The sequence below is a fragment of the Hydrogenophaga atypica genome, assembly GCF_042665215.1.
Classification (GTDB): Bacteria; Pseudomonadota; Gammaproteobacteria; order Burkholderiales; family Burkholderiaceae_C; genus Hydrogenophaga; species Hydrogenophaga defluvii_A.
In genome coordinates this window covers 385,995-441,469 of the sequence record NZ_JBHTCA010000004.1, presented here as the reverse complement: position 1 = coordinate 441,469, position 55,475 = coordinate 385,995, and the positions used below count along the sequence as shown (strand labels likewise).

Annotated in this window: 54 protein-coding genes, 1 tRNA gene and 1 riboswitch (2 of these 56 cut by a window edge); of the genes, 30 read left to right on the top strand and 25 right to left on the bottom strand. The window is 64.7% G+C overall.

Features of this window, described 5'->3' with window-relative positions:
* Positions 1–1,310, top strand: the 3' portion of a protein-coding gene (garD, locus tag ACFQPB_RS08900) for a galactarate dehydratase (RefSeq protein ID WP_382222007.1). The gene continues 238 nt to the left of window position 1, outside the view; the window shows 1,310 of its 1,548 coding nt (coding positions 239–1,548); its start codon lies beyond the left edge, outside the window; it ends in the stop codon at positions 1,308–1,310.
* A gap of 48 nt (positions 1,311–1,358) precedes the next feature.
* Here the strand turns inward: garD and ACFQPB_RS08895 are convergent, their stop codons facing one another.
* From ACFQPB_RS08895 to ACFQPB_RS08885, 3 genes are read right to left on the bottom strand one after another with little or no spacing between them, the layout of a single operon-like run.
* Positions 1,359–2,903: a GGDEF domain-containing protein gene (locus ACFQPB_RS08895; protein WP_382222005.1), complete on the bottom strand. Its 1,545-nt coding sequence runs from the start codon at positions 2,901–2,903 to the stop codon at positions 1,359–1,361.
* 20 nt (positions 2,904–2,923) lie between these two features.
* Positions 2,924–4,726: a gamma-glutamyltransferase family protein gene (locus ACFQPB_RS08890; RefSeq protein ID WP_382222002.1), complete on the bottom strand. Its 1,803-nt coding sequence runs from the start codon at positions 4,724–4,726 to the stop codon at positions 2,924–2,926.
* Between the two features lie 53 nt (positions 4,727–4,779).
* Positions 4,780–5,538 (bottom strand): 3-hydroxyacyl-CoA dehydrogenase, encoded by a 759-nt coding sequence (locus ACFQPB_RS08885; RefSeq protein ID WP_382200048.1) that lies wholly within the window; start codon positions 5,536–5,538, stop codon positions 4,780–4,782.
* A 119-nt stretch (positions 5,539–5,657) separates the two neighbouring features.
* Positions 5,658–5,831: riboswitch (yybP-ykoY riboswitch) on the top strand.
* A gap of 2 nt (positions 5,832–5,833) precedes the next feature.
* Here ACFQPB_RS08885 and ACFQPB_RS08880 point away from each other — a divergent pair.
* The 5 genes from ACFQPB_RS08880 to ACFQPB_RS08860 all read left to right on the top strand — a co-directional run bounded on the left by ACFQPB_RS08880 (position 5,834) and on the right by ACFQPB_RS08860 (position 9,788).
* A complete protein-coding gene (locus tag ACFQPB_RS08880) occupies positions 5,834–6,406 on the top strand; it encodes a TMEM165/GDT1 family protein (protein ID WP_382222000.1) in 573 nt (190 codons plus the stop codon).
* Positions 6,407–6,496: 90 nt separating this feature from the next.
* The gene (locus tag ACFQPB_RS08875; RefSeq protein WP_382221997.1) at positions 6,497–7,156 is read left to right on the top strand and encodes an ArsR/SmtB family transcription factor; all 660 of its coding nucleotides are present in this window, start codon (positions 6,497–6,499) and stop codon (positions 7,154–7,156) included.
* 112 nt (positions 7,157–7,268) lie between these two features.
* Positions 7,269–8,021, top strand: a complete 753-nt coding sequence (locus ACFQPB_RS08870) for an MBL fold metallo-hydrolase (protein ID WP_382221995.1) — start codon at positions 7,269–7,271, stop codon at positions 8,019–8,021.
* Between the two features lie 4 nt (positions 8,022–8,025).
* Positions 8,026–9,303, top strand: a complete 1,278-nt coding sequence (locus ACFQPB_RS08865) for an MFS transporter (RefSeq protein WP_382221993.1) — start codon at positions 8,026–8,028, stop codon at positions 9,301–9,303.
* 26 nt (positions 9,304–9,329) lie between these two features.
* Positions 9,330–9,788 carry a rhodanese-like domain-containing protein gene (locus tag ACFQPB_RS08860; protein WP_382221991.1) on the top strand — a complete coding sequence of 153 codons (459 nt, stop codon included), beginning with the start codon at positions 9,330–9,332 and terminating at the stop codon, positions 9,786–9,788.
* A gap of 173 nt (positions 9,789–9,961) precedes the next feature.
* Here the strand turns inward: ACFQPB_RS08860 and ACFQPB_RS08855 are convergent, their stop codons facing one another.
* On the bottom strand, positions 9,962–10,507 hold the full coding sequence (locus ACFQPB_RS08855) for a phasin family protein (protein ID WP_382200036.1): 546 nt from the start codon (positions 10,505–10,507) through the stop codon (positions 9,962–9,964).
* 204 nt (positions 10,508–10,711) lie between these two features.
* Here ACFQPB_RS08855 and ACFQPB_RS08850 point away from each other — a divergent pair, with 204 nt between their 5' ends.
* The 6 genes from ACFQPB_RS08850 to ACFQPB_RS08825 all read left to right on the top strand — a co-directional run bounded on the left by ACFQPB_RS08850 (position 10,712) and on the right by ACFQPB_RS08825 (position 15,641).
* Positions 10,712–11,629, top strand: a complete 918-nt coding sequence (locus ACFQPB_RS08850; RefSeq protein WP_382221988.1) for a histone deacetylase family protein — start codon at positions 10,712–10,714, stop codon at positions 11,627–11,629.
* Positions 11,626–12,078: an acyl-CoA thioesterase gene (locus tag ACFQPB_RS08845; RefSeq protein WP_382221986.1), complete on the top strand. Its 453-nt coding sequence runs from the start codon at positions 11,626–11,628 to the stop codon at positions 12,076–12,078. The genes ACFQPB_RS08850 and ACFQPB_RS08845 overlap by 4 nt, the downstream gene beginning before the upstream one ends.
* A gap of 68 nt (positions 12,079–12,146) precedes the next feature.
* Positions 12,147–12,803, top strand: coding sequence for a nitroreductase (locus ACFQPB_RS08840; protein ID WP_382222026.1), 657 nt, complete (start codon positions 12,147–12,149; stop codon positions 12,801–12,803).
* A 19-nt stretch (positions 12,804–12,822) separates the two neighbouring features.
* Positions 12,823–13,170, top strand: a complete 348-nt coding sequence (locus tag ACFQPB_RS08835; protein ID WP_382221984.1) for an FKBP-type peptidyl-prolyl cis-trans isomerase — start codon at positions 12,823–12,825, stop codon at positions 13,168–13,170.
* 74 nt (positions 13,171–13,244) lie between these two features.
* A complete protein-coding gene (locus tag ACFQPB_RS08830; RefSeq protein ID WP_382221982.1) occupies positions 13,245–14,654 on the top strand; it encodes a sodium:proton antiporter in 1,410 nt (469 codons plus the stop codon).
* 18 nt (positions 14,655–14,672) lie between these two features.
* Positions 14,673–15,641, top strand: a complete 969-nt coding sequence (locus tag ACFQPB_RS08825; RefSeq protein WP_382221980.1) for a 2-hydroxyacid dehydrogenase — start codon at positions 14,673–14,675, stop codon at positions 15,639–15,641.
* Between the two features lie 67 nt (positions 15,642–15,708).
* Here ACFQPB_RS08825 and ACFQPB_RS08820 read toward each other — a convergent pair.
* Positions 15,709–15,785: transfer RNA gene (locus ACFQPB_RS08820), tRNA-Pro, on the bottom strand.
* 16 nt (positions 15,786–15,801) lie between these two features.
* A complete protein-coding gene (locus tag ACFQPB_RS08815; RefSeq protein ID WP_382222023.1) occupies positions 15,802–16,731 on the bottom strand; it encodes a polyprenyl synthetase family protein in 930 nt (309 codons plus the stop codon).
* 245 nt (positions 16,732–16,976) lie between these two features.
* Here ACFQPB_RS08815 and rplU point away from each other — a divergent pair, with 245 nt between their 5' ends.
* The 4 genes from rplU (at position 16,977) to proB (ending at position 19,893) form a co-directional block, all read left to right on the top strand.
* Positions 16,977–17,288, top strand: a complete 312-nt coding sequence (rplU, locus tag ACFQPB_RS08810) for a 50S ribosomal protein L21 (RefSeq protein ID WP_382198540.1) — start codon at positions 16,977–16,979, stop codon at positions 17,286–17,288.
* 23 nt (positions 17,289–17,311) lie between these two features.
* Positions 17,312–17,569 carry a 50S ribosomal protein L27 gene (gene rpmA, locus ACFQPB_RS08805; protein WP_382198539.1) on the top strand — a complete coding sequence of 86 codons (258 nt, stop codon included), beginning with the start codon at positions 17,312–17,314 and terminating at the stop codon, positions 17,567–17,569.
* 72 nt (positions 17,570–17,641) lie between these two features.
* Positions 17,642–18,706 (top strand): Obg family GTPase CgtA, encoded by a 1,065-nt coding sequence (gene cgtA, locus ACFQPB_RS08800; protein ID WP_382221977.1) that lies wholly within the window; start codon positions 17,642–17,644, stop codon positions 18,704–18,706.
* Between the two features lie 74 nt (positions 18,707–18,780).
* On the top strand, positions 18,781–19,893 hold the full coding sequence (gene proB / locus ACFQPB_RS08795) for a glutamate 5-kinase (RefSeq protein ID WP_382198551.1): 1,113 nt from the start codon (positions 18,781–18,783) through the stop codon (positions 19,891–19,893).
* A gap of 14 nt (positions 19,894–19,907) precedes the next feature.
* Here proB and ACFQPB_RS08790 read toward each other — a convergent pair whose 3' ends face one another.
* Positions 19,908–20,408 (bottom strand): CNP1-like family protein, encoded by a 501-nt coding sequence (locus ACFQPB_RS08790; RefSeq protein ID WP_382221975.1) that lies wholly within the window; start codon positions 20,406–20,408, stop codon positions 19,908–19,910.
* Complete coding sequence (locus ACFQPB_RS08785) at positions 20,405–21,049, bottom strand: RNA pyrophosphohydrolase (protein ID WP_382221972.1); 645 nt, start codon at positions 21,047–21,049, stop codon at positions 20,405–20,407. Before ACFQPB_RS08785 ends, ACFQPB_RS08790 begins: the two co-directional genes overlap by 4 nt.
* A 124-nt stretch (positions 21,050–21,173) precedes the next feature.
* Here ACFQPB_RS08785 and ACFQPB_RS08780 point away from each other — a divergent pair, with 124 nt between their 5' ends.
* Together ACFQPB_RS08780 and ACFQPB_RS08775 are read left to right on the top strand one after the other, a co-directional pair.
* Entirely contained in the window at positions 21,174–22,919 is a 1,746-nt protein-coding gene (locus ACFQPB_RS08780) for a proline--tRNA ligase (RefSeq protein WP_382221969.1), read from the top strand.
* Positions 22,916–23,545: a lytic transglycosylase domain-containing protein gene (locus ACFQPB_RS08775; protein WP_382221966.1), complete on the top strand. Its 630-nt coding sequence runs from the start codon at positions 22,916–22,918 to the stop codon at positions 23,543–23,545. The genes ACFQPB_RS08780 and ACFQPB_RS08775 overlap by 4 nt, the downstream gene beginning before the upstream one ends.
* A 9-nt stretch (positions 23,546–23,554) precedes the next feature.
* On the opposite strand, the gene ACFQPB_RS08770 is transcribed toward ACFQPB_RS08775, so the two are convergent.
* The 5 genes from ACFQPB_RS08770 to hemA all read right to left on the bottom strand — a co-directional run bounded on the left by ACFQPB_RS08770 (position 23,555) and on the right by hemA (position 28,330).
* Entirely contained in the window at positions 23,555–24,559 is a 1,005-nt protein-coding gene (locus ACFQPB_RS08770) for an AAA family ATPase (protein WP_382221963.1), read from the bottom strand.
* A 137-nt stretch (positions 24,560–24,696) separates the two neighbouring features.
* Positions 24,697–25,020, bottom strand: a complete 324-nt coding sequence (grxD, locus tag ACFQPB_RS08765; protein ID WP_382198529.1) for a Grx4 family monothiol glutaredoxin — start codon at positions 25,018–25,020, stop codon at positions 24,697–24,699.
* 31 nt (positions 25,021–25,051) lie between these two features.
* On the bottom strand, positions 25,052–25,894 hold the full coding sequence (prmC, locus tag ACFQPB_RS08760; RefSeq protein ID WP_382198528.1) for a peptide chain release factor N(5)-glutamine methyltransferase: 843 nt from the start codon (positions 25,892–25,894) through the stop codon (positions 25,052–25,054).
* Entirely contained in the window at positions 25,894–27,000 is a 1,107-nt protein-coding gene (gene prfA / locus ACFQPB_RS08755; protein ID WP_382221960.1) for a peptide chain release factor 1, read from the bottom strand. Before prfA ends, prmC begins: the two co-directional genes overlap by 1 nt.
* 61 nt (positions 27,001–27,061) lie before the next feature.
* The gene (gene hemA / locus ACFQPB_RS08750) at positions 27,062–28,330 is read right to left on the bottom strand and encodes a glutamyl-tRNA reductase (protein ID WP_382221957.1); all 1,269 of its coding nucleotides are present in this window, start codon (positions 28,328–28,330) and stop codon (positions 27,062–27,064) included.
* A gap of 46 nt (positions 28,331–28,376) precedes the next feature.
* Between hemA and ACFQPB_RS08745 the strand changes: the two genes are divergently transcribed.
* Entirely contained in the window at positions 28,377–28,658 is a 282-nt protein-coding gene (locus ACFQPB_RS08745; protein ID WP_382221954.1) for a hypothetical protein, read from the top strand.
* Here the strand turns inward: ACFQPB_RS08745 and ugpQ are convergent, their stop codons facing one another.
* From ugpQ to ugpB, 5 genes are all read right to left on the bottom strand, one after another.
* Positions 28,659–29,393 carry a glycerophosphodiester phosphodiesterase gene (gene ugpQ / locus ACFQPB_RS08740; protein ID WP_382221951.1) on the bottom strand — a complete coding sequence of 245 codons (735 nt, stop codon included), beginning with the start codon at positions 29,391–29,393 and terminating at the stop codon, positions 28,659–28,661.
* Entirely contained in the window at positions 29,390–30,406 is a 1,017-nt protein-coding gene (locus ACFQPB_RS08735; RefSeq protein WP_382221948.1) for a sn-glycerol-3-phosphate import ATP-binding protein UgpC, read from the bottom strand. The genes ugpQ and ACFQPB_RS08735 overlap by 4 nt, the downstream gene beginning before the upstream one ends.
* Positions 30,407–30,415: 9 nt before the next feature.
* Positions 30,416–31,270, bottom strand: coding sequence for a sn-glycerol-3-phosphate ABC transporter permease UgpE (gene ugpE, locus ACFQPB_RS08730; RefSeq protein ID WP_382221945.1), 855 nt, complete (start codon positions 31,268–31,270; stop codon positions 30,416–30,418).
* Positions 31,271–31,358: 88 nt separating this feature from the next.
* A complete protein-coding gene (gene ugpA / locus ACFQPB_RS08725) occupies positions 31,359–32,240 on the bottom strand; it encodes a sn-glycerol-3-phosphate ABC transporter permease UgpA (protein ID WP_382198514.1) in 882 nt (293 codons plus the stop codon).
* Positions 32,241–32,334: 94 nt separating this feature from the next.
* On the bottom strand, positions 32,335–33,648 hold the full coding sequence (gene ugpB, locus ACFQPB_RS08720) for a sn-glycerol-3-phosphate ABC transporter substrate-binding protein UgpB (protein WP_382221942.1): 1,314 nt from the start codon (positions 33,646–33,648) through the stop codon (positions 32,335–32,337).
* A 204-nt stretch (positions 33,649–33,852) separates the two neighbouring features.
* On the opposite strand from ugpB, the gene ACFQPB_RS08715 reads away from it, so the two are divergent.
* From ACFQPB_RS08715 to aspS, 10 genes are all read left to right on the top strand, one after another.
* Positions 33,853–37,719, top strand: coding sequence for a DUF3683 domain-containing protein (locus ACFQPB_RS08715; protein ID WP_382221940.1), 3,867 nt, complete (start codon positions 33,853–33,855; stop codon positions 37,717–37,719).
* 2 nt (positions 37,720–37,721) lie between these two features.
* Complete coding sequence (locus ACFQPB_RS08710; protein WP_382221937.1) at positions 37,722–38,144, top strand: HIT family protein; 423 nt, start codon at positions 37,722–37,724, stop codon at positions 38,142–38,144.
* Between the two features lie 17 nt (positions 38,145–38,161).
* Entirely contained in the window at positions 38,162–38,578 is a 417-nt protein-coding gene (locus ACFQPB_RS08705; protein WP_382221935.1) for a gamma-butyrobetaine hydroxylase family protein, read from the top strand.
* Between the two features lie 128 nt (positions 38,579–38,706).
* Positions 38,707–39,438, top strand: coding sequence for a bifunctional demethylmenaquinone methyltransferase/2-methoxy-6-polyprenyl-1,4-benzoquinol methylase UbiE (ubiE, locus tag ACFQPB_RS08700; RefSeq protein WP_382221933.1), 732 nt, complete (start codon positions 38,707–38,709; stop codon positions 39,436–39,438).
* 53 nt (positions 39,439–39,491) lie between these two features.
* Entirely contained in the window at positions 39,492–40,457 is a 966-nt protein-coding gene (locus ACFQPB_RS08695; protein WP_382221931.1) for a Tim44 domain-containing protein, read from the top strand.
* A 61-nt stretch (positions 40,458–40,518) separates the two neighbouring features.
* On the top strand, positions 40,519–41,079 hold the full coding sequence (locus tag ACFQPB_RS08690) for a hypothetical protein (protein WP_382221928.1): 561 nt from the start codon (positions 40,519–40,521) through the stop codon (positions 41,077–41,079).
* On the top strand, positions 41,076–42,629 hold the full coding sequence (ubiB, locus tag ACFQPB_RS08685) for a ubiquinone biosynthesis regulatory protein kinase UbiB (protein WP_382221925.1): 1,554 nt from the start codon (positions 41,076–41,078) through the stop codon (positions 42,627–42,629). Before ACFQPB_RS08690 ends, ubiB begins: the two co-directional genes overlap by 4 nt.
* A 117-nt stretch (positions 42,630–42,746) precedes the next feature.
* Positions 42,747–43,082, top strand: coding sequence for an FmdB family zinc ribbon protein (locus ACFQPB_RS08680; RefSeq protein ID WP_382221922.1), 336 nt, complete (start codon positions 42,747–42,749; stop codon positions 43,080–43,082).
* Between the two features lie 29 nt (positions 43,083–43,111).
* Positions 43,112–43,744 (top strand): DUF502 domain-containing protein, encoded by a 633-nt coding sequence (locus ACFQPB_RS08675; RefSeq protein WP_382198550.1) that lies wholly within the window; start codon positions 43,112–43,114, stop codon positions 43,742–43,744.
* Positions 43,745–43,795: 51 nt separating this feature from the next.
* On the top strand, positions 43,796–45,595 hold the full coding sequence (gene aspS / locus ACFQPB_RS08670) for an aspartate--tRNA ligase (protein WP_382221919.1): 1,800 nt from the start codon (positions 43,796–43,798) through the stop codon (positions 45,593–45,595).
* A gap of 303 nt (positions 45,596–45,898) precedes the next feature.
* Here the strand turns inward: aspS and ACFQPB_RS08665 are convergent, their stop codons facing one another.
* The 7 genes from ACFQPB_RS08665 to ACFQPB_RS08635 form a co-directional block, all read right to left on the bottom strand.
* Positions 45,899–47,272, bottom strand: coding sequence for a TolC family outer membrane protein (locus ACFQPB_RS08665; protein WP_382198494.1), 1,374 nt, complete (start codon positions 47,270–47,272; stop codon positions 45,899–45,901).
* Positions 47,273–47,317: 45 nt separating this feature from the next.
* Positions 47,318–47,671, bottom strand: a complete 354-nt coding sequence (locus tag ACFQPB_RS08660; protein WP_382198549.1) for a rhodanese-like domain-containing protein — start codon at positions 47,669–47,671, stop codon at positions 47,318–47,320.
* On the bottom strand, positions 47,668–48,366 hold the full coding sequence (locus ACFQPB_RS08655) for a protein-L-isoaspartate O-methyltransferase family protein (protein ID WP_382221916.1): 699 nt from the start codon (positions 48,364–48,366) through the stop codon (positions 47,668–47,670). Before ACFQPB_RS08655 ends, ACFQPB_RS08660 begins: the two co-directional genes overlap by 4 nt.
* 42 nt (positions 48,367–48,408) lie before the next feature.
* Positions 48,409–51,597 (bottom strand): efflux RND transporter permease subunit, encoded by a 3,189-nt coding sequence (locus ACFQPB_RS08650; RefSeq protein ID WP_382221912.1) that lies wholly within the window; start codon positions 51,595–51,597, stop codon positions 48,409–48,411.
* A 16-nt stretch (positions 51,598–51,613) separates the two neighbouring features.
* On the bottom strand, positions 51,614–52,747 hold the full coding sequence (locus tag ACFQPB_RS08645; RefSeq protein WP_382221909.1) for an efflux RND transporter periplasmic adaptor subunit: 1,134 nt from the start codon (positions 52,745–52,747) through the stop codon (positions 51,614–51,616).
* Entirely contained in the window at positions 52,744–53,433 is a 690-nt protein-coding gene (locus ACFQPB_RS08640) for a TetR/AcrR family transcriptional regulator (RefSeq protein WP_382221907.1), read from the bottom strand. The genes ACFQPB_RS08645 and ACFQPB_RS08640 overlap by 4 nt, the downstream gene beginning before the upstream one ends.
* Positions 53,434–53,533: 100 nt before the next feature.
* The gene (locus tag ACFQPB_RS08635; RefSeq protein ID WP_382221904.1) at positions 53,534–55,012 is read right to left on the bottom strand and encodes a potassium/proton antiporter; all 1,479 of its coding nucleotides are present in this window, start codon (positions 55,010–55,012) and stop codon (positions 53,534–53,536) included.
* A gap of 29 nt (positions 55,013–55,041) precedes the next feature.
* Here ACFQPB_RS08635 and ACFQPB_RS08630 point away from each other — a divergent pair, with 29 nt between their 5' ends.
* Positions 55,042–55,475, top strand: the 5' end (the start) of a protein-coding gene (locus ACFQPB_RS08630; protein ID WP_382221901.1) for an AEC family transporter. It continues 562 nt past the right edge of the window; only the first 434 of its 996 coding nucleotides appear in the window; it begins with the start codon at positions 55,042–55,044; the stop codon falls past the right edge of the window.

Below are 55,475 nucleotides of genomic sequence, written 5' to 3'. Positions count from 1 at the left end.
TCAACGAGCAACGCCTGGTGATGCCCGGCGCGCGCAGCCTGGACAACCTGCCCGCGCCACAACCACCGACCGAGTTACCGCCGCTGGCCGGCCACACCTTCCAGGGCTACCGCAATACCGACGGCAGCGTGGGCACCCGCAACCTGCTGGCCGTCACCACCACGGTGCAGTGTGTGGCGGGCGTGCTCGAATTTGCTGTCGAACGCATCAAGAAGGAATTGCTGCCGAAGTACCCCAACGTGGACGGCGTGGTGGGCCTCACACACAGCTACGGCTGTGGCGTGGCCATCGATGCGCCCGACGCCATCATCCCCATCCGCACCGTGCGCAACCTTGCGAGCAACCCCAACTTTGGGGGCGAGGTGATGGTGCTCAGCCTGGGCTGCGAGAAGCTGCAACCCGAGCGGCTGTTGCCGCCGGGCAGCATCCCCATCAGCGATGAGCGCCAGGGCCCGGACGTGGTTTGCCTGCAGGACGAACAACACGTGGGCTTCATGTCGATGATCGACAGCATCCTCACGCAGGCCAAGACCCATCTGGAACGCTTGAACGCCCGTCAGCGCGAAACCTGCCCGGTGAGTGACTTGGTGGTGGGCGTGCAGTGTGGTGGCAGTGACGCTTTCTCCGGCGTCACCGCCAACCCGGCGGTGGGTTTTGCCACCGACCTGCTGGTGCGCGCCGGCGCCACCGTGATGTTCAGCGAGAACACCGAGGTGCGCGACGCGGTGGACCAGCTCACACGCCGTGCGGCCACGCCTGAGGTGGCCGCGGCCATCGTGCGCGAGCTGGGCTGGTACGACGCCTACCTGGCCCGTGGCCAGGCCGACCGCAGCGCCAACACCACACCGGGCAACAAGAAGGGCGGCCTGTCCAACATCGTTGAAAAGGCCATGGGTTCCATCGTGAAGAGCGGCAACGGTCCCATCCACGGCGTCATCGCCCCCGGCGAGAAGGTGACACAAAAAGGCCTGATCTTCGCCGCCACCCCGGCCAGCGACTTCATCTGCGGCACGCTGCAACTGGCTGCCGGCATGACCCTGCACGTGTTCACCACCGGCCGGGGCACGCCCTACGGTCTGGCCGAATGCCCCGTCATCAAGGTGGCCACCCGCAACGACCTGGCGCGCCGCTGGCACGACCTGATGGACATCAACGCCGGCCGCATTGCCAGCGGCGAGGCCACCATTGACGACCTCGGCTGGGAGCTGTTCCACCACATGCTGGCCGTGGCCAGCGGCGAAAAAACCTGGGCCGAGAAGTGGGGCCTGCACAACGACCTGGTGTTGTTCAACCCGGCGCCGGTGACCTGAGGCGAACCTGTCGCGCCCTTTCGCCATGCCAAGGAGGGGCGTTCGGTGTCAGACTGCCACAACGCGGTTTTTGCCGCTGCGTTTGGCCAGGTACATGCCCTGGTCGGCGCGTTTGATGGCGTCGGCACCTTGTTCGTCGGGCGCCATCTGGGCCACACCGGCGCTGAAGGTGATCAGCAGGCGTTCGTTGCCTTCGAGAAAAAAGCGTTTGGTCAGCTCGCGTTGCAGGCGCGTCATGGCTTCCACGCCGTGCTCCAGCGCGGTGTCGGGCATGACGATCACAAACTCCTCGCCGCCGTAGCGGGCCACCGTGTCTTGTGGGCGCAGCACCTGGCGCGCCACATGGGCCAGGTGCACCAGGGCCGCGTCGCCGGTGTCGTGGCCGTGGGCGTCGTTGATCTTCTTGAAGTCGTCGATGTCGAGCAGGGCCACACACATGGGGGTGTCGAGGCGACGCGAACGCGCCAGCTCGCGCTTGAGGTCCTCGTCCAGCCCCTTGCGGTTGAGGGCGCCGGTCAGCGGGTCGTGCCGCATCTGGGTGCTGGCGTGTTCCAACTGCTGCTGCAAGCGCATCACCTCCGATTCGGCCTGTTCCGCCTTGGTGCGCAGTTCGCGCAACTCCTCGCTGGCGCGCTGGGCGTCGGTGGCCATGGCGCGCGAGGCGGCAATGGCCTCTTGCAGCACAGGCGCAATTTCGCTGAGGTTGCCCGCGCTTTCCAGCTGTTTGGCGCACTTGTCCAGCTTGTTGGTGAAGCCGCTGCTGTGTTCGGTCATGCGCGCCAGGCGTTCGATGAAGGCGGCCAGCATGTCCTTCATGTCCTGCTGCGCGGCCAGCGTCTGGGCTTTGACCTCGGCCTGTTTGTGGATCACGTCGCGCAGGCGGCTTTGCACGTCTTCCAGCCGTTTGAGCGCGAGCGGCGGTTGTGTGGCGCCCTTGAGTGCCTCCACCTGACCATGCAGCCAGCGGTCGTCCAGGCTCAGCTCGGCGATGTTTTCAAACACCAGGTGCAGCAGGCTGAGCAGGGTGTTGCGAATGGCCCCTTGCTCCTCGGCCGAGAAGGACAGCCGGTAGCTGAAGTTGCTCAGCATGGGCTTGAGCACCGTCGGGTCGCAGTCGGGCTGGCGCAGGTACTGCGTGAGCTTGTCGGCCAGCTCGTTGATGCGCTGGTCGTCTTTGCCCAGCGCCGGCAGGGTGTTGTCCACCAGCCGGGCCATTTGCTCCAGCAGATCGGGTGCCAGGCTGTCGCCTGGGGCTGCGTGTGCAACCGGTGGGGGCCGTGTGGCCAGTGTGCCGGGTTGTGCCAGCGGTTGGGGCAGGGCGGCGTAGTCCACCAGCGCCTTTTCCACACCGCTCCAGTTGCACTGGCTGACCGCTTTTTCAACCTGCATCTGCACACGACGCTGTGCCGGTGTGGCGGTGGGCAGTGCTTGTACGAGACCCATCATCTGCTCGGTGGGAAACGGCCGGGCGGGGCGCGTGCCGGCAATTTCATGCCAGATGCGCTGGTAGTTGTCGGGCGTGGGCGGTAGCTTGCGCGTGGTCAGTTGGCGAACCGTCTCGCGCGCAAGTTCCGTGGGGGTGCGTTGTTCCATGGCGTGGTTTGTGGAGTGCGTCAGTCGCCCATCACCACACCTTCGCGGCGGGGGTCGGCGCCGCCCCACCACACGGGCTGGCCGTGGGCCTGACCGCGCGCAATGCCTTGCAGGCCGCTGGTCATGTTCACCTCACGCACCTCGTGGCCACGGGCCTTGAGCGCGTTCACCGTGGCTGCAGGGAAACGCTTTTCCTCCAGCACCGTGGGCGCACCGGTGGCGCCGAAGTTGGGCAGATCGATGGCCTGCTGGGGCAGCAGCCCCCAGTTCAGCACGCCATGCAGGGTCTTGGCGGTGTAGTGGATGATGAGCGCGCCGCCGGGGCTGCCGGCGCTCATCACCAACTGGCCATTGGCCTTGTCAAACGCCAGCGAAGGCGCCATGGACGAGCGCGGCCGCTTGCCGGGCTGCACGCGGTTGGCAATGGGCTGGCCGTCGGCGCTGGTGGGCGTGAAGCTGAAGTCGGTGAGTTCGTTGTTGAGCAGAAAACCCTTGACCATCTGGCGCGCACCGAAGGCGTCTTCGATGGTGGTGGTCATGGCCAGGGCGTTGCCGTGGGCATCGACGATGCTGATGTGACTGGTGCCGTATTCGGGTTGATCGGGCATGGGCGCGTAGGCCATCTTGACGCCACCCGGCGCACCGGCCTTCGGGGCTTTGTTGGCCTGAGCGCCAATCAACTGCGCACGTTGGGCCAGGTAGGCCGGGTCCAGCAGGCTCAGCCAGCTGCCGGCCGGGGGCGCAACGAAGTCGGGGTCGGCCACGTACTGGGCACGGTCGGCGAAGGCCAGGCGCGAAGCTTCGGCGTAGGTGTGCAGCCAGTCGGCCGTGGGCAGGCCGTCCTGCAAGGGCAGGCTCGCCGCCGGCGTGCGGGCCATGATGCCCAGGATTTGCCCGACGGCAATCGCGCCCGAGCTGGGCGGCGGGAAGCCACAGACGCGGAAATCGCGGCCCGCACCGGCGAGGTCGTGGCACAGCGCCTCGCGCTGTTTGGGCACGTAGCCGGCCAGATCGGCCAGGCTCATGCGACCGGGGTTGCCCGTGTGGCGCGTGACCTTGTCCACGATGGCCTGTGCCACTTCGCCTTCGTGCAAGGCTTTGGCGCCTTGCTGGGCGATTTTTTGCAAGACTGCCGCGAGTTCGGGGTTCTTGAGCAGATGGCCCACCGGGTGGGGCGTGCCATCTGGGCGGTAGAAGTAGGCGGCTGCCGTGGGGTCTTTTTTGAGGTGTTGCTCAAGGCCCAGCAGGGTGTGCAGGCGGGGGCTGACTTTGAAGCCCTCAGCGGCCAGCGTGATGGCCGGCTGGAACAGCGTGGCCCAGGGCAGCTTGCCGTGTTTCTGGTGCGCCAGCTCCAGCATGCGCACCGTGCCGGGCACGCCCACCGAGCGGCCGCCCACCACGGCGTCGATGAAGGGCAGGGGCTTGCCCTCGGCGTTCAGGAACAGTTTTTCATCGGCTGCGGCCGGTGCGGTTTCGCGGCCGTCGTAGGCCACCACGGCCTTGCCGTCGTGGTGCAGCAGGAAGGCGCCGCCACCGATGCCGCTGGACTGCGGTTCCACCAGCGTGAGCACCATTTGCACCGCGATGGCCGCGTCGACCGCGCTGCCGCCGGCCTTGAGGATTTGGTAGCCCGCGTCGGTGGCCAGCGGGTTGGCCGCCGCCACCGCAAACCGGCTGGTGGCCCAACCGGGTTTGTCGGTGTAGCCCGAAGCGGCTTCGGGCTGTTGAGGCATCTGGTACTGAAACCCACCCGGGCCACTGGCACACGCGGCCAGCAACACAACGGACAAGGCAGAAAGAAGCGAGCGGATCTGGCGTGACATGGTTTTCCTCCAAGGAAAACCATCATAAACCGCAGATCACCCGGCCGCTTGTGTCAGCGCGGTGCCAGGCGGATGGCGCCGTCCAGGCGGATCACTTCACCGTTGAGCATGTCGTTTTCAATGATGTGTTTGGCCAGCTTGGCGTAGTCGGCGGGCGTGCCCAGGCGGCTGGGGAAGGGCACACCAGCGGCCAGCGCGTCCTGCACTTCCTGGGGCATGCCAAACAGCATGGGCGTGCCAAAGATGCCGGGCGCAATCGTCATGTTGCGGATGCCGTTGCGGGCCAGGTCGCGGGCGATGGGCAGGGTCATGCCCACCACGCCGCCTTTGGACGCGGCATAAGCCGCCTGGCCGATCTGGCCGTCGTAGGCGGCCACGCTGGCGGTGCTGATGAGCACACCGCGCTCGCCCGTGGCTTCGGGTTCGTTTTTGCACATGGCGTCGGCGGCCAGGCGGATCATGTTGAAGCTGCCCACCAGGTTGACCATGATGGTCTTGGTGTAAACGGCCAGCGAGTGCGCGCCGTTTTTGCCCACGGTTTTTTCGGCCGGCGCGATGCCGGCGCAGTTGACGAGGCCCATGAGCTTGCCCATGGACACGGCCTGGGCCACCACGGCCTGGCCGTCGGCCTCGTTGCTGACATCGCACTTGACGAACGCGCCGCCGATGTCCTTGGCCACGGCTTCGCCTTTTTCAACCTGCATGTCGGCCACCACCACCTTGCCGCCGTTGGCGGCCAGCATGCGTGCCGTGCCTTCGCCCAAGCCCGATGCGCCGCCCGTGACGATAAAAACCTTGCCTGCGATGTCCATGGAAAACTCCTCTGTGGGTTTGTGAAAGTGGGGGTCGATATGACGTTTACGTAAACGTCAATTATCGGGCAAGAGCCCGCCTCGAACAGGCCCCCGATTCACCTCGGTATACTCAGGGTTTTCCCGTCATTGGGGAGTAGCCGCCCTGCGCAACGCAGGGGTTCGCGTCAACAGACTTGGTCCTCACGACCATGGCGCGCGCAGCTTTTGCCTGGCAAGACCTTTGACCTCACTGCCTCCGGTTGGGCCGGGTAGGCGGTGTGGTCTTTGCGTTGGTGCCGGCCCCGGAGTTCTCATGGAAGCTTTTCTTGTGTCCACGGGCGTGGTTGCGCTCGGTGAAATGGGCGACAAAACCCAGTTGTTGGCCATGCTGTTGGCCGCCAAGTTCCGCAAGCCCGTGCCCATCATCCTGGGCATTCTGGTGGCCACCCTGGCCAACCACGCCATGGCCGGCGCGGTGGGCGACTGGGTGGCCCGTGCGCTCGGGCCCGACGTCTTGCGCTGGGTGATTGGCGTGTCCTTCCTGGCCATGGCCGGCTGGATGCTGATCCCCGACAAGGTGGACGAAGGCGATGCCAATGCGGTCTCGCGTTTTGGTGTGTTTGGCACCACCGTCATCGCTTTCTTTTTGGCCGAAATGGGCGACAAAACGCAGATCGCCACCGTGGGCCTGGCCGCGCGCTACAGCGACTTCGTCGCGGTGGTGGCCGGCACCACGCTGGGCATGATGTTGGCCAACGTGCCAGCCGTGTTCATGGGCGGCAAGATCGCCGCCAAGGTGTCCATGACCTTGGTGCACGCCATCGCCGCCGCCATCTTCGCGGTGCTGGGGGTGCTGACCCTGCTCAACGTGGGCAAGTTGTTCTGAAGGCGCTGCTGGCTGGGACCCGAGGGTTTCAGCTTTTGGCAATCCAATATCTTTGATGGCGAATAATCAAATGATCGCTAGAATGTTCTCATGAGAGAAATCAAAGACCATTTGTATGCCCAGGTGGCTCGCATTGGAAAGGCCGTCTCCAGCCCAAAACGGCTGGAGCTCATTGAACTGTTGTGCCAGTGCGAAAAACCCGTTGAGGTGTTGGCCGAGCAGGCCAACATCAGCATCAAGTTGGCCAGCGCCCACCTGAAGCAGTTGCGCGAAGCGCGCCTGGTCGATACGCGCAAGGACGGCAAATACGTGTATTACCGCCTGGCCGCTCCGAGCGTGGCAGAACTCTGGGTGGCACTGCGCAGCGAAGCCGAGGAGCGGCTGGTGGAGCTGCAGGTGGCACTGACGTCGCTGGTGTCCCACCAAGACGGGCTGCAGGCCCTGGACCATGCCGCCATCCTGCGCGCGGCCAACAAGGGCGAGGTGACGGTGCTCGATGTCCGCCCCGAAGACGAATTCAACGTGGCCCATCTGCCGCATGCGCGTTCAATGCCGTTGAGCGAGCTCAAACGACGCCTGAAGGAGTTGCCCAAGAGCGTGCCTGTGGTGGCTTATTGCCGGGGCCCCTTCTGTATGTTTGCGAAAGACGCCGTTGAGCTTCTCCGCCGCCGGGGCTACAGCGCGTACCACCTGACGGATGGGGTGGCGGAATGGCGCTCGCGCGGCCTGCCGCTTGTTCGCGGCGCATGAGAGGTGCGCATCCGCCACCCGCCTTCTTGGCTGGGCAGGCGAGGCGTCTTGATCGCGGCGCGCTGGGCGGCGTGGACTGAGAAGGTTGTGGATTTTTGAGGAGCGTGTTCCCATGTTTTTTCGCCAACGGCCTGCAGACAACGCAACGCTGTCCTACTTCTTTGGATGTGCCGGTCAGCAAAAGGCCGTCGCAGTGGACGTGGTCGCCGGTGATGAGGCTTGGTTCATCGAAGAGGCCCGTAAGGCCGACGTCCAAATCACCCACGTCATCGACACCCACGTTCATGCTGACCACGTGTCTGGTGGCCCCGAGCTGGCGCGTCGGGTAGGCGCCCCGTACTGGCTGCACGAGAGCAATGCGGGTCGTGTGCACTTCGCCTTCCAGCCTTTGCGCGACGGCCAGCGGCTGGAAGCCGGCAACGTGCTGGTGGACGTGATTCACACGCCAGGCCACACGCCGGACAGCGTGTGCCTGCTGGTGTGCGACCTGCGCCGAGCGGATGAACCGTGGTTCGTCCTGACGGGCGACACCTTGTTTGTGGGCGCCGTAGGGCGCCCCGACCTGGCCGGGCAGGAGCGCGCAATGGCCGCGCAGTTGTTTGACTCCCTGCATCAGCGACTCCTCACGTTGCCACCCGAAATGGAAATCTACCCGGGACACCAGGCAGGCAGTGCCTGTGGCGTGGGCCTTTCGGGAAAGCCCGCATCCACGCTGGCGTTCGAGAAACGGTTCAATCCCGTGCTGTCGATGCCAAGAGACGAATTCATCGACGCGGTTACCGCCGACATTCCCCCGCCGCCGGACGATATGGCACGCATCGTCGAAGTCAATCTTCGCGGTCCAACTCCAGTGACCCTGGGCTGACGTGATGAACTTTGGCATCCGGGCCAACCTCGGGCAGTTTCTCCAGCAGCTGCTGCAGGTGCTGTTGGTGGGCATGACCATCGGGATGATGCGCAACGTCGTGCCCGCGCTGGCCGAGGCCGAGTTTGGGGTGCCCCGTGGCTCTTTCATGTTGTTGGCCGCGTTTGTGGTGGCCTTTGGTTTCGTCAAAGGCAGCATGAATTTTGTGGCGGGTCGCCTGGCCGAGCGTGTGGGCCGTCAGCGTGTGCTGCTGTTGGGTTGGTTGGTGGCTATGCCCATTCCCTGGCTGGTGTATTGGGCGCCAAGTTGGTCCTGGGTGGTGTTCGCCACGGTGCTGCTGGGCGTGAACCAGGGCCTGACGTGGTCCATGACACAAACATCCAAGCTGGACCTCACCCGCGCCGACCAGCGCGGCCTGGTGATTGGACTCAACGAGTTTTCTGGCTACGTCGGTTTGGCCATCGCCGGTGTCCTCACCGGCTACCTTGCCGCTCATTGGGGTCCTCGTGATGGGCTCTTGTGGTTTGGTGGGGCGGTGATTGGGTTGGCCACCTTGTTGTCGGCCTTTGCGGTGATAGAGACCTTGCCCTGGGCGCAACTTGAGGTCAAACGCCAACCCGGGGCAACCGCCCAGGCAGCGCAACCCCGTTACCCCTCAGGCGTCAGCGAACAACCTTCCACCGGCGAGATGTTCGCCTTGATGACCTGGCGAGACCGGCGCATGGCTGCGCTGTGCCAGGCGGGCATGGTCGAGAAATTCGTCGATGCCTTGGTGTGGGTCTTTTGGCCGGTCTACCTGCACCAGCGTGGTGTTTCGCTGCCCGATATCGGCTGGATTGTGGGTGTCTACGGTTTCACTTGGGGCGCAGCACAGTTCTTGACGGGCAAGCTATCCGACCATGTGGGTCGTCATCTGCTCAACACCTGGGGCATGTGGATTTGTGGGGCCGGCGTGGCGATGTTTCCGCTGGGTGCTGGGCCTGCCTGGTGGTCTTTGTCGGCAGGGGTGACGGGCCTGGGCATGGCCATGCTGTACCCCAACCTGAGTGCGGCCGTCGCCGACATCGCCCACCCCACGTGGCGCGCCTCGGCCATCGGCATCTACCGCTTCTGGCGCGACCTGGGTTACGGCGTGGGCGCACTGGGCCTGGGCTTGGCTTCCGTGTTCGGCGGCTCGGTCGAATCGGCCTTCTGGTTCGTGGCCGTGTCCATGTTCCTCTCAGGCCTGGCCTTGTACGCCTGGGGTGAAGAAACCCACCCGCGACTCCACCCAGCACATTGATTTTTTAACCCCTAAATGGAGACAACATGAAGATGAGACGAATCACAGCAGCGCTGGCGTTGGCTGGTTTGGGCTTGGTGCCCCAGCTGGCACTGGCCCAGGCCGAGAAGCCAGTCATCGACGCTGTCGAGTCCTATTTCGACTTTGTGGACGCCAATGGCGGGACCATCCTGGCTGAGCAGATTCCGGCCGAGGACTACAAGAAGTTCCATGTGCTGGACGTGCGTGACGTCGGCCAGTTTGCCAAGGAGCACATTCCAGGGGCGGTGAACATCGAGTGGCGCAAGGTGTTTGTTGAGCGCGCCCAGTTGCCCAAGGGCAAGACCATTTTGGTCTACTGCAACACCAGTTCTTTTGCAGCCCAGGTGGCCATGGCGCTGCGCCTGGACGGTTTTGAGAACGTCCGCATGCTTTACGGCGGCTTCAATCAGTGGAAGGCCGCTGGTGGGATGGACGCTTACGCTCGTGCTACCAAAAAGCAGTGAGCTTGGTGCACAGGCAATGGCCGCGCGCCAGCTGCTCAGGCCGATCCGCAGTGTGATGAGGCACTGACAGACGAAAAAAAGCCCCGCTAGTGGGCGGGGCTTGAAGGGGTCCCTGAAATCCGATTTCGAAGAGACCCGAGGAGACAACCGGAAAATTCGGTCTGCCGTGACGATCAGCGCTTCTTGGCGGTGGTGGTCTTGGCGGCGCTCACGGCGGAAGCGGTCACGGTGTTGAAGTTGGCTTCGGCCATTTCGGTGGCTTGCTTGACAGCCTTTTGCACCGACTCAATGGCGTTGTTGGCGGCCGACACGGCGCTCTTCATCACGGCCACGGCGGTTTCGGAACCGGCGGGGGCGTTCTTGGCGGCGTTGTCCACCAGGCTCATGAATTTGGCCTGGGCTTCGGTGGCCTGGGCTTCAGCGGCTTTGCCGAATTCGGCGCCGGTGCCCGAAGCGATGTCGTACAGGTGGCGGCTGTAGGCCACGGTCTTTTCGGCCAGGGGCTGGAACAGGCTGGCTTGCAGGGCCAACAGTTCTTGTGCGTCCTTGACGCTCATCACGGCTTGGGCGTTGTTGGCGGTTTCGGCCAGTGCGGCCTTGGTGGCTTGCACGTTCAGCTCAACCAGCTTCTCGACGCCTTCGAAGGCCTTCTGGGTCAGGCCGAACAGGGTTTCGACGTTGGCTTTTTGAGCGGCGATGATTTGTTCTGCGGTCAGCATGGTGAGGGCTCCTGGGTGTGTTGAAGGTTTTTTTCAGCACAGCGGGAGAGGGATTTCTCTCATGCTGCGCTGCAACATAGTTGGAATTATAGAGATGCGCTCGGCCAATGCAAGTCTTTTTTGCTGCGATGCAACAATTTGAAGCACAGACTCTAATCGGCAAGCGTCGGCACAGGTTTTCATGCCCACGACACAATCGCAGCCGTGAAAGCCTTCTACGCCGACCAGTTTGTGCTGCCCCTGCCAGAGGGCCACCGTTTTCCCATGGCCAAGTACCGTTTGCTGCGCGACCTGATTGCCAGCCACTGGCCTGAGGTCGCACTGCAGCAGGCGCTGCCGGCGTCCGACACCGAACTGTTGCGGGTGCACACGCCCACCTATGTGCAGGCGGTGGCTCAGGGTTTGTTGTCACCCGCCGCTCAACGTGAAATCGGTTTCCCCTGGAGCCCGGCCATGGCCGAGCGTGCCCGGCGCTCCGCAGGGGCCACCGTGCTGGCGGCGCGGGCCGCGTTGGCGGGCGAGGGCGTCGCCGCCAACCTCGCCGGTGGCACCCACCACGCCTACGCCGACAAAGGCAGCGGTTTTTGTGTGTTCAACGACGTGGCCGTGGCCGCGCGGGCCATGCAGGCGGAGCGCCGAGGCCTGCGCGTAGCGGTCATCGATCTGGACGTGCACCAGGGCAATGGCACGGCGAGCATTTTCAGGAACGACCCGACCGTCTTCACCCTGTCGCTGCACGGCGAAAAGAATTTCCCCTTCCGCAAGGAAGACAGCGATCTGGACGTGCCCCTGCCCGACGGCTGCGACGACAACACCTACCTCTACGCGCTCGACCACGCGCTGGACGAACTGGACCGCCGCTTCGACGCTGACCTGGTGTTCTACCTGGCTGGCGCCGACCCGCACGAGGGTGACCGCCTGGGCCGCATGAAGCTCAGCTTCGACGGCCTCGAAGCGCGCGACCGCCGTGTGTTCGACTGGGCCTGGCAGCGGCGCATCCCGCTGGCGATGAGCATGGCCGGGGGTTACGGGCGCGACATCGCTACCACCGTGCAGGTGCAGCACAACACCTGGGCGGTGGCGGTGGCCTATGCCCACCGCTGGCACAATCGGCGGCCATGAGTTCTGCCGCCGCCGTCAAACCCCAACCACAGCCCCGCAGCGCCTACCCGGTGTTCCGCACCATCGGCACCCGCTGGATGGACAACGACGTCTATGGCCACGTCAACAACGTCGTCTACTACAGCTGGTTTGACACGGCGGTCAATGCCTGGCTGATCGAGCAGGGCGCGCTGGACATCCACAGTGGCGAGGTGATTGGCCTGGTGATCGAGACGCAGTGCAACTACTTTGCGCCGCTCGCCTTTCCGCAGGCTGTGCACGCTGGCCTGCGCGTGGCGCACATCGGTCGCTCCAGCGTGCGTTACGAGGTGGGCCTGTTCGCCGCCGATGGCGAGCTGTGCGCGGCCGCCGGCCACTTCATCCATGTGTACGTGGACCGCGCGACACGCCGCCCCGTGCCTTTGCCCGAGAAACTCAAACTCACCCTGGAGACTGCCCTGTGTCCTTGAACCCCCCTTCTGCCGGCGCCCACGCCGCCATCGATCCGGCCAGCGTGGACGCGGCCATCACCAGCCGCATGTCGGTGCGTGCCTTCCTGCCCAAGCCGGTGCCACGCGAAGCCATCGCCCACTTGCTCGAGGTGGCCAGCCGCGCGCCTTCGGGCACCAACACCCAGCCCTGGAAGGTGTACGTGTTGCAAGGCGCCAGCCGCAACAAGCTGGTGGACAAGGTGTGTGCCGCCCACGACGCTGGCCGCGCCGACCCGGCGCTGGCCGCCGCGCGCAAGCCCGCCTACGACTACTACCCCACAAACTGGGTCAGCCCCTACATCGACCGCCGCCGCGAAAACGGCTGGGGCTTGTATGGCCTGCTGGGCATCACCAAAGGCGACAAGGACAAGATGCACGCCCAGCACCAGCGCAACTTCCGCTTCTTCGATGCGCCCGTGGGCATCATGGTCACCATCGACAAGGTGCTGGGCCGTGGCTCGTTGGTGGACTGCGGCATGTTCCTGCAAAACCTCATGGTCGCTGCGCGTGGCCATGGGCTGGACACCTGCCCACAGGCCGCCTGGGTCGATTACACCGACATCGTCCTGCCCCACGTGGGCGCGGGCGACAATGAAATGCTGGTGTGTGGCCTGTCGCTGGGTTACGCCGATCCCGCCGACAAGGTCAACACCTTCCACACCCCCCGTGAACCGGTGGCGAACTTCACCACCTGGCTCGAATAAACCCCTTCAAGGAATTTTTATGAACACCACCCCCTCCGGTCTGCAGTTTGAAGACACCACTGTCGGTTCCGGCGACGTTGCCAAGGCCGGCCAACGCGTCACCGTCCACTACACCGGCTGGCTCTACAACGACGGCGTGCAAGGCGCCAAGTTCGACTCCAGCAAGGACCGCAACGACCCCTTCGTTTTCCCGCTCGGCGCCGGCCACGTCATCAAAGGCTGGGACGAGGGCGTGCAGGGCATGGCCGTGGGCGGCACGCGCCGCCTGGTCATCCCGGCTTCGCTGGGCTACGGCGCTCGTGGCGCCGGTGGCGTGATCCCGCCCAACGCCACCCTGCTGTTCGAAGTGGAACTGCTGGCCGTTTGAGCCCAACTGCCCCCCGCAGCATCTAAAAGAACAAACCGGCCCCAGAGGCCGGTCATTCCATCCGAGGAGAAGACATGCGTCAGATTCGTGGGCAGCTGATGCTGGCCGCCTTGTTGTTGCCTGGCCTGGCCCGGGCCGCCGATTTTGATGGCGCGGGTTTGTCGCCGCTGTGGGGTGTGCCGTTTGCCGGCATCCTGTTGTCCATCGCGCTCATGCCCTTGGTGGCACCGCTGTTCTGGCACCACCATTTCGGCAAGGTCGCGGCCGGCTGGGCATTGGCGTTTCTGTTGCCGTTTGCCGCCTTCTTCGGTATCGGCTTGGCATCGCAAAGCCTGGTGCACGCGCTGCTGGCCGAGTACATCCCCTTCGTCATCCTGTTGACCGCGCTGTTCACCGTGTCGGGTGGCATCTACATCCGGGGCAACCTGCATGGCAGCCCGGGGCTGAACACCGCCATCCTCGCCATCGGCGCGGTGTTGGCCAGTTTCATGGGCACCACCGGTGCGTCCATGCTGCTCATCCGCCCGCTGATCCGCGCCAACGACAACCGCCGCCACAAGGCCCACGTTGTCATCTTCTTCATCTTCATCGTCTCCAACGCCGGTGGCTCGCTCACGCCGCTGGGCGACCCACCCTTGTTTCTGGGCTTCCTCAAAGGTGTGGACTTCTTCTGGACGTTGTCGCACATCTTCCCCGAAACGCTGTTCCTGGTGGGCGCGCTGCTGGCCATCTTCTTTGCGCTGGACACTTGGTACTTCCGCCGCCGCGAGGAGTGCCAGTCGGTCGACCCCACCCCAGACACCCGCAACATCGGCTTTGACGGGGGCGTGAACTTCTGGCTGCTGGGCGGCGTGGTCGCTCTGGTGCTGCTCAGCGGCTTCTGGAAGTCGGACGTGCTCATTCACATCCACGGCACCGACGTGGGCCTGCCGGGCCTGGTGCGCGACGTGGGCCTGATCGGCATCACGCTGCTCTCGCTCAAACTCACGCCCACTCAGGTGCACGTGGACAACCAGTTTGCCTGGGCCCCCATGGCCGAGGTGGCCAAGCTGTTCGCCGGCATTTTCCTCACCATCATTCCGGTCATTGCCATGCTCAAAGCTGGCGTCAACGGTCCCTTCGGCGCCATCATCGCCGCGGTCACACGGCCCGACGGCTCGCCCGATCCGGCGGCCTACTTTTGGGCCACCGGGGCTTTGAGTTCTTTCCTCGACAACGCGCCCACCTACCTGGTGTTTTTCAACACCGCAGGGGGAGATCCCAAGGTGCTGATGACCACGCTGGCCCCCACGCTGGCTGCGATTTCGGCCGGTGCCGTGTTCATGGGCGCCAACACCTACATCGGCAACGCGCCCAACCTCATGGTCAAGGCCATCGCCGAGGACCGGGGCGTGAAGATGCCCAGCTTCTTCGGCTACATGTTGTGGTCGGGTGCGGTGCTGATACCGCTGTTCGTCCTCATCACCTTCATCTGGTTCCGTTGAGCTTCAAAAGGACTTGCCATGTCCCGCCCTTCCATCCTGGTTGCCCGCCCCGTTTTCCCCGAAATCCTGGCGCTGCTGCGTGCGCATTTTGAGGTCGATCACCACGATGGCGTGGACGCGCTGCCGCCGGCCGAATTGGTGGCGCGGCTGCAGGGCAAAGTGGGGGCACTGACCACCGGCAGCGAGCGCATCGACGCAGCCTTGCTGGCCGCCTGCCCTGGTTTGAAGATCGTGGCCAACATGGCGGTGGGCTTCAACAACTTCGACGTGCCCGCCATGACGGCCCACGGCGTGCTGGCCACCAACACGCCCGACGTGCTGACCGAAACCACGGCCGACTTCGGTTTTGCCCTGCTCATGGCCACCGCCCGGCGCGTGTGCGAGAGCGAACACTACCTCCGTGCCGGCCAGTGGAAGCAATGGCGCTACGACCTGTTTGCCGGCGCCGAGGTGCATGGCAGCACCCTGGGCATCCTGGGCATGGGCCGCATCGGGCAGGGCGTGGCCAAGCGCGGCGCCCACGGCTTTGGCATGAAGGTGATCTACCACAACCGCTCGCGCCTCTCGCCCGAGTTGGAGGCCGAATGCCGGGCCAGCTACGTCAGCAAGGCCGAGCTGCTGGCCCAGGCCGACCACTTGGTGCTGGTGTTGCCCTACAGCGCCGAATCGCACCACGCCATCGGCGCGGCCGAGATCGCGCAGATGAAGCCCACTGCCACGCTCATCAACATCGCACGCGGCGGCATCGTGGACGACGCGGCCCTGGCCCTGGCATTGCGCGAGCGGCGCATCGCCGCCGCCGGGCTCGATGTGTTCGAGAGCGAGCCCCGCGTCCACCCCGATCTGCTCACCGTGCCCAACGTCGTGCTCACACCCCATATCGCCAGTGCCACGGTGAAGACGCGCCTGGCCATGGCGCGTCTGGCGGCCGACAACCTGATCGGTTTTTTGACCAGAGGCCAGGCTTTGACGCCCATCAACCCATAACACTGAAAACAAAACAACAAAGCCCCTGCATGAGGGGCTTTGTTGTTCACGATTTGCGTGAAAAATCTGGTCGGGGTGAGAGGATTCGAACCTCCGGCCTCTACGTCCCGAACGTAGCGCTCTACCAGGCTAAGCTACACCCCGATCTGCTGCCGGAGCGCTAGGTGCGGCGCGTCAACAGGTCAGCCGCTAATTGTAGCAAACCTTGTTGGTAGGTATTTTGGGGCAGTCCGCTGACGACGGCGATGGCGCGTTGGGCTTCCAATTCTGCCGCCTCCCGGGCGCGGTCCAGTGCGCCGGTGCGGCGAATGACGTTGGCGATGGTGTCCAGGTGGGTCACGTCGCCTTGTTCGATGGCGTGCCGGATCATGGCCTGCTCTTCGCGGTTGCCCAGCTTCAACGCCCAGATCACCGGCAAGGTCATCTTGCCCTCGCGCAGATCATCGCCCAGGTTTTTTCCCAGCTCGTCGGCCTGACCTTCGTAGTCCAGCACATCGTCAATCACTTGGAAAGCCGTGCCCAGGGCCTGGCCGTAGTCGGCGCAGCGTTGTTCGGTGGCGCTGTCGGCGCCGGCCAGTATCGGGGCCAGACGGGCACTGGCCTCGAACAGCTTGGCTGTTTTGGACCGGATGACGCGCAGGTAGGCGGCTTCGTCCAAGTCGGCATCGTGCATGTTCATCAACTGCAGCACCTCGCCTTCGGCGATGACGTTGGTGGCGTCGGCCAGCACCTCCATCACGCGCATCTGACCGACGTCCACCATCATCTGGAAAGCGCGGGAATAGAGGAAGTCGCCCACCAACACGCTGGTGGCGTTGCCGAACACCTCGTTGGCGGTCTGCCGGCCCCGGCGCAGCGTGGACTCGTCCACCACATCGTCGTGCAGCAGGGTTGCGGTGTGGATGAATTCGACCACGGCGGCCAGGGTGTGGCGGTGTGGGCTCGTCAGCCCCAAGGCGCCCGACACGAGCAGCAACAAAGCCGGCCGCAGGCGCTTGCCGCCGGCCGAAATGATGTAGCGTGCCACTTCGCCCACCAGGGGCACGTCGGAGTTAAGACGATGGGCGATCACCTCGTCCACGGCGCGCATGTCGTCGGCAATCAGGGTCAGCACGTGGGCTGCTTGGGAAGCGGGGGGCGTGGAGGACAAGGTGGGGCGCCTGCAAATGTTTCACGGATTATAAAAAGCACGGCCACAGCCCCGTTCGCTGGCGATCCGTTGGTCGTGACTGGTTTGCGCCGGGCAATATCGTGGGCTATAATCCGTAGTTCGGTGAAAATCCGTTCGCCGATACCTTCACAGGTTTTTGCAGAGGTTCGTCCTCAGAGGTTCATATGTACGCGGTCATAAAAACCGGTGGCAAGCAATATCGCGTTGCTGCTGGCGAAAAAATTAAAGTAGAACAGATTGCTGCGGAAGTGGGCCAAGAGATCGTGATCGACCAGGTTCTGGCTGTCGGCATCGGCAGCGAGATCAAGGTGGGCACGCCCTTGGTTTCCGGCGCAACTGTTACGGTCACGGTGCTCTCGCACGGTCGTGGCGACAAGGTTCGTATCTTCAAGATGCGCCGTCGCAAGCACTACCAAAAGCGTCAGGGTCACCGTCAAAATTTCACCGAGCTGCAGATCGCTTCGATCGCTGCTTGAGCCAAGTTCAGGAGTAAAGCGACATGGCACAGAAAAAAGGCGGCGGCTCTACGCGAAACGGCCGTGATTCCAAGCCAAAGATGCTGGGTGTCAAGGCCTTCGGTGGCGAACTGGTGAGCGCAGGCTCCATCATCGTTCGTCAGCGCGGCACCAAGTTCCACCCCGGCAACAACGTCGGCGTGGGCAAGGACCACACCCTGTTTGCCACGGCCGATGGCCACGTTGAGTTCGCCATCAAGGGCGCGCTGAACCGCCACGTGGTGAACATCACCCCCGTCTGACGCGCCCTGGCGTGTCACCGAAAAAGGCCCGCCTTGCGGGCCTTTTGTGTTTTCTCTTTCTAGAATACGGCCATGAAGTTCGTTGACGAAGCCTATATCGATATTGCCGCTGGTGACGGTGGCAATGGTTGTTCGTCCTTCAGGCACGAGAAATACAAAGAGTTTGGCGGCCCCGACGGTGGCGACGGCGGCCGCGGTGGTCACGTGTACGCGCTGGCCGACGTCAACCTCAACACCCTGGTCGATTTCCGCTACACCCGCAAGTTTGAAGCCCAGCGAGGCGAACACGGCAAGGGTTCGGACATGTTTGGCGTCAAGGGCGACGACATCGTCCTGAAAATGCCTGTGGGCACCATCATCAGCGACGCCGAAACCGGCGAAGTGCTGTTTGAGTTGCTGCAACCGGGTGAGCAGATCCTGATCGCCAAGGGCGGTGATGGTGGTTTTGGCAACATGCGCTTCAAGAGCGCCATCAACCGCGCGCCGCGCCACAAGACGCCCGGCTGGCCGGGCGAGCGACGCAGCCTGAAGATGGAGCTCAAGGTGCTGGCCGATGTGGGCTTGCTGGGCATGCCCAACGCGGGCAAGTCCACGTTGATCACCGCCATCTCCAACGCCCGGCCCAAAATCGCCGATTACCCTTTCACCACGCTGCACCCCAACCTGGGGGTGGTGCGTGTGGGGCCGGAGAAAAGTTTTGTTGTCGCCGATCTGCCCGGGTTGATTCCAGGGGCCAGCGAGGGTGCCGGCCTGGGCCACCAGTTCTTGCGCCACCTGCAGCGCACGCACCTGTTGCTGCATGTGATCGACATGGCCCCGTTCGACGATTCGATCGACCCGGTGGCGCAGGCCAAGGCCATCGTGGCCGAGTTGAAGAAGTACGACAAGGCGTTGTACGAGAAACCGCGTTGGCTCGTCCTCAACAAGCTGGACATGGTGCCTGCTGACGAGCGCGCTGCGCGGGTCAAGGACTTCGTCAAGCGCATGCGCCACAAAGGCCCGGTGTTCGAGATTTCCGCGCTCACCCGCGAAGGCTGCGAACAGCTCGTGCACAAAATTTTTGACCACATCGTCGCCACGCGCCAGGCCGCGTTGCCTTCGGTGGAGGTCGATCCCCGTTTCCCGCAGCACTCCTGAGCATGTCCGTCGAAAACGAGAGCGCGGCAGCGGCCGCATCGAGCAGTCTGTTGCCCCGTCTGGACGAGTCTGTGTTGCGCCATGCGCGGCGCATCGTGGTCAAGGTCGGCTCCAGTCTGGTGACCAACGAAGGGCGGGGGCTGGACGAGGCCGCCATTGGGGAGTGGTGTGTGCAGCTCAGCGCGCTGGTCAAGGAAGGGCGCGAGCTCATCATGGTCAGCAGTGGCGCGGTGGCCGAGGGCATGAAGCGCCTGGGTTGGAGCACACGCCCGAAAGAGATCAACGAGTTGCAGGCTGCTGCTGCCGTGGGGCAGATGGGGCTGGTGCAGATGTACGAGACCAAGTTGCGCGAGAGCGGCATTGGCAGTGCGCAGGTGCTGCTGACCCACGCCGACCTGGCCGACCGTGAGCGCTACCTCAACGCCCGTTCCACGCTGCTGACCTTGCTGCAGCTGGGCGTGGTGCCGGTGATCAACGAGAACGACACCGTCGTCAACGACGAGATCAAGTTTGGTGACAACGACACCCTGGGCGCCCTGGTGGCCAACCTGGTGGAGGCCGACGCGCTGGTGATCCTCACTGACCAGAAGGGCTTGTACACCGCCGATCCGCGCAGCAACCCGCAGGCGCAGTTCGTGTTCACCGCCCGTGCAGGTGACCCGGCGTTGGAGGCCATGGCCGGCGGCGCCGGCAGCGGCATTGGCAAGGGTGGCATGATCACCAAGATCCTGGCCGCCAAACGGGCGGCCGGTTCGGGCGCCTCCACCGTCATCGCGTGGGGCCGCGAGCCCGATGCCCTGTTGCGCCTGGCCGCCGGTGAGCCGATTGGCACCTGCCTGTTGGCTCAAACTGCCAAAAGCCAGGCCCGCAAGCGCTGGATGGCCGATCACCTGCAGTTGCGCGGCGCGGTGCTGGTGGACGATGGCGCGGTGGCCAAAATTGTGGAAGAGGGCAAGAGCCTGCTGCCCATTGGCATGACGGGCGTTGAGGGTGAGTTTTCGCGTGGTGACGTGATCGCGGTGCGCGACGCCCGTGGTCAGGAGATTGCGCGTGGGCTGGCCAATTACGCCAGCTCGGAGGCACGGCTGATTTGCCGGCGCGCCTCCGCCGAGTTTGAGCGCCTGCTCGGCTACGCGGCCGAGCCTGAGATGATCCACCGGACCAACCTGGTGCTCACCAAGGGCTGAGGCGCAGGGGCGACTCAGCGCAGACCGACGTTTTTGCCACCTCGTCGCAGGTCGGCCAGCAGGCGTTCCATGGGCTCGGTCGGCGTGCGACCTTCGCAGAAGGCGAGGTACGCCAAGCGTGCCGCTGGCAAGGATGCGGCCACGCCCGACAGCGGACGCCAAGGGGTGGTGCCGCTGTACGGCACCCAGCGTTGCTCAGACGGGTTCCAGCGCGCGTAGTTGCGTGCCTCGCCGGTTTCGCACCGCAAGCCCTCGTACAGAATGTTTTCCGCGCCGCTGTTGCTGCGCGCCACCAGCACGTAGCGCAAGACGCGATCGCTGCCGACGCTGATGCTGCTGGCATCCACACTGAATTGCAGTTCGGTGCGCGTGCTCATGTCAAAGGGGATGAGTGCACTGCGTTGCAACGGCCCGGGCAGCGGCACCTCGTTTTCCTGCCAGACCGACTGCGCATGTGAGGGCAATGCGCAGACGGCCATTCCCAGCGCCAAGGGCACTGTCCAGAGCTGTTTCATCCGTCTGACCTTTGTTGGATGGGTGCTGACTGGGTGACCATGGTCTGAGGGTCAGGATCAAAGCTGGCGCCGGGAGGCAACTCCAACCCCATGTGGCTGGAGACAGGCCCGCTGTCGGCGCCGTCGCGATGGCGGAGGTTGCCGCGAAGGTAGCGGTTGCGCGGATCGGTGCGGGGCAGGTAGCGTGAAAGCTCGGTCAGCGCCATCTCATAGACGCCACGCTTGAACTCCACCACCACGTCCAGCGGCACCCAGTAGTCGTTCCAACGCCAGGCATCGAATTCCGGGTGGTTGGTGGCGCGCAGATTCAAGTTCCAGTCGTGGCCAATCAGCCTGAGCAGATACCAGATCTGCTTCTGTCCCTTGTAATGCCCACGGGCATCGCGCCGTATGTAACGGTCTGGCACTTCGTAGCGCAACCAGTCCCGCGTGCGGGCCACAATCGCCACGTGCTCCGGCATCAGACCCACCTCCTCGTGGAGCTCCCGGTACATGGCCTGCTCGGGGGTTTCGCCCCGGTCAATGCCACCCTGCGGAAACTGCCAGGAGTGGGTGCGGATACGCTTCCCCCAGAACACCTGGTTCTTCTGGTTGAGCAGAATGATGCCGACATTGGGCCTGAAGCCTTCTCTGTCAAGCATAATCAACCCCAAATTTTTGAACTGTCTTCATTATGCACCGCTGTGCAACTGAAATGAAGCGCACACGCCGCCCGCCGGCCCTTTCTGTTCAGTCTCTTCCCGCATTTCTCCCACACGCCGCCACATGAAAGCCTCGCAGTTTTTTGTCTCCACCTTCAAGGAAGCTCCGTCCGACGCCGAGGTGGTCAGCCACCGCCTCATGATGCGTGCCGGCATGATCAAAAAGCTGGGTGCCGGCATCTACACCTACATGCCCATGGGTCTGCGGGTGATTCGCAAGGTCGAGCAAATCGTGCGCGAGGAAATGAACCGAGCGGGTGCGGTGGAGCTGACCATGCCGGTGGTGCAACCGGCAGAGCTCTGGCAGGAGACCGGGCGATTCGACAAGATGGGCCCGGAGCTGCTGCGCATCAAGGACCGCCACGAGCGCGACTTTGTGGTGCAGCCCACTTCCGAGGAAGTGGTCACTGACATTGCGCGCCAGGAACTGCGCAGCTACAAACAACTGCCCAAGAACTTTTATCAGATTCAAACCAAATTCCGCGACGAGCGCCGGCCGCGTTTTGGCCTGATGCGTGGGCGTGAATTCATCATGAAGGACGCCTACAGCTTCGACCGCGACCGCGACAGCGCGCAGGCCAGCTACCAGGTGATGGCGGCGGCCTACCGCCGCATCTTCGACCGTTTTGGCCTGACCTACCGCGCCGTGGCGGCCGACAGCGGCGCCATTGGTGGCGACCTGAGCGAGGAGTTCCAGGTCATCGCCGCGACTGGCGAAGACGCCATCGTCTACTGCCCGAACAGCGACTATGCCGCCAACATGGAGAAGGCCGAAGCGTTGGCACCCGCCGGCCCCCGCCCGGCCGCAGTTTCTCCGCTGACCAAGACGCCCACCCCCGGCAAGGCCACCTGCGCCGACGTGGCCGAACTGCTGGGTGTGCCACTGTCCACCACGGTCAAGTCGCTGGTGCTGGCCACCGACGAGATCAACGAGCGCGATGAAATCGTCAAGAGCACGGTCTGGCTGCTGCTGCTGCGCGGCGACCACGACATGAACGAAGTCAAGGTGGGCAAATTGCCCGGCCTGGACATGGGATTCCGTTTTGCCACTTTGGCCGAGATCGAAGACCACTTCGGCTGCAAGCCCGGTTACCTGGGACCGCTGAACCTGAAAAAACCCGTGCAAGTCGTGGCTGACCGCGAGGTGGCCGTGATGGCCGAATGGATCTGCGGCGCGAACGACGTGGACTTCCACATGACCGGCGTCAACTGGGGTCGCGACCTGCCCGAGCCCGATCTGGTGGCCGACATCCGCAACGTGGTGGCGGGCGACGCTTCGCCCGACGGCAAGGGTGTGCTGGCCATTGAGCGCGGCATCGAAGTGGGGCATGTGTTCTACCTGGGCACCAAATACAGCCAGGCCATGAACGCCACTTTCCTGGACACCGACGGCAAACCCAAGCCGTTTGAGATGGGTTGCTACGGCATCGGTGTGACCCGCCTGCCGGCGGCGGCTATCGAGCAGAACCACGATGAGCGCGGCATCATCTGGCCCGACGCCATCGCGCCGTTCAGCGTCGTGATCTGCCCCATCGGCATGGACCGCAGCGACGCTGTAAAACAGGCGGCCGAACAACTGCACGACGAGCTGGCGGCTGCCGGCGTGGACGTGCTGCTGGACGACCGCGGTGAGCGCCCTGGCGCCATGTTTGCCGATTGGGAACTGATCGGTGTGCCGCACCGCGTGACCATTGGCGACAAGGGGCTCAAGGACGGCGTGGTGGAGTACCAGCACCGGCGTGATACCGAGGCGACCAAGGTGGCGCTGGCGGACATTGCGGCACTGATCCAGGGCCGCTTGAAGGCATGAGGCCGCTGAGCGACCCTGGCAGGCGTCGCCTGCTGGGCGCTGCGGCGGCGTGGGCAGTGGCTGGTGCCTGGCCTCGGCCTGCTGCGGCCGGCCAACTCGAAGAGCCACTGGCTGATTCGGTGCGTGGCGCGCTGGCATCGGCGATCGCCAGCAGCGCACCGCCTGTGCCCGATTTTCATACCACTGAGGCGCGATTGGACTACCTGCGCTGGCTCGGTCGCATGAGCGAACGCTTGGCGCGCCGCAAGCCCGACCTGCAGCACCGCGTGGAGTTTTTGCAGACCATCTGGTACGAAAGCCGCCGCGCGGGCTTGGACACGTCCCTGGTACTGGGTTTGGTGCAGGTGGAGAGCGCCTTTCGAAAGTTCGCCATTTCCAGTGTCGGCGCGCGGGGTTACATGCAGATCATGCCGTTTTGGGTGCGTTTGATTGGCGATGGCGACGTCGGCAAGCTGTTCCACATGCAGACCAACCTGCGTTTCGGCTGCGTGATCCTGCGCCACTACCTCGACCGGGAAAACGGCGACATGTTCATGGCCCTGGGCCGCTACAACGGCAGCCGAGGGCGCGATCCTTACCCGAACGCGGTGTTTGCCGCGCAGAAGAACTGGGTCTTGGCCGCCTGACGGCGGCGTTTATTGCAGGAAACCCATGCGGGATTTGTTCCCGCCCGCCCGCGGCAAATCGTCGGGCGCGATGGCATCGCGCTGTTCCAGGCGCGCATTGCCAAACCCCGTCATGAGGGCACGCCGCATCTCACGCGGTGCCAAGGTGGCCAACTGATCCAGCACATCGTCGTTCGGCTCGTCGGCAAAAAGCCGGCCCCAGTCGTGTTCTTCACGTATCGTCGCGTAAAGGTGGCGAGCAATCCGGCGCGCCGCCTCCAGCGTGGGCGCCTGGATCTCGTACACGTTCATGCGGTTGCGTATCGGTTCCGGGATACCGCGCTCGTCGTTGGCGGTGGTGATCCAGATCACCTGGCTGGCGTCCACCGCCACCTCGGCGAACTCGTCCACAAATCGCTGGGCGGTGTCGTGTTCCAGCAGGCTGTAGAGCGCCCCCAACGGGTCGTACTGGGCGTCGGCGCTGGCCTTGTCGATTTCGTCCACCACGATCACCGGGTTGGCGTACTGGCCGTCCACCAAGGCCTCAAACACCTTGCCCGGTTTGGCGCCTTTCCATTGCGAGGATGAACCCGAGAGCAGCCAGCCGGCGGTCATGGAGCTCATGGGCACCAGGCTCATGCCGGTGCCCAGCAAGTCGGCCAGTTGGCGGGCAAAGTGGGTTTTGCCCACGCCGGGCGGCCCCAGCAGCAGCATGGGGGTCACTTCCAATGCGTCGCGACTGTCCTGGCTCAGGGCGACGTGGCGTTTCACGTCGTCCAGCACCTCGGTGAAGTTGGGCAGCAGGTCATAGAGCGGCTCCATGCGCGGCACACCCGAGGGCTTGACCGCAAAACGCTGCGGGCCCCGCTCCAGCATGCGTTCGTAGGTAGCGCGAAGGCTTTCATGTTCGCGTTCGGCGCCGCTGGTTTGCAGCTTGACGAGTTTGCGCTGGACCTCGTCGGCATGGAACACGCTGCGCATGTGCGCAATGGGCAGGTTCAGGTCGTTGGTGGTGACCAGACTGTTCGAGCTCATGGCTTCCTCCTTGAACAAATCAACCGCAGGGACCACGGTTTTCATTCAAGCACAAGCCATGCCCGCCCATCAATGCGTGAAACGCCGGAACTGCGGCAGGTGTTGCCTTTTGATCAAAGGATCAAAAAGGCTGGGCCTCAGCTCTGTCCGGTGATGACCTGTTGCAGTTCACCCGACTCGTACATCTCCATCATGATGTCGGAGCCGCCGATGAACTCGCCCTTGACATAGAGCTGGGGGATGGTGGGCCACTGGCTGTAGTCCTTGATGCCCTGGCGGATTTCCGGGTCGTCCAGCACGTTGACGGTTTTCAGGTCCTTGGGGTCGACGCCGCAGGCTTTGAGGATTTGCACCGCGCGGCCCGAGAAGCCGCACATGGGGAAGCTGGCGCTTCCCTTCATGAACAGGACGATGTCGTTGGATTTGACCAACTGGTCGATGCGGGTGTGTGCGTCGCTCATGGATTCGCTCCGAAAAAGGTGAATGGGTGGATTATCCCCGCCCGGCCCATTGGCCGCCGCTGCAGCGGTCCAAGCCCGCCAGATCGGTGCGGGTGCTGACCGCCTCAAAGCCCGCCGCCCTCAGCAGGGCGCGCACGGCGGCGCCTTGGTCGTGTCCGTGCTCCAGCAGCAGCCAGCCACCGGGCACCAAGTACTCGCCTGCTTGCGCCACGATGGTGCGTATGTCGTCCAGCCCATCGGCGCCGCTGGTGAGGGCCGACAGCGGCTCGTGGGTGAGGGCGCGCAGGTGAGGGTCGCCTTCGGCCACGTAGGGCGGGTTGGAGACGATGGCGTCGAAGCGCTGGCCGTTGGGCAGGGCCTGAAACCACGAACCCGCCAGGAAACGCACCGGCAGACCCAAAGCCTGGGCGTTGGTTTGGGCCACCGCCAGTGCGGCCAGGCTGGCGTCCACGGCGTGGACCTCGGCGCTGGGGCGTTGGTGCTGAATGGCCAGGGCCACGGCGCCACTGCCGGTGCCCAGGTCCAACACCTGGGGCTGAGTTTTGCCATGCAGAGCGTCCAGGGCCCAGTCCACCAGCGTCTCGGTGTCGGGGCGGGGGTCGAGCACACGCGCGTCCACCCGGAGTTGCAAGCCATAAAACGCTTTGTGGCCGGTGAGGTAGGCCACAGGCTCGCCCGCCAGGCGGCGCTGGCACAGGGCATTGAATGTGGTGGATGGCTCGGCGGGGAGGGCGTCGGTGTCGTGCGCCAGCAGCCAGGCACGGTCATTGGGGTCGCGGCCCAGCGTGTGGAGCAGCAGCAGCTGGGCATCGATGCGGGCCAGCCCTTGGGCCTGGGCGTCGAGCAGCGCCTGTTTGAGCGTCTGCATGGGCATCAACGCAGGGCGCCGCTGGGGGCCTGGGCTTCCAGGTCGGCCAGCAGTTCGGCGCCACGCGCCACCTGCAGTGCGTGGACGATGTCGCCCAGGTCACCTTCCATCACCTGGCCCAGCTTGTAGAGCGTGAGGTTGATGCGGTGGTCGGTGAGGCGGCCCTGTGGGAAGTTGTAGGTGCGGATGCGGTCGCTGCGGTCGCCGCTGCCCACCAGGCCTTTGCGCAAAGCGGCCTCTTTGGCCGCGCGTTCGCTGCGTTCCTTTTCCTGGATGCGCGCCTGCAGCACTTGCAGCGCCTTGGCCTTGTTGCTGTGTTGGCTGCGGCCGTCTTGGCATTCGGCCACGATGCCGGTGGGCAGGTGCACCACACGCACGGCGGAGTCGGTCTTGTTGATGTGCTGGCCACCGGCCCCGCTGGCGCGGAAGGTGTCGATGCGCAGGTCGGCCGGGTTGAGCTTGATGGCCTCAGCCTCGTCGGGTTCGGGCATCACCGCCACGGTGCAGGCGCTGGTGTGGATGCGGCCCTGGGTTTCGGTGGCGGGCACACGTTGCACGCGGTGGCCGCCCGACTCGAAGCGCAGTTTGCCGTAGGCGTGGTGGCCGACGATGCGCAGCACCAGTTCCTTGTAGCCGCCGAGCTCGCTGGGCGACTCGCTCACCACCTCCACTTGCCAATGTTGACTGTCGGCGTAGCGGGTGTACATGCGCGCCAGATCGCCGGCAAACAGTGCCGACTCGTCGCCGCCGGTGCCAGCGCGGATTTCCAGGAACGCGTGGCGCTCGTCGTCCGGGTCCTTGGGCAGCAGCATCAGCTGCAGTTCGGTGTCCAGGGCGGCCAGCTCGGCTTGCGCGCTGTCGATTTCCTCGGCCGCCATGGCCGCCATGTCGACGTCAGCGTCTTGAGCCATGGCCTGGGCGGCGGCGAGGTCGCGTGTGCGCTGCTGGTGGCGCAGGTAGACCTGCACCAGGGCATCGGTTTCGGCGTGTTCGCGGGTGAGTTGGCGAAAGCGCGCCATGTCGCCTGTGGCATCGGGCGCACTCAGGAGCGCGTCCAGCTCGTGCAGGCGCAGGCGCTGGCGTTCAAGGGTGTCGCGGAGAAAGGGCTTCATGACGGATGGAGCGTGGATAGGAGAAAAAAGGTGGTGCCATGCGCGCGCTGCGCGCCACCACCTAGCGCTCGCGCAGGAAGAGGCGCGAAACGGTCTGGGCCGTGGCTTCGCGTGCCTCGGCGTCACCCGTGTGCAGCTCGGCCAGGGTGCCGTGCAGCATCTTCTGGGTCAGGCCTTTGGCCAGGGCTTCCAGCACGGCTTCCACGTCCTCGCCTTTGGCGAGGCGCTTGCGCGCGCGGGCAAGTTCCACCTCGCGCCAGACGTCGGTTTGCTGGTGGATTTGTTGGATGAGCTGCACAACGCCGGCTTTGGGGTCGCGTTGCTGCATCCAGTGCATGAAACTCTGTACCCCGGCGTCGATGATGGCCTCGGCCTGGGCGACGGCGGCCTGGCGGTTGTCGCGCCCGGTCTGCACCACGGCGGCCAAATCGTCCACTGTGTAGAGGTAGACGTCTTCCAGCGCCTTGACTTCCTGTTCGATGTCACGCGGCACCGCCAGATCGACCATGAAGATGGGCCGGTGTTTGCGGCGTTTGAGTGCGCGCTCCACCGCGCCCAGGCCAATGATGGGCAGGGTGCTGGCGGTGCAGCTGACCACAGCGTCGTACTCGTGCAGGCGCTCGGGCAAATCGGCCAGGCGCAGCACCTCGGCACCAAAGCGGCCGGCCAGGGCTTCGCCGCGCTCCAGCGTGCGGTTGGCAATCGCCATGCCTTTGGGTGTCTTGGCCGCAAAGTGGGTGGCGGCCAACTCGATCATCTCGCCGGCGCCCACGAAGAGCACCGTGATGTCTTTCAGGTCTTCAAAGAGCTGGCCGGCCAGGCGCACGGCAGCGGCCGTCATGCTGATGGAGTGGGCGCCGATCTCGGTGGAGCTGCGCACCTGCTTGGCCACCGCAAAGGAACGTTGGAACAGCTGGTGCAGTGTGGTGCCCAGGGCGCCGGCGTCATCGGCCGCCCGCACGGCGTCTTTCAGCTGGCCCAGGATCTGCGCCTCGCCCAGCACCATGCTGTCCAGCCCGCTGGCCACGCGAAAGGCATGGCGGGCGGCGTCGTCGCCTTGCAGGATGTAGGCGTGGCTGCGCAGCTCGTGGGGGCTCACGCCACCGGCCTGGGCCAACCAGGCAATGGCCGGGTCCAGCGACTGACCGTCGGTGGAGCAATAGATTTCGGTGCGGTTGCAGGTGGACAGCAACGTGGCTTCGGGCGCCCGTGCCATCGACTGGCGGAAACGTGCCAAGGTGTGAGGGATCTGGTCCAGCGGAAACGCGAACCGCCCGCGCAAATCCAGGGGCGCGGTGTGGTGGTTGATGCCGAGGGTCCAGACGGTCATGTGGCGAATTATAAAATTTCAAATCGTTTGACCGAGAACCACCCCCATGGGTATCACAACCGCCTTGCTGCATTTCGCCAATTTTGTTGCGCCCGCGCTGGCGGTGGCTGCCTTGTTGGCCCTGTTGTCCTGGGCGTTGCGGCCAGGGGCGCGCTTTTCTCATCTTTCGCTGCGGCACGCCCGCGATCTGTTCGTGTGGTCCGCGTTGGGCGGCGTACTGGTGTTGGGGCTGGGCCTGGTGATTTTTGGTCGTGACGGCAAGCTGGCCACCTATGGCGCCCTGGTGCTCATCATGGGCACCTTGGCGTTCTGGCGGCACAGGGCCTGATCAGGCCGGCGCAAACAGGTCCACGCGGTCGGTGATGATGCCGTCGGTCCCCAAGTACCACAACCGCTTTGCCGCCCACTCGTCGTTGACCGTGTAGCTCAGCATGCGCCAGCCGTGGGCGCGTGCCACGGCCACCAGGGCGTCGTCCCACAGGGCGTGGTTGCACACCAGCGCCACCACACCCAGGGCCTGGGCGTGGGTCACCCAGCCATCCCACAGGCTGTCGAGCAGCAGGCCGCGCGGCAGATGGGGTGCCGTGGCCTGTGCGGTGTACAAGGCCTCGGGCCGGAAGGAGGTCAGCAGGGGCGGCACGCTGGCACCTTGCCACAGCCGTGCCGCCTCGCGGGCCACCACCTCGCCCGTGCGTGCCTCCGAGCCGGGCGTGGGTTTGATCTCGATGTTGAGCAGCATGCCGTTGGCACGGCACCAGCGCGAGACGGCCTCGAAGCTGGGCAGGGTTTCGCCCACATGCTGCCGTGAGTGCCAGCTGCCAGCGTCCAGTCGCGACAGCTCGGCCCAGCTCAGATCACCCGCTGTGCCCAGGCCGTTGGTGGTGCGCTCCAGTGCCGCGTCGTGCAGCAGAAACGGCACGCCATCTGCGCTGAGTTTCACGTCGCACTCGATCATGCGGTAGCCGTGCTCCGCGCCCAAGCGGAAAGCGGCCAGCGTGTTCTCGGGCGCGAGTTTGCCGGCGCCCCGGTGGGCGATCCAGCGCGGGTAGGGCCAGCCGGTCATGCGTCGATGCGGCGGCCGGTTTCGGCGTTGAAGCGGTGCACCTGCTCGGGGCGCGACCACACCTTGACTGTGCTGCCAATGGCCGGCGGTGCCTCGTCGGCGTGGGTGCGCACGATCAGGCCCTCGTCGGCGATGCGCAGGTAGATCAGGCGCTCGGCGCCCAGCATCTCGGTGGTTTCCACCTGGGCGCTCCAGCCGTCGCCCTCCGTGCCCATGCTCAGGTGCTCAGGGCGCACGCCCAGGATTTCGCCGGGCTGCACGCCCGGAGCGTGTTTGAGCAGGTTCATGGGCGGCGCGCCCATGAAGCTGGCCACGAAAGTGGTGGCCGGGCGCGCGTACACCTCCTCGGGTGTGCCGAACTGCTCCATGTTGCCGGCGTTCATCACGATCATGCGCTGGGCCAGGGTCATGGCCTCCACCTGGTCGTGGGTCACAAACAGGCTGGTGATGCCCAGCTCGCGGTGCAGCTTCTGGATTTCGAGCCGCGTCTGCGCCCGCAGCTTGGCATCCAGGTTGGACAGCGGCTCGTCGAACAAAAACACCTGCGGCTGGCGCACGATGGCGCGGCCCATGGCCACACGCTGGCGCTGCCCGCCGGAGAGCTGGCGCGGTTTGCGCTCCAGCAGGTGGCCCAGCTCCAGGATGCCGGCCGCCTTGTCCACACGGGCCTTGATTTCGTCGACCGGGACCTTGGCAATCTTCAGGCCGTAGGCCATGTTGTCGAACACGCTCATGTGTGGATAGAGCGCATAGTTCTGGAACACCATGGCGATGTCGCGTTCGGCCGGCTCCAGCTGGTTGACCACGCGTGGGCCGATCATGATGTCACCGCCCGAAATTTCTTCCAGGCCGGCGACCATGCGCAGCAGCGTTGACTTGCCACAGCCCGAAGGGCCCACGATGACGATGAACTCACCATCGGCGATCTCGGCGTTGACGCCGTGGATGACCTGCAGCGACTGTTTGCCCTGGTGGTATTGCTTGACGACGTTTTTGAGTGTGATGGAAGCCATGTGTGAGTCTTATTTTTCGGTGTCGACCAGGCCCTTGACGAACCATTTCTGCATCAGCATGACCACCAACGCGGGTGGCAGCATGGCCAGGATGGCGGTGGCCATGACCACGTTCCATTCCACGTAGACCTCGCCGAAGATGGCGCGCTTGATGCCCAGGACGATGGGGTACATGTCCTCGTTGGTGGTCACCAGCAGCGGCCACAGGTACTGGTTCCAGCCGTAGATGAACTGGATCACGAACAGCGCGGCGATGCTGGTGCGTGACAGCGGCAGCAGCACGTCGAAGAAGAAGCGCATGGGACCAGCGCCGTCAATGCGTGCGGCCTCCACCAGTTCGTCGGGCACGGTGAGGAAAAACTGCCGGAACAGGAAGGTGGCGGTGGCGGACGCGATCAGCGGCACCGTGAGGCCGGCGTAGCTGTTGAGCAGCCCCAAGTCGGACACCACCTGGTAGGTGGGGCCGATGCGCACCTCCACCGGCAGCATCAGCGTCACGAAGATCATCCAGAACACCAGCCCGCGTGCGGGGAAGCGGAAGTAGACGATGGCAAACGCCGACAGCAGCGAGATGGCGATCTTGCCAATGGAAATGACCATGGCGCTGACGAAGCTCACCCACAACATGGGTGCGACCGGCGCAATGGTGGAGCCCCCGGTGGTTTTGCCACCGAACAGGGCCAGGCGGTAGCTCTCGATGAAGTTGTTGCCAGGCCACAGCGACAAGGGGTTGCTGGTGGACACCTGCTCGGCCGTCTGGGTGGAGCCAATGAAGGTGATGAAAACCGGGAAGGCCACCACCAGCACGCCCAGGATGAGGATGAGGTGGGCCAGAAAGGTCAGGCCGGGGCGTCGTTCGATCATGGATGGTCTCCCGCCGGGCCGCCCCAAGGGAGGGCTGCCCCCTCGGGGGGCAGCGAACACACGAAGTGATGAGCGTGAGGGGCCATCTTCAGTACTGCACTTTCTTTTCAACAAAGCGGAACTGGATCACCGTCAGGGCCACCACGATCAGCATGAGGATGACCGACTGCGCGGCCGAGCCGCCCATGTCCAGCGCCTTGAAGCCGTCGTAGTACACCTTGTAGACGAGGATGGCCGTGTCTTTGCCTGGGCCCCCGTGGGTGGCGGCGTCAACGATGGCGAAGGTGTCGAAAAAGGCGTAGACGATGTTGATCACCAACAGAAAGAACGTGGTGGGCGAGAGCAGCGGGAATACGATGGTCCAGAAGCGGTGCCAGGGCGAAGCGCCGTCGATGGTGGCGGCTTCGATCAGCGACTGAGGGATGGACTGCAGGCCAGCCAGGAAAAACAGAAAGTTGTAGGAAATCTGTTTCCACACGGCCGCCATCACGATCAAGGCCATGGCGTGGTTGGCGTTGAGCAGGTGGTCCCAGGGCAGGCCCAGCCAGCGCAGGAAATAGGCGATCACGCCATAGGGTGACGCGAACATCAGCAGCCACAACACCCCCGCCACCACAGGCGCCACCGCATAGGGCCAGATCAGCAGGGTTTTGTAAAAGCCAGCACCACGCACCACGCGGTTGGCCATGACGGCAAGCAACAGGGCGATCACCAGGCCAGAACCGGCCACCAAGATGGAGAACACGGCCGTGGTCTTGAACGAGGCCAGGTAGCTCTCGTCGTTGAACAGGCGCTGGAAGTTCTCCATGCCCACAAACTCGGTCGAAGTGCCAAAGGCGTCCTGCGTGAGCACACTCTGGTAAAGCGCCTGGGCGGCAGGCCAGAAAAAGAACACCAGCACCACGGCCATTTGTGGTGCCACCAGCAGCCAGGGCAGCCACCACGATTTGAAGCGAACGCGTTTTTCCATAGGGCGATTTTGCTTGGAAAAAAACACACCCTCCCGCGCGCCGCGCGGGAGGGCCTGAAGGTGCCGTCAGCGCGGCACAGCCATGGATGGGTTTTCAGCCCTTGTTGGCTTTCTGGAAACGCTCCAGTTGTTCATTGCCGCGCTTGATGGCCGTGTCCAGCGCTTCCTTGGCCGGCTTTTTGCCCGACCACACGCCTTCCAGCTCCTCATCAACGATGGTGCGGATCTGCACAAAGTTGCCCAGGCGCACGCCCCGCGACTTGTCGGTGGTTTTGCGGATCATCTGTGTCACCGACACGTCGGTGCCAGGGTTCTTTTTGTAGAAGCCGGCCTTGTCGGTCATTTCGAACGAGGCCTTGGTCACGGGCAGGTAACCGGTGCGCTGGTGGCTGGCGGCGGCAATCTCAGGCTTGGACAGGTGGGCAAAGAACTGCGCCACACCCTTGTATTCATCGGCTTTTTTGCCCGCCATGACCCACAGGCTGGCGCCACCGATCACGGTGTTCTGCGGTGCGCCCGGCACGTCCGGGTAGTAGGGCAGGGTGCCGATGCCGTAGCCGAACTTGCCGTTGCGGGTCACGTTGCCATACAGCGCCGATGAGCCAGTGGCCATGGCGCATTCGCCCGACACAAAGGTGGCGTCCGCTGCGTTGCCGCGCCCCTTGTAGACGAACAGGCCCTGTTTGGCCATGTTGGCCAGGTTTTCGATGTGGCGAACGTGCAGGGGCGTGTTGAAGGCCAGGCGGGTGTCCAGGCCGGCAAAACCGTTGTTCTTGGTGGCGAACTCCACGTTGTGCCAGGCAGAGAAGCTCTCCAATTGCGTCCAGCTGATCCAGCTGGTGGTGAAGGGGCACTTGTGTCCGCTGGCCTTGAGCTTGGCCGCAGCCAGGGCCACTTCAGGCCACGTGGTGGGCGGCTTCTCTGGGTCCATGCCTGCGGCCTTGAAGGCATCTTTGTTGTAGTGGAACACCGGCGTCGAGCTGTTGAACGGGAAGCTCAGCATCTGACCGTTGGGGGCGGTGTAGTAGCCTGCCACAGCGGGCACATACGCATTGGCGTCAAATGTCACGCCCGCTTTTTTCATGACCTCGGCCACGGGCACGATGGCGCCCTTGCTGGCCATCATGGTGGCTGTGCCCACTTCAAACACCTGCAGCACGTGGGGGGCGTTGCCGGCGCGGAAGGCGGCAATGGCGGCGGTCATGGACTCGTCGTAGCTGCCCTTGAAGGTCGGCACGATCTTGTAGTCCTTCTGGCTGGCGTTGAAGTCCTTGGCCAGGTCGTTCACCCATTCACCCAGGGCGCCACCCATGGAATGCCACCACTGGATTTCGGTCTGGGCGTGGGCGCCGGCGGCGCTCAGGCCCAGGGCCACGGCGAGGGTGAGGCGGGAAATGCGAGATGTCATGGGTTCTCCTGAAAACGTTACAGAAACACAGGCGCGCAGCTTAACGCTCACTTGTGGCATTTTTGTGAAAAGTATTGCACCGGTATTTCACTTGTGTGACAAGCCGGGGTTTCCATGAGGCCAGCAGGCCCATGCTGCGCTGCGGTAACATTTGCGGCCCTGCCACGCCGGGTGGTCGCGCCAGCCGCCCCAGCCACTGTCCCCATGAATGCTCCCTATTTGCCCGAGGCCCTGGTCGACGTGACCACGGATGCGCCGCGCCTGCGCGAGATCCCCTACAACTACACCTCGTTCTCCGACCGCGAGATCGTCGTGCGGCTGCTGGGCTCCCGGGCCTGGGACGTACTCAACCAATTGCGCCAAGAACGCCGCACCGGACGCTCGGCCCGCATGTTGTACGAAGTGCTGGGTGACATCTGGGTGGTTCAGCGCAACCCCTACCTGCAGGACGACCTGCTGGACAACCCCAAGCGCCGCCGCTTGCTGGTCGATGCCTTGCACCACCGCCTAGCCGAGGTGCAAAAGCGCCGCACGCCCCAGGACGACCCTGCCCGCGATGCCCTGGTGGGCGAGTTGGCCCAGGCCGCCAGCGCGGCAATCGAAGGCTTTGCGCGCCATTTCGATGAGATGGCGGCCTTGCGCCAGCGCGTGGTGCGCGAGCTGCGCCGCCTGACCGCCAAGGACAACGTCAAGTTCGACGGCCTCTCGCGCGTCAGCCACGTGACGGACGCCACCGACTGGCGCGTGGAATACCCCTTTGTGGTCTTGTGCCCCGACACCGAGGCCGAGATGGCGCGGCTGGTCAAGGGCTGCATCGAGTTGGGCTTGACCATCATCCCGCGAGGGGGCGGCACCGGCTACACCGGCGGCGCCATCCCACTGACGTGGAAGAGCGTGGTCATCAACACCGAGAAGCTGGAGGCCATGACCGAGGTGGAGTTTGTGGCCATCCCCGGCCACAGCCAGCCGGTGGCGACGGTGTGGACCGAAGCCGGCGTGGTGACCCAGCGCGTGGCCGATGCGGCCGAGCGCGCGGGCTATGTGTTCGCCGTCGATCCGACCTCGGCCGAAGCGTCCTGCGTCGGCGGCAACGTGGCCATGAACGCGGGCGGCAAGAAGGCCGTGTTGTGGGGCACGGCGCTGGACAACCTGGTCAGCTGGCGCATGGTGACACCGCAGGCGCAGTGGCTGGAAGTCACGCGCCTGGACCACAACTTGGGCAAGATCCACGATGCCGATGTGGCCAGCTTTGAACTGACGTATTTCGAGGCCGACGGCAAAACGCCGGTGCGCAGCGATCGCCTGGTGATCCCGGGCAAAACCTTCCGCAAGGAAGGCCTGGGCAAGGACGTGACCGACAAGTTCCTGAGCGGCCTGCCGGGCATTCAGAAGGAAGGCTGCGACGGCCTCATCACCAGCTGCCGCTGGGTGGTGCATCGCATGCCCGAACACACCCGCACGGTCTGCCTGGAGTTCTTTGGCAACGCGCGCGACGCCGTGCCCAGCATCGTCGAGATCAAGGACTTCATGTTCGCCGAGCAAAAGCGCTCGGGCGTGCTGCTCGCGGGTTTGGAGCACCTGGACGACCGCTACCTGAAGGCGGTGGGTTACACCACCAAAAGCAAGCGCGGGGGCTTTCCCAAGATGGTGTTGGTCGGCGACATCGTGGGCGACGATGCCGACGCCGTGGCCCGCATCACCAGCGAGGTGGTGCGCATCGCCAACTCGCGCAGCGGCGAAGGTTTTGTGGCCATCAGTGCCGAAGCGCGCAAGAAGTTCTGGCTCGACCGCAAGCGCACGGCCGCCATCAGCCGCCACACCAACGCCTTCAAGATCAACGAAGACGTGGTGATCCCGCTGCCGCGCATGGCCGAGTACACCGACGGCATCGAGCGCATCAACATCGAGCTGAGTCTGCGCAACAAGTTGCGCCTGTGCGACGAGCTGGAGACCTTCTTCAGCCGGGGCAACCTGCCGCTGGGCAAAACCGACGACGCCAGCGAAATCCCCAGCGCCGAGCTGCTGGAAGACCGCGTGGCGCAGGCGCTGGCGCTGGTGCGCGAAGTGCGCGCCCTGTGGGCCGGCTGGCTGCGCGATGTGGATGGCCTGTTCTCGGAACTGCAAGACCACCGGCTGCGCGCGAGCTGGAAAACCCAGCTCCGTCTGCCGCTGCAAGGCATCTTCAGCGGTGCGGCCTTCGGCCCCATCCTGACCGAGTGCAATGCCATCCACAAACGCGCGCTCAAGGGCCGCGTCTGGGTGGCCCTGCACATGCATGCCGGCGACGGCAACGTGCACACCAACATCCCCGTCAACAGCGACGACTACGAGATGCTGCAGACCGCCCACGAAGCGGTGGCCCGCATCATGGTGCTGGCGCGCAGCCTGGATGGCGTGATTTCGGGCGAACACGGCATTGGCATCACCAAGCTGGAGTTTCTGACCGAAGCCGAGCTGGCGCCGTTTGCCGACTACAAGCAGCGCGTGGACCCCGAAGGCCGCTTCAACAAGGGCAAGCTGCTGCGCAACGCTGAAAAAGACGATGTGCGCATGGCCGATTTGAGCCAGGCCTACACGCCCAGCTTCGGCCTCATGGGCCACGAGTCGCTGATCATGCAGCAGAGCGACATCGGGGCCATCGCCGATTCGGTGAAGGACTGCCTGCGCTGCGGCAAGTGCAAGCCAGTGTGCGCCACCCACGTGCCTCGCGCCAATTTGTTGTACAGCCCGCGCAACAAGATCCTGGCCACCTCGCTGCTGGTCGAGGCCTTTTTGTACGAGGAGCAGACACGCCGGGGCATCAGCATCAAACACTGGGAAGAGTTCGAGGACGTGGCCGACCACTGCACGGTCTGCCACAAGTGCCTCACGCCATGCCCGGTCAAGATCGACTTCGGCGACGTGACCATGAACATGCGCAATCTGCTGCGCAAGATGGGCAAGAAGAGCTTCCGCCCAGGCAACGCCGCCGCCATGTTCATGCTCAACGCCACCAACCCCGAGACCATCAAGCTGGCGCGCGCCGGCATGGTGGGCTTGGGCATGAAGGCGCAGCGCATTGCGAACGAGGTGCTCAAACTGGCAGCGCGCAAGCAAACCAACGCGCCGCCGGCCACGGTTGGGCCTGCTCCGATCAAGGAGCAGATCATCCACTTCATCAACAAAAAGATGCCGGGCAACCTGCCCAAGAAAACCGCACGCGCGCTGCTGGACATCGAGGACAAGGACTACGTGCCCATCATCCGCAACCCGCAGGCCACCACGGCCGACACGGAGGCGGTGTTCTATTTCCCCGGCTGTGGCTCCGAGCGGCTGTTCAGCCAGGTCGGCTTGGCCACCCAGGCCATGTTGTGGCACGCGGGTGTTCAGACCGTGTTGCCGCCGGGCTACCTGTGCTGTGGCTACCCGCAGCGCGGTTCGGGCCAGTTCGACAAGGCCGAGAAGATCATCACCGACAACCGGGTGTTGTTCCACCGCGTGGCCAACACACTCAACTACCTCGACATCAAGACGGTGGTGGTGAGCTGTGGCACCTGCTACGACCAGCTGCAGGGCTACGAATTCGACAAGATTTTCCCCGGCTGCCGCATCATCGACATCCACGAGTACCTGTTGGAAAAAGGCATCGTCCTCGACAACAAGGGTGCCTACCTGTACCACGACCCTTGCCACACGCCCATGAAGCAGCAGGAGCCGCTCAAGACGGTGAAGGCGCTGCTGGGCCCCGATGTGCTGCAGAGCGCGCGCTGCTGCGGCGAGTCGGGCACGCTGGGCGTGACGCGACCCGACATCTCGACCCAGGTGCGTTTCCGCAAGGAAGAGGAGCTGCGCAAGAACGAAACCGCGCTGCGCGAGCAGGCGGGCCTCGATGCCAAGGCCGACCTCAAAATCCTCACCAGCTGCCCCAGCTGCCTGCAAGGCCTGAGCCGCTACGGCGACGACTTGCAGAACGGTTTGCTGGAAGCCGACTACATCGTGGTCGAGATGGCGCGCAAGATCCTGGGCGAAGACTGGATGCCCGAGTACGTGGCGCGCGCCAATGCCGGCGGCATTGAGCGGGTGCTGGTCTGACCATGGCCCACTGCGTGTTGTGTGACACCGACGGCGGCCTGCTGATCCACCGGGCGCCGAAATGGCGCCTGATCCGCGCCACCGACACACCGGCCTATCCCGCCTTCTACCGTGTGGTCTGGAACGCCCATGTGGCCGAGCTGTCTGACCTGAGCGATGCCGAGCGCCACGAATGCATGGATGTGGTCACCCAGGTGGAGCGCCTGATGCGCGCCCACCTCGCGCCCACCAAAATCAACCTCGCCGCACTGGGTAATGTGGTGCCGCACCTGCATTGGCACCTGATTGCGCGTTTTGAAGGCGACAGCCATTTCCCTGCGCCCATCTGGGCGCCAGCACAACGCGAACCGTTGCCTGCGGCACTGGCCGTGCTGAGCAGCAAGCTGCCGGCGCTCGACCAGGCGCTGGCGGCCAACTTTTACTGAACTCGGAGACAACCCCCATGGCCGGCCTGACCCAAGACACCCCCAGCCCCGAATCCATCACGCTGCACAACAAGTCGCGGGTGTTGGAGGTGGGTTTTTCGGACGGCAAGACCTTCCGCATCCCCTTTGAGCTGATGCGTGTGTATTCGCCTTCGGCCGAGGTGCAGGGCCACGGCCCGGGCCAGGAGGTGTTGCAGACCGGCAAACGCGAGGTGGCGGTCATGGCACTGGAGCCGGTGGGCAACTACGCCGTGCAGCCCACCTTCAGCGATGGCCACGACAGCGGCATTTTTTCCTGGGATTACCTGTATTTCCTGGGCTCGAAAGAAGCCGAGTTGTGGGCCGATTACAACGCACGGCTCGCTGCAGCCGGCGTGGACCGCGACGCACCCATGCCCGAAAAAGCCGGTCACGCCTGCGGCTCACACCACTGAACATGCGGGCTGCGGTCCGTTTTGGGGCGCGCAGCCGCATGTTTGTTGGGCTTTTTTGGGGGCTTTGCCCCGCCGCGCCACGCTGGTTTTGATGTTTGCACCGGTGTGGTGCTCTAACATCAACACCTATGTCCACCACCCATTTCGGCTTCAAGACCGTCGACGAGCGCGACAAGGCCAAGCACGTGCGCGGCGTTTTCGACGCGGTTGCGTCACGTTACGACGTGATGAACGACCTGATGTCGGCCGGCCTGCACCGGGCCTGGAAACACTACACCGTCACCGTGGCCAACCCGCAACCGGGCGACCGCGTGCTCGACATCGCCGGGGGCACGGGCGATCTGGGCCTGGCCTTCGCGCCCAAGGTGGGCCCCATGGGCCAGGTGGTGCACACCGACATCAACGAAGCGATGCTGAGCGAGGGGCGCACCCGCCTGCTCGACGCGGGTGTGATCCTGCCCACCCTGGTGTGTGACGCGGAAAAACTGCCCTTTCCCGATGGCCATTTCGACATCGTCACCGTGGCCTTCGGCTTGCGCAACATGACGCACAAGGACGTGGCGCTCAAGGAAATGCAGCGCGTGCTGCGCCCTGGCGGCAAGCTGCTGGTGCTGGAGTTTTCCAAGGTCGCCAAGCCGCTGGAAAAAGCCTACGAGTGGTACACCTTCAACGTGGTGCCCAAGATGGGGCGCCTGGTGGCTGGCGACGAAGGCAGCTACCGCTACCTCGCCGAATCCATACGCATGCACCCCAACCAGGAAACTCTCAAGCAACTGATGCGCGAGGCTGGTTTTGGGCATGTGGACTACCACAACCTCACGGCCGGGGTGGTGGCGTTGCATGTGGGCATCAAGTGTTGAATCCCGTGTCGGGTGTGTGAAGTCTGTGAACCTTGTGGGTTGAAGGAGTTGTCATGAAGCTGCTGTCTGTCCTGTTTGTGTGTGCCATGGCGATCACGTCGCAGGACGTGTGGGCCAAGCGCCTGGGCGGCGGCGCCTCCGTGGGCAAACAATCCGCCAACGTGACCCAGCGCAACACACCGGCAGCCGCGCCGCAGGCGCCTGCGCAGGGTGCTGCCGCCAACAAACCCACGGCGGCCGCGCCCGCCGCCGCACCCCAGCGCCCTTGGGGCACCATGCTGGGCGGCCTCGCTGCGGGTTTGGGGCTGGCCTGGCTGGCGTCCACGTTGGGGTTTGGTGAGGCGTTTGCGCAGTTTCTGCTGGTGGCCTTGCTGGGTGTGGTGGCCGTGATGGTGGTGGGCTGGGTGCTGCGCTCGCGCGCCCACTCGCGGGCTGCCCAAGTGGGCGGCGCGAATCTGGCCTTCCAGAGCGCCGACGCCACCACGCCACGTGGCTACAGCCCGCAGAACGTGGGCAACGACGCCTCGGCCCGGCCCTGGGAGCGCAGCACCATGGGCTTTGACACCGGCTCGCCCGCACTGGCTGGTGGCGCGCTGATTGGCACCGCGCTCAACAGCGCTCAAAACTGGTCCATCCCGGCAGATTTTGATGTCGATGGTTTCCTGGGCGCATCCAAAGCCAACTTCGTCAACCTGCAAGCGGCTTGGGACCGCTCTGACATCCCCAGCTTGCGTGCCATGATGACCGACGAGATGCTCGCGCAGATCAAGTCCCAGCTGGCCGAGCGCGAGCAACACACCGGCGGTGCCCCCAACCAGACCGAGGTCGTGATGCTGGAGGCGCACCTGCTGGGCATCGAAGAACTGGAGCAGGGCTACATGGCCAGCGTCGAGTTTTCCGGGCTGATTCGCGAGGATGTGTCGACCGGTCCCAACCCGTTCCGCGAGGTCTGGAACATCACCCGTCCCAAGGCGGGCAAGGGCGGTTGGCTGGTGGCCGGCGTGCAGGCCCTGCAGTGAGTTAGCCCACCCCCGCGCCGCGCCTGCGGCGACCCGGTTTTATCCGTCAGAATCGGGGACCATGAAACAGGCGTCCCCGATTTCTTTTCCTCCTTTTGATTTCCTGCAGTCGTTGGCCGCGTCGGTGCAGTTGCCCGACTGGCTGGTGGCCGAACTGCAGAACCGTGTGGTGCTGTTCGCCAACCATGTGCTGATGCAGGAGCCGCAGGCGCAGGAGCGTCTCAAGCGGCAAACAGGCAAGGTCATGCTGGTGCGCTGGGGGGTGTTCGACCTGCGCCTGGCGGCCACGCCTGCCGGTCTGCTGGAGCGCACGCACGTGGCGGCCGAACCCGATCTGAGCATCACCTTGGTGCAGACCTCGCCGCTGGCGGTGGCGCAGGCGGTGATGTCCGGGCAGAAGCCCGATGTGTCCATACAGGGTGACGTGGCGCTGGCGGCCGATGTGGCTTGGCTGGCCGACAACCTGCGCTGGGACATGGAGGAAGACCTCTCGCGTTTCCTGGGCGACGCCGCTGCCCACACCCTGGTGAGCCAGGCGCAGGCGCTGGCAACAGCGGTGCGGGGTTTTGTGTCGCGGGTGGTGCCCGGGGCGGCGGCCGACGTGCCCAAGGCCCAACCATGAGGCGGTTTTTCCGCGGCGCTTTCATTGTTTGGGTGGTGCTCCGGCACGGGCTGGACGAGCTGGTGTTGTCGAGCTTCCAGCACCCGCTGCTGCGCCTGCTCACGCGCTGGGTGTCCATCGGTCGCGACCTGAGCGTGCCCCGTGGCCAGCGCCTGCGCGAGGCGCTGGAGCGCTTGGGCCCCATCTTCGTCAAGTTTGGCCAGGTCCTGTCTACACGCCGCGATTTGTTGCCGCCCGACATTGCCGATGAACTGGCCGCTTTGCAAGACCGCGTGCCACCGTTTCCCAGCGACGTCGCCGTGGCCACCATCGAGCGTGCCTTTGGCCGCAAGCTGGAACAGGTGTTCGCCAGCTTCGAGCAGGTGCCAATCGCCAGTGCTTCGATTGCGCAGGTGCACTTCGCCACGCTGAACGACGGTCGCGAGGTGGCGGTCAAGGTGCTGCGCCCCAACATGCTGCCGGTGATCGACAAGGACCTGGGCCTGATGCGTGTCATGGCTGGCTGGGTGGAACGCCTCTCGGCCGATGGCAAACGACTCAAGCCACGCGAGGTGGTGGCTGAGTTCGACAAATACCTGCACGACGAGCTGGACCTGGTGCGCGAAGCCGCCAACGCCGCGCAGTTGCGCCGCAACATGCAGGACGTGGGGCTGGTGCTGATCCCCGAGATGTACTGGGACCATTGCCGCCCCGAGGTGATGGTGATGGAGCGCATGAAGGGTGTGCCCATCAGCCGCATCGAGGAACTGCGCGCCCGTGGCGTGGACATTCCGCGCTTGGCACGCGATGGCGTCACCATCTTTTTCACCCAGGTGTTCCGCGACGGCTTTTTCCATGCCGACATGCACCCGGGCAACATCCAGGTGAGCGTGGAGCCCACCAGCTTCGGCCGTTACATCTCGCTGGATTTCGGCATCGTGGGCACCCTGACCGAGTACGACAAGGAGTACCTGGCCCAGAACTTCTCCGCTTTTTTCCGACGCGACTACAAACGCGTGGCGGAGCTGCACATCGAAAGCGGCTGGGTGCCGAGCGACACGCGGGTGGACGAGCTGGAGTCGGCCATTCGCGCGGTCTGCGAGCCGTATTTTGACCGTCCGCTGAAGGAAATTTCGCTGGGCATGGTGCTCATGCGCCTGTTCCAGACCTCGCGCCGCTTCAACGTCGAAATCCAGCCCCAGCTGGTGCTGCTGCAAAAAACCTTGCTCAACATCGAAGGCCTGGGCCGCGAATTGGACCCGGAGTTGGACCTGTGGAGCACGGCCAAGCCCTTTCTTGAGAAGTGGATGCTCGATCAGGTGGGGCCGCAGCGCCTGTTGCGCCAGCTCAAGGAGGAAGCGCCTCAGTACGCCAAACTGCTGCCCGCCTTGCCGCGCCTGCTGCACGATTATTTGCAGCAGCGCCCCGACGACCTGCGGCGCGACCTGAAGGCCTTGATGGACGAGCAGCGGCGCACCAACCGCCTGTTGCAGATGATCGTTTATGTGGGGCTGGGCTTTTTGCTGGGCTTGCTGGCCATGCAGCTGCTGGTGCGCGTGCAGATTTGGTGAGCACCCTGGCTTGAGGCGGGGCGCCGAGCCCCAATTTATAATGACGGGTTTTGTTCGTTGACCCGGTGCAGGCCGCTCGCCTGCCGGGTCGTCATCCCTTTTCTTCAGGTCCACGCCATGCCCATCTACGCTTACAAGTGCGCGTCTTGCGGTCACGCCAAGGACGTGTTGCAAAAAATCTCGGACGCCCCGCTGACGGCTTGCCCGGCTTGTGGTGCCGAGGCTTTCTCCAAACAGCTCACTGCCGCCGGATTCCAGCTCAAGGGCTCGGGCTGGTACGTCACCGATTTCCGTGGTGGCTCGGGTGGCGCCAGCGCACCCGCCGCCGGCGCAGTGGCCGCTGCAGCGCCGGCCACCGCCGATGCTGCTGCGGCGGCGCCCGCGCCGGCCACGGCTGACACAGGCACCAGTTCGACGGCTGGCGGCTGTGGCGGCTCCTGTGCCTGCCACTGAAGCAGCCGCACCGAAAGCCCCAATTCATGATTGCCGCCCTGCGCAAATGGCTGTTTTCCGGCCTGCTGGTCCTCGTGCCGCTCATCATCACCTTGTGGGTGCTGGACTGGGTGGTGAGCACGCTGGACCAGACCTTGCGCATCCTGCCCATGGCCTGGCAACCCGACCGGTGGCTGGGCATGCACATTCCCGGCTTGGGCGTCGTGTTCGCGCTGGTGGTGGTGTTGAGCATCGGCGCCATGGCGTCCAACATCATCGGCAACAAACTGGTCCATTGGTGGCACGCCTTGTTGCACCGCATTCCCGTGGTGCGTTCCATCTACTCGGGTGTCAAGCAAGTGTCCGACACCCTGTTTTCAGAAAAAGGCAACGCTTTCCGGCAGGCCTTGCTGGTGCAATGGCCGCACGATGGGATGTGGACCATCGCCTTTCTGACGGGCGCACCCGCGGGTGAGTTGGCGCGTCATCTGCCGGACGATTGCCTGAGCGTGTACGTGCCAACCACCCCCAACCCCACCGGCGGCTACTTTGTGATGGTGCCGCGCAGCCGTTGTGTCGAACTGGCCATGTCGGTGGATGAGGCCCTGACCTACGTGATCTCCATGGGCGTGATCGTCCCTGGTGGTCCCAAGAATCCCAAACTCAAGACGGTGGTGGCCTGAGCCGCTGCCCATGATCCCTTTCAGCGAAACCCGAGAGAAAAGAGAACAGCCATGGCGATGCGTACCCACTACTGCGGTCTGGTGACCGAAGCCCTGATGGGCCAGACCGTGACCTTGTGCGGCTGGGTCAACCGCCGCCGCGACCACGGTGGTGTGATTTTTGTCGACCTGCGCGACCGCGAAGGTTATGTGCAAGTGGTGTGCGACCCCGACCGCGCCGACATGTTCAAAACCGCCGAAGGCGTGCGCAACGAGTTCTGCGTGCAGATCACCGGCCTGGTGCGCGCGCGTCCCGAAGGCACGGCCAACGACAGCCTCAAGAGCGGCAAGATCGAGATCCTGTGCCACGAGCTGAACGTGCTCAACCCCTCGGTCACGCCGCCCTTCCTGCTGGACGACGACAACCTGTCGGAGACCACCCGCCTCACGCACCGCGTGCTGGACCTGCGCCGCCCCTACATGCAGCGCAACCTGATGCTGCGCTACAAGGTGGCCATGGAGGTGCGCAAGTTCCTCGACGCCAACGGCTTCGTCGACATCGAAACCCCCATGCTCACCAAGAGCACGCCCGAAGGCGCGCGCGACTACCTGGTGCCCAGCCGCGTGCACGACGGGCAGTTCTTCGCGCTGCCGCAGTCGCCCCAGCTGTTCAAGCAACTGCTGATGGTCGCCGGCTTTGACCGCTACTACCAGATCACCAAGTGCTTCCGCGACGAAGACCTGCGCGCTGACCGCCAGCCCGAGTTCACCCAGATCGACATCGAGACCTCCTTCCTCACCGAGCAGGAGATCCGCGACATGTTCCAGGGCATGATCAAGACCGTGTTCCAGAACGTGCTGGACATCGATCTGGGCGAGTTCCCCGTGATGGCTTACAGCGAAGCCATGCACCGCTACGGCTCCGACAAGCCCGACCTGCGCGTCAAGCTCGAATTCACCGAGCTGACCGATGTCATGGCCGACGTGGACTTCAAGGTCTTCAGCGCACCCGCTCAAATGAAGAACGGCCGCGTGGTGGCCCTGCGTGTGCCTGGCGGCGCCGAGATGAGCCGCAGCGAGATCGACGCCTACACCGAGTTTGTCAAGATCTACGGCGCCAAGGGCTTGGCCTGGATCAAGGTCAATGAGCTGGCCAAGGGCCGCGATGGCCTGCAATCGCCCATCGTCAAGAACATCCACGACGCCGCTCTCCAGCACATCCTCACGCGCAGCGGCGCGCAAGACGGCGACATCCTGTTCTTCGGTGCCGACAAGGCGAAGATCGTCAACGACGCCATCGGCGCGCTGCGCATCAAGATCGGTCACAGCGAGCTGGGCAAGAAGAAGGGCTTCTTCGAGCAGCGCTGGGCGCCGATGTGGGTGGTGGACTTCCCCATGTTCGAGCACGACGAGGAAGAAGACCGCTGGACGGCTGTGCACCACCCCTTCACCGCGCCGAAAGACGGCCACGAGGACTGGATGGTGACCGCGCCCGAAAAGTGCATCGCCAAGGGCTACGACATGGTGCTCAACGGCTGGGAAATCGGCGGTGGTTCGGTGCGTATCCACCGCGCCGATGTGCAGCAGAAGGTGTTCGACGCGCTCAAGATCAGCCCTGAGGACGCGCAGCTCAAGTTCGGCTTCCTGCTGGACGCGCTGCAGTACGGCGCCCCCCCGCACGGCGGCCTGGCCTTTGGTCTGGACCGCATCATCACCCTGATGACCGGTGCTGAATCCATCCGCGACGTGATCGCCTTCCCCAAGACCCAGCGCGCTCAGTGCCTGCTCACGCAAGCCCCGTCGCCAGTGGACGAAAAGCAGCTGCGCGAACTGCACATCCGCTTGCGCAATCTGGACGCGGCCAAGGCCTGAGTCTTTGCGTACGCCCGTGTCCTTGCCCAAGGACACGGGGCACCTGGCTCCGCGGCTGTCCCCCGTCGGCTTCGCCTCCTCCGCCTGTATGCCGCTGCGCCAGGCACCCCGTGCCCTCGGGCATCAGCCGTGTTGGCGTACCAGCGGTGGCGTGCCTACACAGTTGCAGATCGGGGTGGCATGCTGCCCTGTGCAGCGAAGTCAAGGCGGAGGGCGCGCAGCGCCCGGGGGACATGAGCGGAACAGGGCAGTGTGCCGCCCCGATCCGCCTACCCATCAGGACAAGCCCTGGCGGCGCAACGCTTATTTGGCCAGCAATGCATCAATGGCGGCCAAGTCCTCAGCCTTCAACACACCACCGGCCTGCTTCAAACGCAGCGTACCCAGCAGCACGTTGTAGCGCGCCACGGCCAGATCGCGTTTGGTTTGGAACAACTGGCTCTGTGCGTTGAGCACGTCGATGTTGATGCGCACACCCACTTGGTAGCCCAGTTTGTTGGCGTCCAGTGCACTTTGGCTGGACGCCTCGGCGGCCTCCAGCGCCTTGACCTGACCGAGGCCGGAGACGACGCCAAAAAACGCCGTGCGTGTGGCCTGCGCCACGTTGCGGCGGGCGGCTTCCAGGTCGGTGCGGGCTTTGTCTTCCAGGGCGGCGGCCTCAACGATGCGGTTCTCCAGCGCGCCGCCGGTGTAGAGCGGCAGGTTGAACTGCACACCCACACTCGCGGTGTTGGTGCGCACATTGCCTGCGGCCAACGACGAGGTGCTGGGCGAGCGGCTGAGCTGGTACTGGCCGGTCAGGTCCACCGTGGGCTTTTTGCCGGCTTGGGCGCGGCGGGTTTCCAGGGCAGCGATGTCCAGCGCCGCACGCGCCTGGCGGATGCCGGGGTGGGCATTCTCCGATTGCGCCACCCACGGCGCGACGTCGTTGGGTGCAATCGCCGGCAGGTTCACCGGTGCGGCCAAGGGCAGCGGGGCGGTGCCGGCGCGGCCCACCAATTGGTCCAGCGCCAGCCGCTTCACGCGCAAATCGTTCTCGGCCGCGATTTCTTGCGCCAGCACCAGGTCAAAACGGGCCTGGGCTTCGCGCGAGTCGGTGATGGTCGACGTGCCCACCTCGAAATTGCGCTTGGCGGCGGCCAGTTGTTCGGCCACGGCGGTTTTCTGCGCCTTCACGAAAGTGAGCGTGTCCTGTGCGGCCAAGACGTCGAAATAGGCTTGTGAGCTGCGCACGATGAGATCGTGTTCGGCCGCCAGCAACTGGCCTTCGGCCACTTCCAGCGATTTTTGCGCTTGATCAAACGCAATCTGGTTGACCGGGCGGTACAGCGGCAGGCTGGCCGACAGTGCGGCGTTCTGGCTGTTGGTGTCGCGGTTGCCGGTGAGGCTGCTGTCGATGTTGGCGACGTTCGCACCCGCGCTCAACGCAGCTTGCGGGCGCAGGCCGGCACGTGCCTGCTCGGCCTTGGCCAGGTTGGCCTGGTACTGCGACCGGGCCGACAGGTAGGTGGCGTCAAAGTCGCGCGCGGCGCTGTACAAGGTGCCCAGGCTCTGGGTCCAGCCGGGCAGAGCGGCGCCCGCCAGGCTGAGGGAGAGGCCCGTTTGTGCCAGGGCCCGCCACAGGGGGCGGCGGGGCGCTGCGACAGGGGCGGCCAAAGCGTGCGGGCGTCGGTTCATGCGAGAAGTCCTGGTTGGGATCGGTTGAATGAGAGGCTCAATGGCTCAGTAGCGCGGCACAGAAGGATCGACTTCGGCCGACCAGGCGTTGATGCCGCCGGCGATGTTGACCGCCTGATCGAAGCCCTGGTTGTTGAGGAAGTGCGTCACCTGTGCGCTGCGGCCACCGTGGTGGCACAGGCAGGCGATGGGGCGGTCGCGCGGCAGGTCCTGCAGACGGGCGGGTATGGTCTGCATGGGCATGTGGACCAGCTCGAAGCCGTCGGGTTTGACGCTGGCGGTCTGGACTTCCCAGGCCTCACGCACGTCCAGCACCACGGGCAGCACATCGGCGGGCAGCTCGGCCTTGACCTGGGCGATCCAGGCGGCCATTTGGTTGGGGCGCAGGGCGTTCATCAGAAATTGAAGCGCGAAGCTTGGGGGAAGTTCAGAAGACGTGGTGCCACCGTGTCCCAGGGCTGGGTGGTGTGGAAGGCTGTGTCGCTGGTGCGGGTGACCAGGGTGGCGCGCATCATGGGTTCGTCGCCGGTGATGGCGATCAGACGCCCGCCCACGGCCAGCAGTTGCAGCAGGCTGGCAGGCACCTCGGTCACCGAGCCGCTCAGCAAAATGGCGTTGAACGGCGCGGCGGCCCGGCAGGCCGCGAAGTCGTTGGCAGCGGCGTCGGCCTGACGCACGTCCACGTTGTTCACGCCAGCCTGCATCAGGTGGGTGCGCGCCTTGCTGGCGAGCGCGGGGTCGATCTCCAGGCTCAGCACTTCTTGCGCCAGGCGTGCCATGAGGGCGGCCGAAAAACCCGAGCCGGTGCCGATTTCGAGCACTTTGTCGGTGGCTTGCAGCTGCAGGTCTTGCACCATGCGTGCCTCGACGCGGGGCGACAGCATGCACTGGCCTTCCACGGCGGGCTGGGTCAAGGGGAGGTCCATGTCAACAAAAGCCAGTGCCTTGTGCACCGCTGGCGCAAAGTCTTCGCGCTTGACCTCACCCAGCAGCGCGAGCACCTGCGGGTCCAGCACCTCCCAGGGGCGGACCTGTTGTTCGATCATGTTGAAACGGGCTTGTTCGGTGTCGAACGCGGTGGGCAAGGCGGTCATGGCAAAAGGCTCCGTGGGGCTTGTCAATCAGGGTTTCCGATTTTACCGGGGGGTGTGTGTCGGCGCTGTCAAGGCACTGCCTGCCGCTGGTGAAGCGGGTAAACCCATGAGGCGGCGTGCCCACTGGGCGAGATCGTCCATGTAGCAGTACACCACCGGCACCACCACCAGCGTGAGCAGCGATGAGGTGATGACGCCCCCAATCACCGCCTGCCCCATGGGGGCGCGTTGCTCCGAACCTTCGGTGAGCGCAAACGCCAGCGGCACCATGCCAAACACCATGGCCAGCGTGGTCATGAGGATGGGGCGCAGGCGCACGCGCGCGGCCATCAGCAGGGCGTCTTCGCGGCCCACCGCCGGGTGGTCGGGTGTGCCCTCGCGGGCGCGGATGGCGAAGTCCACCAGCAGGATGGCGTTTTTGGTCACCAGGCCCATCAACATCACCACGCCAATCACCGAGAACATGGACAGCGAGGAGCGGAACATCAGCAGCGCCAGCACCACGCCGATGAGCGTGAGCGGCAATGAGCTCATGAGCGCCAGCGGCTGCAGAAAACTCTTGAACTGGCTGGCCAGGATCATGTAGATGAAAACGATGGCCAGCAGCAGGGCCGAGATGGCGTAGCCAAACGACTCCTGCATGTTTTTGGTGGAGCCGCCGAACTCGTAGCGGTAGCCGGGGGGCCAGGCGATGCTGTCGAGCACCTGGCGGATTTCGGCCGACACTTCGCCAGTGGAGCGGGCATAGCTGTTGGCGCTGATGCTCACTTCGCGGGTGAGGTTGCGGCGGTTGATCTGGTTGGCGCCGGTGGCCTCGCGCACCTCGGCCACCTGACCCAGACGCACCACGCGGGCGCTGCCATCGGCCTGGGTGCCGGTCACCAGCGGCAACTGGGCGAGGTCGCCCAGGCGGGCGCGTTCAGCCGCCGGCAGGCGCACGTTGACGTCGTAGGTCTGGTCGTCGGGCGCGCGCCAGTTGCCCACCGTGGTGCCGGCCACCAGGGTGCGCAGGCCGCTGGCGGCGCTGGCCACACCCACACCGGCGTCCGAGGCCAGGTCGCGCCGCAGCACGATGTCCACCGTGGGCTTGTTGGGTTTGACGCTGGCGTCGAGGTCCACCAGGCCGGGGATGGTCCGGATGCGCTCCAGCACCTGCTGGCTCAGGCGTTCCAGTTCCTTGAGGTCGGTGCCTTGCAGTGAGAACTCCAACGCCTTCTGACCGCCCACCGGATCGAGCAGGCCCACGTGGGTGACCGTGATGCCCGCCACTTGCCGCAGCCGCTCGCGCAGTTTGGCCGACATCGCATCCACGCTGACGGTGCGGTCCTTGCGGTCCACCAGGCGCACGTAGACATTGGCGTAGATCTTGCCCTGGGCGTTGCCGGTGTTGATGGTGGTCAGGGTGTATTTGACTTCGGGGAACTCGCGGACGATGGCCTCCACCTGCGCGGCGCGCGATTCGGTGGTTTCCAGCGACGAACCCACGGGCGTGTGGAAGGTGACCGAGGTTTCGGAAAAGTCGGCCTTGGGCACAAATTCGGTGCCCAGCAGCGGCACCATCACGATGCTGGCGACAAAAGTGGCCAGCGCCACGCCCAGCGTGGCCAGCTTGTGTTTGAGTGACCAGCGCAGGATGTTCTGGTAGCCATCGGCCAGGTGGTCTTGCGCGCGGTCTATCCAGTGTGTGAGTCGACCGATGGTTTTGTCGTACAGCGTCACCGGCACAAAAGGTTTGCCGTGTTGGTCGATGGCCGGGTCGTGCCAGATGCTGGACAACATCGGGTCGAGCGTGAAACTCACGAACATGGAGATCAGCACTGCCGCCACGATGGTGATGCCGAACTCGTGGAAAAACTTGCCGATGATGCCTTCCATGAAGCCGATGGGCAGGAAGACCGCCACGATGGACAGCGTGGTGGCCAACACCGCCAGGCCAATTTCCTGGGTGCCATCCATGGCAGCCTGGAAAGGCGTTTTGCCCATCTGCACGTGCCGCACGATGTTCTCGCGCACGACGATGGCGTCGTCGATCAGCAGGCCCACACACAGGCTCAGCGCCATCAGCGTGATCATGTTGATGGTGAAGCCAAACAGTTGCATGAACAGGAAGGTGCCGATCAGGGCGATGGGCAGCGTGAGGCCGGTGATGACGGTGGAGCGCCACGAGTTCAGGAACAGGAAGACGATCAGCACGGTCAGCACGGCGCCTTCGATGAGTGTTCGGCGCACGTTGTCGACCGCCACCTTGATGGGGCGCGCCGCATCGCCGATGGGCTCCAGCCGAACCCCGGAGGGCAACTGTGTGCGCAACTCGGCCAGGGCGGTGTTGAGCCCTGCCGTCACCGCGATGGTGTTTTCGTCCTGCGCCTTTTGCACCTGCAGCAGCAGGGTGCGCTGGCCGTTGTAGAGGGCCAGGCTTTCCACGTCGTTGGTGCCGTCCACCACCTGGGCCACCTGCTGCAGGTACACCGGTTGGCCGTTGCGGCGGGCCACGATGATGCGTTCAAAGTCCTGTGGCCGGGCCATGCGCGCCTGCACCTGCACCACCCGTTCCTGCTCGCGCGACTTGAGTGCGCCCACGGGCAGGTCCTGGTTCTCGCTGCGCACCGCGTTCACCACTTGTTCGGGTGTGACGCCCATGGCCTCCATGGCCGACGGGATGAGCTCGATGTTGATGGCCCGCTGCGTGCCCCCCACCAGCGTGACCGAGCCCACACCGCGCACGTTTTCAAGTCGCTTTTTGAGCGTCTGGTCGGCCCAGTTGGTGAGTTCGGCCGCGGTGGGTCCGTTGGCCTCGGGCAGCACAGCCACCGACCACACGGCGCGGCTGGACGGGTCGAAGCGCAGCACGCGGGGTTCTTCCACCTCATCGCGCAACAGCGGTTTGAGCAGCGCGATTTTTTCCCGCACGTCTTCGGCCGCCTTGCGGCCGTCGATGTGCAGCTGGAATTCGATGATGACCACCGACTGGTTTTCGTAGCTGCGCGAAGTCAGCTTGTTGATACCCGCAATGGCGTTGACGGACTCCTCAACTTTCTTGGTCACCTCCGATTCGACGATCTCGGGTGAGGCGCCCGGGTAGGTGGTGGTGACCACCACCACGGGGAAGTCGATGTTGGGGAATTGGTCGACCTGCAGGCGCTGGTAGGAGAAGGCCCCCAGCACCACAAAGGCCAACATGACCATGGTCGCAAAGACCGGGTTGCGCAGCGAAACCTGGGTGAACCACATGGTGGGGTGTCCAGGCTTATTTGGGCTGCGCGGTCAGGCTGATCGCCGTGCCTTCGCGCAGTGCGCCGACGGCCACGCGCAGCACCTGATCGCCCGCGTTCAGCGGCGCCACCGCCACCCAGTCCTCGTCCAACACGCGGCCACGTGCGCCCAGCGTCACGGTCTGGTGCACCACTTTGCCGTCGCGCACCAGTTGCAGGTAGGGTTGCGGTTTGTCGGTGCGCACGGCCGACAGCGGCACGACCACACCTTGTGTCTGGCCGGTGCGAAGTTGGCCTTGTGCGAACAGGCCTTGGCGCAGGCCGTCGGTGGTGTGGAGTTGCAGGTAAGCCAGCACGCTGCGGCTGCCGGCCTGCGCGGTGGGGTTGATGCGCGCCACGGTGGCAGGCACACGCAGGGGAGCGCCTTCGATGGTCAGCTCGGCTTTTTGGCCCACGCGCACGGCCAGCGCGTCGGCGGGCGCGAGCGCCGCCTCCAGCTCCAGCGCGGACAGATCGACGATCTCCACGATGCGCGCATCCAGGCCCACACGTTCGCCGTTTTGTACCAACCGGCTCGCCACCTGGCCGTTGATGGGGGCGCGCAGCTCGGTGTCGGCCAGGCCTTTTTTGGCGATGTCCAGGGCGGCCAACGCCGCCTTGTGGCTGGCCTGGGCGGCGTCGAGGTTGGCCAGCGAGGTGTCGAGCGCGGTGCGCGAAATGAAGCCCTGGTTGACCAGCGCCTGGTTGTTGTCGCGCTGGCGCTGGGCAATGGTCACCTGGGCCTGCGCGGCCTCGGCTTGTTCGCTGGCCTGGCGCACACGGGCCAGGCCTTCGGTGTTGTCGATGCGGGCAATCACCTGGCCGGCGCGCACGCTGTCGCCTTCGCGCACCGTCAGGCCTTGCAGTTCACCGGCCACCTTGGCTTTCACGGCGGCGCTGCGCACGGCTTTGAGCGGGCCGGACAAGGCCACGTTGGTTGCCATGTCGGTGGGCTGGGCCACCAGCACGTCGCCCGCATTGAGCGCGAGCACGGCGTCAGCGCGCAGGGCGTCGGCAGCCTGTGTGGCGGCGGCCTGCTGGGTTTTGCGGGCGTTCAAGGCTCGGGCCACACCCAACACAACCGCCAGCAGCAGTGCGCCCCACAACAACCAGGTGATCCAGCGTTTCATGTCGAATGTGTCCGGGTGGAAGGCTTGAGCAGGCCGTGGGTGAGGATGTCGGCCTGGGCCAGGATGAAGGCACGTGGGTCCAGCGTGGGTTGCACCGCGCAACAGGGGCCCAGCGAGTGTTTCCACATGGTCAGAAAAATCATGGGCGCGATGATGCTGTGGCAGGCGCTGTCGATGTCGATGTCGCGCACCTCGCCCCGCTTGACGCCGCGTTCCAGGATGGTGCGCACCAGCACATTGCCCGGTTCAATCACTTCTTGGGTGTAGAAGGCGGCGATCTCCGGGAAGGAGCCTGCTTCGCTCATCACCAGTTTGGTGATGCCTGAGGCGCGCGTGTTGCCAATGCGCTCCCACCAGCGCAGCATGCATTCGCGCACCAGTTCGCCGGTGTCGCCGGGAAAGCTGTCCATCTCGGCTTTCCACTCGTCAAAACGGCCGCTGATGGCTTCGCGCACCACCGCTTTGAACAAATCGACCTTGCTCGGGAAGTACAGGAACAGGGTGCCCTTGGACACCCCTGCTCGGGCGGCCACCTCTTCCACGCGGGTCGCGGCGAAGCCCTTTTCCACGAACAGGTCCAGCGCCGCGTCCAGCAGCTCGCCCGGGCGCGCCTCCTTGCGGCGCTCGCGCTTGTGGCGCGTGTCGGCGTCGGGTGGTGGTGGTGGTGGGGAGGCTGGGGGGGACATGGATGTTAATGACCAGTTGGTTATTAACTATAGCGCATCCCCGTCTTGGCGCACACGGCGTTCGGTCAAGGCCGTGTAAAGCGTCCCCGATTCGACCCTTTCAGTCTTCCAGCAGGCGGATGCCTATGCGTGTGATGTGCCCGTCGTCCATCTCGCGGACACTGAGTTCGGCGTTCCCCAGCCGCATGGCATCACCCACCACCGGTGGGCGGTTGAGCGTGGCTGTCAGCCACTGTGCGGTGGACAGGTGCGCATCGGCTGGCGGTGGCAGGTTGTAGAAAGCGCAAAGATCCGACAGCGGGGTGTGGGCCGCCAGCGCGAAGTCGCCGAACACCTGGCGGGTGTGCGCCGTGTCGTCTGGGTCGGGCAAGGCCAGCCCCAGCCGGCGTGCGGCCAGGGCAATGGTGGAGCCCTGGAGCAACAAGGAGGCCAACACGACCACCAAAGCCACATTGAAAAATATCTGAGCCCCCTCGACCCCGGCCATCAATGGGAACATGGCCAGCACGATGGGCACGGCGCCTCGCAGCCCCACCCAGGCGATGTAGGCGATCTCGCGGCGCGTGAAGTGGAAGGGCCAGAGGCACAGCGCCACCGACAGGGGGCGGGCCACGGCCATCAACACGACCGCCAACCCCAGCGCCGGCCAGAAGGTGTTGGCGACTTGACCGGGCGTGGCCAGCAGGCCCAGCAACAAGAACATGCCGGCTTGGGCCAGCCAGGCATAGCCGTCCATGGCCGCCAGCGCGGGGGCAACGGCCTGCTTGGCCCGGTTGCCCACCACCACCCCCAGCACATACACGGCCAGAAAACCCGAACCACCTGCCCACGTGGTGAAGGCAAACACCGCCAGACCGCCCGAGACCAGCAGCAAGGCCAGCACGCCGTCGCCCGTGTCGAATCGGGACTGGACCCGGCGCAGCAGTTCGGCCAAGGCCCAACCGCCACCAATTCCCAGCAAGGCGCCCAGCCCAAACTGCAACACAAAGGACTGCAGCCAGGCGAGCACACCGGCCTGGCTGGCGTCTTGTGCGCTGAGGGCGACGCCAATGAGGGCCAGCGTCAGGTACACCGCCATCGGGTCGTTCATACCGGACTCGATTTCCAGTGTCGCGGCCACACGTTCATTCAGCCGGACACCGGAGTTTTTGAGCAGGGCAAACACCGCTGCCGCATCGGTGGAGCCCACGATGGCACCGAGCAGCAGGGCGCGTGGCCAGTCCAGCGCCAGCAGCCAGTGGGCGGCAGCGCCCGTGATGCCGGCGCACAGCACAACGCCCAGCGTGGCCAGCAGCAATGAGGGCCGCAAACCGGTGCGAAAGGTCGCTTGTTCGGTGCGCAAACCACCGTCGAGCAGGATCACCGCCAAGGCCACGTTGCCGACCCAGAAACTCAAACGGAAGTCGTCGAATCTCAGGCCGCCGGGGCCGTCCTCGCCCGCCAGCAGGCCAGCGATCAGAAACACCAACAAGAACGAGAAACCCAGGCGGGCAGAGAACAGGCCTGCGAGCACGCTGGCAAACACCAGCGCCGCCGCCGCCAGCAAGGGCAGCGAAAGAAAGTCGAGGGAAAGCGCCATCATCCCTTGACACTAACAGAAGCGGTGCCTTGCCCAGCCTTGATCACCTGCAGGCTGCGGGTAACATCGCGGCCGTGAATTTTCCTGCCCAACACCCTGTTCTGGTTTCGCTCACGCCGGTGGTGCTGCTGATTGCCCTGGGGTTTTTGGCGGGGCGTTTGCACTGGATACGCGACGGCGCGGTGCGCGACCTGTCCAACCTGGTGTTTCTGGTGCTGATTCCGGCCTTGCTGTTCCGGACCATGAGCACGGTTCGTGTCGAGCAACTCGACCCCTTGCCCTTGCTGGTGTACTTCAGTGCCGCGCTGGGTTTGTTTTTTGTGCTGTTGGCCTTCCAGGGGCTGGACAGGCGTTCGGTGGCATTTGCCTTGGCCGGGGTGTTCTCCAACACGGTGATGATCGGCATCCCTCTGGTGGAGCTGGCCTATGGCAAAGCCGGCCTGGTCACGCTGCTGACGCTGAT

Bases quoted from the DNA above. Each gene is read 5' to 3' on its own strand.
- ACFQPB_RS08895 (WP_382222005.1), bottom strand. From the start codon at position 2,903: ATGGAACAACGCACCCCCACGGAACTTGCGCGCGAGACGGTTCGCCAA.
- ACFQPB_RS08890 (WP_382222002.1), bottom strand. From the start codon at position 4,726: ATGTCACGCCAGATCCGCTCGCTTCTTTCTGCCTTGTCCGTTGTGTTG.
- ACFQPB_RS08885 (WP_382200048.1), bottom strand. From the start codon at position 5,538: ATGGACATCGCAGGCAAGGTTTTTATCGTCACGGGCGGCGCATCGGGC.
- ACFQPB_RS08880 (WP_382222000.1), top strand. From the start codon at position 5,834: ATGGAAGCTTTTCTTGTGTCCACGGGCGTGGTTGCGCTCGGTGAAATG.
- ACFQPB_RS08875 (WP_382221997.1), top strand. From the start codon at position 6,497: ATGAGAGAAATCAAAGACCATTTGTATGCCCAGGTGGCTCGCATTGGA.
- ACFQPB_RS08870 (WP_382221995.1), top strand. From the start codon at position 7,269: ATGTTTTTTCGCCAACGGCCTGCAGACAACGCAACGCTGTCCTACTTC.
- ACFQPB_RS08865 (WP_382221993.1), top strand. From the start codon at position 8,026: ATGAACTTTGGCATCCGGGCCAACCTCGGGCAGTTTCTCCAGCAGCTG.
- ACFQPB_RS08860 (WP_382221991.1), top strand. From the start codon at position 9,330: ATGAAGATGAGACGAATCACAGCAGCGCTGGCGTTGGCTGGTTTGGGC.
- ACFQPB_RS08855 (WP_382200036.1), bottom strand. From the start codon at position 10,507: ATGCTGACCGCAGAACAAATCATCGCCGCTCAAAAAGCCAACGTCGAA.
- ACFQPB_RS08845 (WP_382221986.1), top strand. From the start codon at position 11,626: ATGAGTTCTGCCGCCGCCGTCAAACCCCAACCACAGCCCCGCAGCGCC.
- ACFQPB_RS08840 (WP_382222026.1), top strand. From the start codon at position 12,147: ATGTCGGTGCGTGCCTTCCTGCCCAAGCCGGTGCCACGCGAAGCCATC.
- ACFQPB_RS08835 (WP_382221984.1), top strand. From the start codon at position 12,823: ATGAACACCACCCCCTCCGGTCTGCAGTTTGAAGACACCACTGTCGGT.
- ACFQPB_RS08830 (WP_382221982.1), top strand. From the start codon at position 13,245: ATGCGTCAGATTCGTGGGCAGCTGATGCTGGCCGCCTTGTTGTTGCCT.
- ACFQPB_RS08825 (WP_382221980.1), top strand. From the start codon at position 14,673: ATGTCCCGCCCTTCCATCCTGGTTGCCCGCCCCGTTTTCCCCGAAATC.
- ACFQPB_RS08815 (WP_382222023.1), bottom strand. From the start codon at position 16,731: ATGCGCGCCGTGGACGAGGTGATCGCCCATCGTCTTAACTCCGACGTG.
- rplU (WP_382198540.1), top strand. From the start codon at position 16,977: ATGTACGCGGTCATAAAAACCGGTGGCAAGCAATATCGCGTTGCTGCT.
- rpmA (WP_382198539.1), top strand. From the start codon at position 17,312: ATGGCACAGAAAAAAGGCGGCGGCTCTACGCGAAACGGCCGTGATTCC.
- cgtA (WP_382221977.1), top strand. From the start codon at position 17,642: ATGAAGTTCGTTGACGAAGCCTATATCGATATTGCCGCTGGTGACGGT.
- ACFQPB_RS08790 (WP_382221975.1), bottom strand. From the start codon at position 20,408: ATGAAACAGCTCTGGACAGTGCCCTTGGCGCTGGGAATGGCCGTCTGC.
- ACFQPB_RS08785 (WP_382221972.1), bottom strand. From the start codon at position 21,049: ATGCTTGACAGAGAAGGCTTCAGGCCCAATGTCGGCATCATTCTGCTC.
- ACFQPB_RS08780 (WP_382221969.1), top strand. From the start codon at position 21,174: ATGAAAGCCTCGCAGTTTTTTGTCTCCACCTTCAAGGAAGCTCCGTCC.
- ACFQPB_RS08775 (WP_382221966.1), top strand. From the start codon at position 22,916: ATGAGGCCGCTGAGCGACCCTGGCAGGCGTCGCCTGCTGGGCGCTGCG.
- ACFQPB_RS08770 (WP_382221963.1), bottom strand. From the start codon at position 24,559: ATGAGCTCGAACAGTCTGGTCACCACCAACGACCTGAACCTGCCCATT.
- grxD (WP_382198529.1), bottom strand. From the start codon at position 25,020: ATGAGCGACGCACACACCCGCATCGACCAGTTGGTCAAATCCAACGAC.
- prmC (WP_382198528.1), bottom strand. From the start codon at position 25,894: ATGCCCATGCAGACGCTCAAACAGGCGCTGCTCGACGCCCAGGCCCAA.
- prfA (WP_382221960.1), bottom strand. From the start codon at position 27,000: ATGAAGCCCTTTCTCCGCGACACCCTTGAACGCCAGCGCCTGCGCCTG.
- hemA (WP_382221957.1), bottom strand. From the start codon at position 28,330: ATGACCGTCTGGACCCTCGGCATCAACCACCACACCGCGCCCCTGGAT.
- ACFQPB_RS08745 (WP_382221954.1), top strand. From the start codon at position 28,377: ATGGGTATCACAACCGCCTTGCTGCATTTCGCCAATTTTGTTGCGCCC.
- ugpQ (WP_382221951.1), bottom strand. From the start codon at position 29,393: ATGACCGGCTGGCCCTACCCGCGCTGGATCGCCCACCGGGGCGCCGGC.
- ACFQPB_RS08735 (WP_382221948.1), bottom strand. From the start codon at position 30,406: ATGGCTTCCATCACACTCAAAAACGTCGTCAAGCAATACCACCAGGGC.
- ugpE (WP_382221945.1), bottom strand. From the start codon at position 31,270: ATGATCGAACGACGCCCCGGCCTGACCTTTCTGGCCCACCTCATCCTC.
- ugpA (WP_382198514.1), bottom strand. From the start codon at position 32,240: ATGGAAAAACGCGTTCGCTTCAAATCGTGGTGGCTGCCCTGGCTGCTG.
- ugpB (WP_382221942.1), bottom strand. From the start codon at position 33,648: ATGACATCTCGCATTTCCCGCCTCACCCTCGCCGTGGCCCTGGGCCTG.
- ACFQPB_RS08715 (WP_382221940.1), top strand. From the start codon at position 33,853: ATGAATGCTCCCTATTTGCCCGAGGCCCTGGTCGACGTGACCACGGAT.
- ACFQPB_RS08710 (WP_382221937.1), top strand. From the start codon at position 37,722: ATGGCCCACTGCGTGTTGTGTGACACCGACGGCGGCCTGCTGATCCAC.
- ACFQPB_RS08705 (WP_382221935.1), top strand. From the start codon at position 38,162: ATGGCCGGCCTGACCCAAGACACCCCCAGCCCCGAATCCATCACGCTG.
- ubiE (WP_382221933.1), top strand. From the start codon at position 38,707: ATGTCCACCACCCATTTCGGCTTCAAGACCGTCGACGAGCGCGACAAG.
- ACFQPB_RS08695 (WP_382221931.1), top strand. From the start codon at position 39,492: ATGAAGCTGCTGTCTGTCCTGTTTGTGTGTGCCATGGCGATCACGTCG.
- ACFQPB_RS08690 (WP_382221928.1), top strand. From the start codon at position 40,519: ATGAAACAGGCGTCCCCGATTTCTTTTCCTCCTTTTGATTTCCTGCAG.
- ubiB (WP_382221925.1), top strand. From the start codon at position 41,076: ATGAGGCGGTTTTTCCGCGGCGCTTTCATTGTTTGGGTGGTGCTCCGG.
- ACFQPB_RS08680 (WP_382221922.1), top strand. From the start codon at position 42,747: ATGCCCATCTACGCTTACAAGTGCGCGTCTTGCGGTCACGCCAAGGAC.
- aspS (WP_382221919.1), top strand. From the start codon at position 43,796: ATGGCGATGCGTACCCACTACTGCGGTCTGGTGACCGAAGCCCTGATG.
- ACFQPB_RS08665 (WP_382198494.1), bottom strand. From the start codon at position 47,272: ATGAACCGACGCCCGCACGCTTTGGCCGCCCCTGTCGCAGCGCCCCGC.
- ACFQPB_RS08655 (WP_382221916.1), bottom strand. From the start codon at position 48,366: ATGACCGCCTTGCCCACCGCGTTCGACACCGAACAAGCCCGTTTCAAC.
- ACFQPB_RS08650 (WP_382221912.1), bottom strand. From the start codon at position 51,597: ATGTGGTTCACCCAGGTTTCGCTGCGCAACCCGGTCTTTGCGACCATG.
- ACFQPB_RS08645 (WP_382221909.1), bottom strand. From the start codon at position 52,747: ATGAAACGCTGGATCACCTGGTTGTTGTGGGGCGCACTGCTGCTGGCG.
- ACFQPB_RS08640 (WP_382221907.1), bottom strand. From the start codon at position 53,433: ATGTCCCCCCCAGCCTCCCCACCACCACCACCACCCGACGCCGACACG.
- ACFQPB_RS08635 (WP_382221904.1), bottom strand. From the start codon at position 55,012: ATGGCGCTTTCCCTCGACTTTCTTTCGCTGCCCTTGCTGGCGGCGGCG.